A 57,671-nucleotide genomic window follows, 5' to 3' on the forward strand; every position below is an offset into this window, starting at 1 on the left:
TTTTCCGTTAGAATCAATTAGTTCAGCATTATACCAGTAATCATTAGAAGGAAGAATAGTACCATTGTATACCCCATTCCATCCAGAGTGATTTTTGTCAGTAATTTCATTAATGAGTTTTCCAAAACGATTAAAAATTTGAACTTTAACAACATCGTAATAATCATTATCAACTCCTAAGACTTTCCATGTATCAAAATGTCCGTCTCCGTTTGGTGTAAAATGGCGTTGAAAATAAACGGTTGAAATTTTATTAGATGTTACAATACCGCAACCATTTCGATCTCTAATAGAAATAGCGTTTAACCCAGGAGGAATATCAGTAAAGGTATATGAAAGGTTTTCCTCATCTTTTACAAAATCACTAAGGTTAGTACTGTTTAAGGCATATTCATAATCACCTATTCCTTCTATTAGGATTTGAATTTTATTACCATCTGGATTATCTTGATCATCTACAGATTGCACATTGATAATTAATGCTTGATTTGATTCTTTTACAAAAAATGTGTTATATCCCATACAATCTTCAGAAATATTAGGGTATTTTCTATAGGCTTCAACTTTATATTCTCCTCCAGTATTGGCAGTATGAATTGCTGCTGTTTCTCCGGAGAGTAAACTACCGTTTAAATACCATTTGTAAGTGTCGTTTGGGTTTCCTGTATCAGCATTTAAAGGAACTGTATGAGGTTGGGGGCTAAGTCTTGGATTATCAATACATAAAACAATATTACCCAAATCTCCTTGAGGTACAGGAAGGTTTTCAACATGTAGGTTAAACCTACCCACACTTTCACAAGCATTGTTATTTTTTGACATAATTCTTACAAATACCTCTGCGTTATTAGTAAATAAATCGTCTTCATAAGGAGGTAGAATTTTGTTTGTTTCTAAGGAAGCATCACTAGATGTTCTGTAAAATTCAATAGAATGTGTAGAGGTTGTTAAAGCTCCATTAGATTTAGTAATAATATCATTTCTTTTTATGTCGAAATCAAAAAAAGTATTACCAGTACCAATACTAAATTTGGCATTTGGGTTTGAAGCATTCATGTCTAATTCACACGAGTACATATCATCAAATGTACTGAGGCCTGAAGAGTTAACAGTTAAATCTAAGCTTCCTGAATTAAAACATTGCGTTGTGTTATCTATAATTTTTACAAGTAAGTTTTGACTGAATGGGGTTATGTTAGTGTAATTATTTGGTAATGTTATAGGAGAGTTGTTGTCAAAGTCAGTTTGATTTTCAAAAAAAAGAACAGAAACATTAGTGTTGTTGTTTGATATTTCAGCTTCTTTACTTTGTAGGTTAAATATAGTAATCCCGTCGGTAGGGTTAGCGTCAAAATCACATTGTTGGTATGGTTGTAATGTAACAAAATCAGGAACAGGCGTTACTATTAAATCAAAGCTAGTAGCAGTATTTAAACATCCAAAGTCGTTTTCAGCCCTGATAAAAATAGTTTGGGTATCTTTTTTAGTGTTTGTAAAAAAAGTGTTTTTATTTATGGGGTTTAAAGCGTTTTGTGCATCCGAAAGATTTTGGTGATAACTTACTTTATGTGTATTTGGATCTAGTGTTCCCAAAATTTCACTGTCTTTTGAAGATAGTAAAAATGAAGCATATAAACCATCGGTATTATTTCCACTATTAATGTCATCGCACACAACGTAGTTAGTTGGAGAGGTAATATTTACGGTGTTATTTACAGTAATATTATAATCGGTTACAGAAAAGCATTCGGAATTTATGTTTGTTAATCTTACAAATATTTTTTGAGGATTACTTGTATTTTTAAAGGTACTTGGATTTGTTATAGGGTTTGTATTAGTTTGAGCATCATTATTGCTTAAATGATAACTGATTTTAACATCTGTTTGACCATTTAATATTGAATTGTCATTGACAGTCAGGTCAAAATTTGTACTGTTATCAAAGATACCATCGCTATCACATTTTTCTAAGTCGTATGATTGACCAACTGTTGGAGTATTAATTGTTGGAGGTTTATTAAAAGTAGCACTACCGGTCCAATCAATTTTAAAGCTACTATTACCTATAGGTCTATCAATAACTAGAAAATAAGAATCATTATCGTTAACATTTAAAGAACTTACAAAACTATTACCTAGCGCACCTGGGCCTTCAGAGACATCCGTTTCAGAGCTTTTAATACCTGTTAGGTTGTTTCCTTGGTTACTTGCTGCAGGGTTTGTAGTAGAACAACGTATGGCTTGACCGATGTTTCCACAGTTTACGTTTGGACCAAATATAAAAAAATCAAAATCGATATTAATATCAGTATTATGACTGCCATCGGGATTAGTTGGAGTTAAGGTGAAACCCAATGTTCCTCCTTGATCAATTTTAATTTTAATCCATAAGCTATTATTTTCTTGACTAGAACAAGTATTAGAATCAAAAAGTTCTTGAACACCTACTCCTGTGGCATTTAGGTTTTGAAAACCACTATTACCACAAACAACAATAGCATCAGAGCAATCATTTTGAGCAAATAGAGGTATGTAAGTAAACAATAAACTTAAAACAATTAACTTTTTCATAGCGTGTAATCTATTTTCTAAGTAGTGAAAAATGCCCAGTTTTTTTTCTTATTTTTCCGTTAGAATCAATTAGTTCAGCATTATACCAGTAATCATTAGAAGGAAGAATAGTACCATTGTATACCCCATTCCATCCAGAGTGATTTTTGTCAGTAATTTCATTAATGAGTTTTCCAAAACGATTAAAAATTTGAACTTTAACAACATCGTAATAATCGTTATCAACTCCTAAGACTTTCCATGTATCAAAATGTCCGTCTCCGTTTGGTGTAAAATGGCGTTGAAAATAAACGGTTGAAATTTTATTAGATGTTACAATACCGCAACCATTTCGATCTCTAATAGAAATAGCGTTTAACCCAGGAGGAATATCAGTAAAGGTATATGAAAGGTTTTCCTCATCTTTTACAAAATCACTAAGGTTAGTACTGTTTAAGGCATATTCATAATCACCTATTCCTTCTATTAGGATTTGAATTTTATTACCATCTGGATTATCTTGATCATCTACAGATTGCACATTGATAATTAATGCCTGATTTGATTCTTTTACAAAAAATGTGTTATATCCCATACAATCTTCAGAAATATTAGGGTATTTTCTATAAGCTTCAACTTTATATTCTCCTCCAGTATTGGCAGTATGAATTGCTGCTGTTTCTCCGGAGAGTAAATTACCGTTTAAATACCATTTGTAAGTGTCGTTTGGGTTTCCTGTATCAGCATTTAAAGGAACTGTATGAGGTTGAGGATTAAGTCTTGGGTTATCAACACATAAAATAATATCATTTAAGTTACCTTGAGGTACAGGAATTTCTTCTACAAAAATTTTAAAATTGCCTACAGCTTCACAAGATGTGACTCCTTTATTCGAAATTCTAACATAAACATCAGAATTATTAGTAAATAAATCGTCTTCGTATGGAGGTAGAATTTGATTTATTTGCAAAGAAGCATCATTAGCAGTTCGATAATATTCAAAATCATGAGTAGCTTCTGATAGGACTCCTCCAGAATTAGAGATGATTTGTTGCGTTTTTAAAGAAAAATCAAAAAAACTATCACCAGTACCAATGCTAAATTTTGCATTTGGGTTTGAAGCGTTTTGGTCTAACTCACAAATATATTCATCAGTATAAGAAGTCAATCCAGTAGGATTTACTTGTAAATCAACAATCTCTGTTTTATAACATTGTGTTGTATTATTGGTAACTTTTACTGTAATAGAATGGTTTGTTGCTACTGAGTTAACATAGTTGTTTTTATTTAGGGGTGTAGAATAATTAACATCAGATATTTCAAAAAATGCTATAGAAATATCAGTAAAGTCATTTACTAATAAAGGTTCTAGTAATTCAAGGTTAAAAGAAGTAAAGCCATCAAGAGGGTTACTGTCAAAATCACATTGAATATAGGTGTCTATTTTATTAATAGTAGGTTTAGGCTCGAAATAAATTTGAACCTGACCTGTATATGTTTTTTTACATTCAGTAGCAGATTCTATTTTAATTTCATACAATCCACTACCAAAATTTGTGTTATCTATCGTTAAACTTCTTGTATTTGCTACTTTTACACCATCTTTAAGCCAAGTGTAAGTATCGCTAGGGTTATTTTTTTCTGGTTCAATAGTATAAGAATTTCCAATACAAAAAACTTGATTATTATTATTTAAAACCTCATTATTAGATAAATTAACTAATTTAACAGGCGCAAAAAATGATTGAATAAATGGAGGAAGCCCTTGAGAAGATGTAGCTCCTCCTAAGTCTACAGCGTTTGAGGTAAATATTACATTACTAGCATCTTCTTCTGGGTTTTCAATAATTCCTAAGTATGATTTGTCAGGAATTGAAGCATAAATTTTTCCGTTAGGGGCTAGTTGTAAAGCACCTCTGTATCCTGGCTCTTGATGAATTTGAGTTTTTGTTTGAAGTATATTGGCATCTAATAAGTCGTATTGAAATATTCTAAAAGAACCGCTGCTTTCGTGATATAAAGAAGTATATAATTTTCTTGACTGCTGTGAAAACTCTACACCATAGGGAGAGCCATCTACAGGGCCATTGGTAAGTACTAATCTATTAGATGCAACTTTACCTGTAGTGTTATCAAAGTCATATAAAACTAATCTACCTCTTCCATCGTTGGTAAAATCGGCTAAAGCGACTTTAGTTCCGTCAGGAGAAACTTTTAAATATCCTCTTTTATCTATTAATGAATAAGAAGAAAATGAAGTCACCGGGTTATTAGCATCTACTCCATTTTTATCTATTTTATATGCATAGAAAGTATTTTGTACTATAGATAGTATCCAAATTTCGGTACAGTTACTTCCTTGTACAGCGGTAACTTTCTCTGACCATTGAAAATCTCTACCATCAGATAGATTAACAGGACCAGCAATAATTTCACCACCATTTCCTTTAGATATATTAATTGTGTAAAAATTAAAACCAGGGTTACTAGGGTAGGTAGCATTGAAAGGTATAAAATCAGTCCCTACCGTAAATATGTAATAAATATTTTTATCCTCTGGATTCGGAACAATTAAACCAGATTGTGAACTGGAGGGATTTCCTTCTAGGTTGTTTGCCAAACTACCATCAGAATATTTCATTAACTCATGATTTTTTGTCCAAACTTTTATTCCGTCAGAATAAAATAAAAGGTTTCCATTTTCATCGGAGATACTTGAACATCCTTCATCAGTACTTAGTAAGCCATCCTGAAGAGAGATGGGAGCACCAGAGTTAAAGTCAAGGCCTGCATTTTTTCCGAAATACCAAAAATTAGCTTCTTTTTGACAGTAAAGAGAAATTGAGGATATAATAAAAAATACCAGTAATAGTTGTTTTTTCATTCAAATTAAATTTGTTATACAAATAAAACAACTAAATTACATAAAACCCTCTATAAATCACGTTTTTTTAACAAAGCATATGATGAATAAATAAAAATAGCAGTCCATATTAAAACAATTGCAATATTTAATAAACTGACTGAATAGTCTTTTGTGAAATTTTCTCCTATTTGATTGGCTACAGATTTAACTGCTCCTAATCGTGTAAAAGGTTCCTTAATTAAATTAGCCATTGATTCCAAAGGAAAAAATTGCATAATAGAGTTTACGGCTTCATCTACACCTGTTTTTACACTTCTAAACGTCCAGTATAAATATCCTTTAATTAAGCTTTCTACAATTAACCAAACAATCATGGCAGCTACAGCAAAGGCAGAGCGTTTAATTAAGATTCCTAAAAATAATCCAAAAGAGAAAAAACCTAAAAGTTTAATAAAAAAAGCAAGTAAATAATCTAAATCTGAAAAAATAATAGAAATTTCATTAAAATCAGAATACATAGCTCCAAGAATTAAAGAAACAATAAATACAAATATGGTAGAGATAAAAGCAAAAGCTATAACAGTATAAAATTTTGAAAGAACAAATTCTTTTTTACTTAAGCCGTCTATTAAATTTTGTTTTAAAGTCTTATAACTATATTCATTAGCCATCATTGATACAATAACCAATAGTAAGAAAAATTTAAAAATAGCAGCCATATAAGTATTGAAGTGCCAGATATAAGGGAAGTTAAAAATACCCTGTTCAGCCAAGTGAAATTTAATGGGGCCAATATCAAATTTAATCGCAGCAATTAAGGCTATAGATGTTAATAGTGCAAAATATATAATAGAAAGAACTTTACTAGCTCTGTTGTATTTTAGTTTATGAAACTCTATATTTAAAAGTCGTAGCATAATGTAGGTTTATAAGTTGTTGGTTAGATCTAAGAACTGTTGTTCTAAACTAGGTTTACGTTTTACTAAATGTGAAAGAGAAATACCATTCTCAAATGAAAATTTATTGATTTCTGAAGCAGATAATTCAGAAGCCAGATTGGCAATTAAAATTCCATTTTCTTCTTTAATATTTCCTATTGAAGCATGGTTTTCTAATAATTTTTTTAATTCATTTTGATTACTTGCTTGAAGTTCAAAATATCCGTTAGAAGCAGACATTTCATCAACCCTACCACTGTATAATTTTATACCATTTCTTATTACGACAACATGCGAACACACTTTCTCTACTTCATCAAGTAAGTGAGAAGCAAGTAAAATTGTTGTTCCATTTTTAGCAATATCTTTAATTATTTGACGAATTTCATGAATACCTTGTGGATCTAATCCGTTTGTAGGTTCATCTAAAATTAAAATTTCTGGGTCATTTAATAATGCTGAAGCAATTGCTAAACGTTGCTTCATACCTAAAGAGTAAGTTTTAAATTTACTATTTCTGCGTTCAAAAAGATTTACAATTTTCAGCTTTTCATCTATCATCTCATAAGAAACACCTTTTATTTTACAAATTAATTGTAGGTTTTGAACTGCACTCATGTAAGGGTAAAAATTTGGGCGTTCTATAATGGCTCCTACTTTTTTTAATGCTTCGTGTGTAGATAATTTGCCATTAAACCAGCTAAAGTTACCAGAGGTTTTGTTAACTACATTTAAAATGATTCCTAAAGTGGTAGATTTTCCACTTCCGTTAGGACCTAGTATACCATAAACATTTCCTTTTTGAATATCGAAAGAAAGATTATTTACGGCATGAACTTTTCCGTATTTTTTATCGAGGTTTTGAATTGATAAAATTGTTTCCAAGCTATTTTGGTTTTTGTTGATTATATGTATTTGACGATTGATATAAATTATTGTTACAATGTATAAAAAAGAAAAGACTTCTTGAAATCAATAAGTCTTTTGTTGTTTTATAAAAAAGTATAATAAATAGTTCTATTTATTGTCAATAAGTCTAAAACCTTCACCGTGAATGTTTAAAATTTCAACATTTTCATCACTTTTTAAATATTTACGAAGTTTAGCAATGTAAACATCCATACTACGAGATGTAAAGTAGTTATCATCTCTCCATATTTTTGTTAAGGCTAGTTCACGAGGCATTAAATCGTTTTTATGAATAGCTAACATTCGTAAAAGTTTACTTTCTTTGGGAGATAACTTTTGAGGTTCACCGCCTTTGTATATTAAATGGCGTAGTTTTGAGTTAAAATCAAATCCCCCGATTTTAAATTCAAACTCATCACTATCATTTGTTTTTTCAGTTTCTTTACGTTGTAAAATAGCTTTAATTTTATGTAATAAAACTTCAGAGTCAAACGGTTTGTTCAAGTAATCATCTGCTCCAACTTGATATCCTTTTAAAACATCTTCTTTGAGTGTTTTTGCTGTTAAGAAAATAATTGGAATTTTTTTATTTGTAGATCTAATGTCTTCAGCTAAAGAGAAACCATCTTTACGAGGCATCATAACATCTAAAATACACAAATCATATTCTGCATTTTTAAACATAATTAAACCATCTATTCCATCTTTAGCATGTGTTACATTGTAATCATTTAATGCTAAATAATCTTTTAGAACCGTTCCAAAATTAGGATCGTCTTCTACTAATAATATTTTTTTGCTCTCCATCTCTTTACTCTTTTATATTAATGGTATTTTAACTGTAAATGTACTTCCTATATCTTTTTCACTTTCAATATGTACGGTGCCTTGGTGGCTTTCTATAATTTCTTTTACATAAGCTAATCCTAGGCCATGGCCTTTTACATTATGGATGTTTCCTTTATGTTCTCTATAAAATTTATCAAATACATATTTTTGAGCATTTCTACTCATTCCTATGCCTTCGTCTTTTACTTTAAAGATAAAGTATTTATTTGTGTTTTCAGTAAAAACATCAATTTTTGGTGTGTTTTCTGAGTATTTTAATGCGTTTTCTAATATGTTTACAACGACATTTGTTAGGTGAAGTTGATTTCCTAAAACTTCTGTTGAAATAGCTTTAAAATGTGCTGTAACAGTTCCCTTTTTATCATCAGTTAATAACTGAATATGTTCAATTGCTTCTTCTATTATGTCGTGCATATCTATGGCATCCTTACTAATTTCAAGTTGGTTTTTCTCTAATCTTGAAATTCGTAATACATTTTCTACTTGTCCATGCATGCGTTTGTTTTCATCTCTAATCATTTGAACATAACGCTTCACTTTATCCTCATCAGATATGATTTTCGGGTTTTTAATAGCGTCTAAAGCTAAATTAATAGTAGCAATAGGTGTTTTAAACTCATGTGTCATATTGTTAATGAAATCTGTTTTTATTTCAGATATCTTTTTTTGACGAATAAGCTGATATAAAGATGTTGAAAAAGCAGCGATAATAATTCCTATAAAAAATAAAGAAAGTATCAATACCTTCATCATGCCAGAAAGCAGATTTTTTTTCTCATCAGGAAATTTTACATATAACTTATATTTACTATTCCCGTTTTCATCTTCAAGAAGAGGATAATTTATATCTTCTGGTTGTATGTTAAAATATCCAGACTTTAACTGTGTTGCTAATCCATCTTCATAAACTACATACTTAAAATCTTGATTAATACTCATTTTAGCAAGTTCATCTTTAAGCGTATTGTTTAATTCTTGATTGCTTATGCGTTGATTAATAGGGTATATGCGTTTGCTTTCTCTAAAAGCACGTTCCATAACCTCATTATTTAAGTTGTCGTAGCTTTTGTAAACAGAGAATCTATTTTCATTTAAAAAAGGTTTAAAGTCTCTGTTTTCTGATTTTATTACTTGAGAAAAATAAACATCTTCTTTGCCTGAATAACGCTTTATAACAATAGAATCATTGTCTACAAATTCACTTGGTATTTTTATACTTTCTTCTAAGATAGTATTTCCAAAAGTGAACTTTTTTTTACTTATAGTGTCTACTTGTTGAAAGAGAAACGTTGTTATTTCAGCATCCGTTCTTAACTTGTTGTTTTCAAAGAACTCTTGGTAATTTTGTAAAAACTCTTGGTGCTCTCTATCTTTTATACTTTCAGAGGTACGAGCCAAAGCAATTGTTACATTGTTTTTAAATTGTTGATGTTTGTTTTTTATGGCATCCTTAATCCAGTACACTTGAATAGATATAATTCCTATTAAAGAAATACTCATTAAAACAACAATAAGAATAAAGATTTTCTTACCCATTATTCAAAAATAAATTAATAAAATATAGGGGGGTAATGTTTTAACTTATATTAACAAAGTTATTGTAAAATTAAGACAATTTTAACATAAAAAATTAACAAAACGTAAATTAAGCAAATCCTTTTGTTAAATAATTGTGAATTTTTAATACTTGTTCTTTTGTTTTTGTAAGTGTAATGTTTTCAATAATATAATTAGATTGGAGTGTCTTTTTTGTTTCACTACACTGGTTTTTAATTCTGTTTAGAACTTCCTCTTTAGTAGAGTTGTCTCTTTTTACAACCCTGTTAATTCTTATTTCTAGTGGAGCAGTTACCGTAATGATTTTATCACAAAAAAAATCATTTTTATTTTCAAAAAGTATAGCATTTTCATATAATATATAATCCTTATCAGTATTTTGCTTTATGAAATTTTGAAAGTGATTGTTTACTACTGGGTGTACTATAGAATTAAGTATAGTTAGCTTTTTTTTGTCTTTAAAAACTATAGCTGCTAAGTAAGGTCTATTTAATTTATCTTCGATATAGGTTTTTTCTCCAAATTCAGAAACTAACTGCTTTTTAATTTCTACAGAAGTATTCATGAGTTTTTTAGCCTCATCATCAGCAATGTAAATAGCTATTTTTTTAAATTCCGAAAACATTTTAGCTACGGTAGATTTACCACTGCCTATGCCACCTGTTAATCCCACTATCATAATTATTCGTATATTAAAAAATCAATTTTATTAGGAACCACTCTTACTAAAGTAACTGTTTTAGGGAAATTTTTTACTTTTGGAGTAAGATAACTTGTTTCTTTATTTTCAGTTTGACTATAATCGCATTCAACTTTAAATGAATCTGGAGTAACCTCATTAAAGTTTTGTAACCCAACTTTAAAAATTACTTTTACTTTTTTGGGAAAGATATTAATTCCTTTAGGTGCATTTTTAACAAATACAGGTACTTCTATTTCTCCTTCAGTAAACTTATCAACTTCAATATTAATTTCTGCAAATGAATAATTTGATTTAAGATCTATATTTTCAGGAAAAAGGATAGGAGTAGTAACTTTTGTGTTTTTTGATAGGTTTTCTAAAGTGATATTTTTTAAGTTTAAAAACTCAGTTTTTTTAATAGAATCTTCATCACCAGAAATTAAAACACTATCAGGACTAATTGTTATTGGTTTAGAAAAGTCATAACCTAACTGAAAACTGATGTTTAAATTAGGTTTTAAAGGAACTTTTTTAGAACTTAATGTACCAATTTTTATAGGAATTGTGTCTTTTTGAATTTCAATTAGTTCAATACCAGATTTTAGTTGCTCTTTTATGTCTGAAGATATATTTTTAGATAAAAAATAGTAATTATGATCTCTTTTTTTAAAAGCTTTATTTAAATCTAATTGAATAGGAGTGTGGTTAAAACTGGCTACAAGTAAATTATATCCGCTACTTTTTAGTTTTAAAGCAAGTTTATTAATAGGTGCTTCTAGTAATATTTTTTGTTGAGGGAGTTTTTCATACTCAATATCATATTCAATAGTAGTATCGTACTCTTTAGAAAGGTTTATAAGCAGCCAAAAAAATATAGAAGCGGTTAAAAAACCAAAAAAAGTTTTAGGTATGTTAAATTTTGTTTTCAAAGAATAGTTTATTGATGCAATCTACATAAAAAACAAAAAAGAGAGCTCATGAGCTCTCTTTTTTGTTTTTTATGTACTGTTACTTTTTACTTTCGGTAGCGTACTTTTTGCTCAATTCCATTGAAATGGCAGAACGTTCAAACTTAATTTTTCCAGCTCCTGTTTCAATAGTTACAGTATTATCGGTGTCGTTTATTTCTAAAATTTTACCGTGAATACCACTAGTAGTAACTATTTTAGCCCCTTTTTTAATTTCAGTTTGAAATAGTTTTTCCTTTTTTTGACGTCTCATTTGCGGACGAATAATTAAAAAGTAAAAAACGGCTATCATTGCCACAAAAGGAAGCATGTTCATTAAATTTTCTTGTGAGCTAGCTTGTAAAAAAATGGTTATAAACATTATGCTTCTTTCTTTTTAGGGGTTACCATTCCAGAAATCTTGATAACTTCTCTACCTGTTTCAGTATTGGTAGTTAAGGTTATAGATTTGGATTGTTTGTTTGGTTTTCCACTCGTGTTAAACTTAACTTCAATGTTTCCAGTTTCACCAGGAGCAATTGCTTCTTTAGGCCAACTTGGAACAGTACAACCACAAGATGCTTTTGCATTGGTAATAATTAAATCGCTTTTACCTGTATTTGTTACTACAAAGGTAGTTTCAACAACATCTCCTTCGCTAACAGTGCCAAAGTCAAATTCTTCCTTATCAAAAGAAATAACAGGAGCACCTAAGTTAATAGAGTTGTCTCTTTTTTCAGCGTTTTCAATATTTTCTTTTTTAACCTTTGATGAAGCATTTCCTTGTCCGCAAGAAACTAACATTCCTGAAGAAACAATAAAAACTACTATAACTGCTATTTTTTTCATTGTAAAAAATTTTTAATTCGTTGTAAAAATAATAATTTATTATAATAAACCTCTACCAATTTTAACCATCTTGTTAGAGCTTAGGTAATCTTTTGATAATTTATCTAAAACACCATTAATAAAGTAGCCACTTTTGCTTGTTGAATAGTCTTTTGCTAATTCAATATATTCGTTTATGGTAACTCTACTAGGAATAGAAGAAAAGTGTAAAAACTCAGAGATAGCCATTTTAATAATAATCATATCAATATCAGCAATTCTGTCAGCTTCCCAGTTAGGTGTTTTTTCTTTTATATCTTCTTCATATTTGTGTTGATGTAATACCGTTTTAGTGAATAAGTCAGAAACAAATATTTTATCTTCGTTGTCTTTATACAAGCTTCCTAAAATAAAAGGTTTGTTAGCTTTTTGTTTATTTAAAGATTTAAGAATCCATGTGTTAACAAAAGGAATGTCATCTACCCAAGAAATCATTTTATCTTCAAAATAGTCAGCTAATTTTTCATTAGGAGCTACTATTTCTCTAAAAAAATCAATCACAAAAGCTTTATCTACATTAAAAGAGTCTTCAATAGTGTCCATGTATTTTTTATAAAGATCACTTTTTTGCAACTCATCTAATAGAATTTTCACATATTCATCGTCAAGATCCCAGTAATTAAGCTTGTTAAGCTCAACGTAGCCTTCTAAACTTACACTTTCGTTAAGTAAGTTTATTAGCTTATTATCTATAAATTTTGTGTTAGGGTTTAGTTCTTCTTTGGTAGCAAGTATCTTTTTCTTAGAAAGCTCTATTCTTTTATGAGCTAATTTTTGCATCTCAACTAATAATTGAAGATTTAAAACGTACAAGTCGTACATTTTTTGAATGCTATGCTTTAAGAATTTTTCTTCTTTAACTAAATCATCACTATGTGATTGTTGCATTGCATAAACTGATTGCATTACTTTAACTCGAATATGTCTTCTATTAATCATTTTAAAGAACTTTAAAAAAAAGAGCGATAGAAACTATTTCTAACGCTCTGCAAAAGTAAAACTTTTTTGTTTTTTATCTAGCTATTTTGCTCTTTTTTACGAGCATTAATTCTTACTTGTGCAATATTAAAAGCAGCTTGATGTGTAGTAATATTTTCTTTGTCTGATAAATTAAAAATTTCTAATGTAGTGTTATAGATGTTTTCAGTTCTCTTTAAACTTTCTGCTTTGTCATAACCTTCAACTTCTGCATACACATTAATAATACCACCAGCGTTGATTAAGAAGTCGGGTGCATATGCAATTCCTTTTTCTTTTAACATCATACCGTGCTTCAATTCGTTTGCTAATTGGTTGTTAGCAGCACCCGCAATTACTTTAGCTTTAAGTTGTGCAATACTTTCATCATTAATAGTAGCACCTAAAGCACAAGGAGCATAAATATCAAGGTCTAATCCGTAAATATCATTTCCTAATACTACATTAGCACCATATTTTTTGCTTAACTCTTCTAAACGAGCTTCATTAATATCGTTTAAGATAACCTGAGCACCTTCGTCGGTAATATACTTCACTAAAGTTTCTCCAACATGACCTACACCCTGTACTAAAACTTTTTTTCCATCTAAGTTTTCAGTTCCAAACTTATATTTAGCAGCAGCTTTCATTCCTATATAAACACCATAAGCAGTTACAGGAGAAGGGTTTCCAGATCCGCCTATACTTTCAGAAATACCTGTTACATGGGGAGTAACTTCTCTAATAATATCCATATCACGAGTTTCCATACCAACATCTTCAGCAGTAATGTATTTTCCACTTAAAGAATTAACAAACTCACCAAATTTACGCATTAAAGCGTCATTTTTTTGAGTTTTAGCATCACCAATAATAACTGCTTTACCACCACCAAGGTTTAAACCAGTAATGGCAGACTTATAGGTCATACCACGAGACAAACGTAATACATCGTTTAAAGCTTCCCATTCACTTTTATATTGCCACATTCTTGTACCTCCTAAAGCAGGTCCTAAAGTTGTGTTATGAATACCAATAATTGCTTTTAAACCTGTATCTTCGTCGTTGCAAAAAACAATTTGCTCGTGATTATCAAAAGATAATTGACCAAACACTGGGTCATTCTTAAGGTCTTTAGTATCAATGATTTCTGATGTCATTTGTTTAGTTTTTAATTTGAGATGAATTGAGTAATCTCAAAAATTCGAGCGCAAAAATAAGAAATCGTTAAAACATAAGCAAAAAAAGAGGTCTGAATTAGGGTATCTTTAACAAGAACCTTTATAAAGTTTAATTTCTATAATAAGATAAAATTGAAAGCATTACAATACTTAAATAAGTACTTTGTTAAATACAAGTGGAGATTGTTGTTAGGGGTTTTAATTACAATATTATCAAAAATATTGACACTTAAAATTCCAGACTTTGTTGGTGATTCTTTGAACGTGGTAGAAGATTATCAGTTGGGTAAAATAACAGAAATGTCTGAGGTAAAGAATATACTCTTTAATAATATTCTACTTATTGTTGGGGTAACTTTACTAGGTGGTTTTTTTACTTTTTTAATGCGTCAAACTATTATTGTAATGTCTCGATTAATAGAGTTTGACCTGAAAAATGAAATTTACCAACAATACCAACGATTATCTCTTAATTTTTATAAGCAAAATAGAACTGGAGATTTAATGAATCGTATTAGTGAAGATGTGTCCAAAGTTCGTATGTATTTTGGACCAGCCATTATGTATTCATTAAATATGTTAGTATCGTTTATTATTGGTTTTACTCAAATGTATGCAATTTCACCAAAACTTACTTTGTATACGATGATACCATTTCCTGTGTTATCGATATCAGTTTTTATTTTGAGTAAACAGATAAATAAAAGAAGCACGGTGGTTCAGCAATACTTATCAAAGTTAACTACTTTTAATCAAGAATTCTTTTCTGGTATTAATGTCGTAAAGTCATATGCAATAGAAAAAGCGGTTATTAAAAATTTTGATACGTTGGCAGATGCTAGTAAAGATAAAAATATAAGTCTATATAAGGTACAAGCATTATTTTTTCCATTAATGATATTTTTAATAGGAGTAAGTAATATTATAGTGTTATATGTTGGAGGCATTTTGTATATAAATGGAGAAATCCAAATAGGAGCCATTGGAGCATTTGTAATGTATGTAAACATTTTAACATGGCCAGTAGCTGTAGTTGGTTGGGTAACTTCAATGGTGCAACAAGCAGAAGCTTCTCAAGAAAGAATAAATGAATTTTTAGAACAAGTCCCTGAAATTATAAATACCAATGAAAATGAAACGGTAATAGAAGGAGAAATTGAGTTTAATCATGTTTCTTTAACTTATGAAGATACAAATATTACTGCGCTAAAAGATATTAGCTTTAAAGTAAAGAAAGGAGAAACACTGGCAATTTTAGGAAAAACAGGAAGTGGTAAATCCTCAATTATTAACCTAATTTCGCGATTATATGATACTACAGGAGGAACTGTGTTGATAGATGAAAAAGATATTAAAACATGTAATTTATACGACATAAGAAATCAAATTGGGTTTGTGCCGCAAGAACCATTTCTGTTTTCAGATACCATTGAAAACAATATAAAGTTTGGTAAAGAAGACGCCACAGAAGAAGAAATTATTGAAGCAGCTAAAAATGCGGTAATCCACGAAAATATTATCGATTTTAAAAAAGGATACAAAACTATTTTAGGAGAACGTGGTGTTACACTTTCCGGAGGTCAAAAGCAACGAACTTCTATTGCAAGAGCAATTATAAAGAACCCTAAAATTTTAATTTTTGATGATTGTTTATCGGCTGTAGATACAGAGACAGAAGAACAAATTTTAACAAACTTAGAGAGAGTATCTAGTGATAAAACAACCATTATTATAAGTCACAGAGTATCATCAGCTAAAAATGCAGATAAAGTTATTGTATTAGATAACGGTAAGATTGTTCAACAAGGTGTTCATAATCAATTGGTAAAAGAGAACGGTTATTATAAAGAATTATTTGAGCAACAACTTTTAGAAAAAGAAATATAACATTTCGTATTGCCAAGTCAAATATTTTGTTAGATTTGTTGAGAAATTTTAAGTAAACAACTATTATTTTAAGTAGCGAATTATGAGCGAGAGAGTTGAACAAGAAGAAATCTTTTCACAAGTTTTAAGAGCAGGAAGAAGAACTTATTTTTTTGATGTTAGATCTACAAAAGCAGATGACTATTATTTAACAGTAACAGAGAGTAAGAAATTTACTCATGATGATGGTTCTTTTCATTATCAAAAACACAAAATTTACTTATACAAAGAAGATTTTACTGACTTTAAAGAAATGCTAAATAAAGCAACAGACTTTATTGTTAATGAAAAGGGGTCTGAGGTAATTAGTGAACGTCATCAAAAAGATTACAAAAAAGAAGAAAATGAACCAACAGAAGCTACCTCTACTGAAAGCTTTACGGATGTTTCTTTCGACGATATTTAAGCAGAAGAAACTGTTTTGCATACCCTTTTAAATACAAGTTATATATTTGTGTTTAATAATGAATGAATTTAGGCAGAAAAAAATCAATTCAAATTCAATTTACACATTAAAACCGCCATTTGTTTTACAACAATTGGTGGTTTTATATTTTTTATTCATACTAAATGGTATAGCAAGCTTTACTAGTTAATACCAAAACTACTTATACTGTTTCATCAGTTTAAATGTCAAAGCTGCTTCTGCTGTGTCTTGATATATATAATAGAAAACTAACTTTCATTACAAGAAGTTTTTTAATAGGTGTTTATCTATAAAACTTTTTTCATGGTAGTTGTTTTAGCTACCGTTTCTTGCCATTCTTTTATAGCGTTACTATCTTGTGTAATTCCTCCACCAACATAAATGTAAACGATATGATCAACGATTTGCATGCAACGAAGATTAACAAACAAATTACTTTCATTAGTGTTAATATTTAACTCACCTAAGAAACCTGTATAAAAACCCCTATGATAATTTTCATTCTCTAAAATAAATTGTTTTGAAGCCTCTAAAGGCAATCCGCAAACAGCTGGAGTAGGGTGTAAGGTTTTAATCAAAGCAGCAGTATTAGTTTTTAATTTACCGCTAAGAATAGTTCTTAAATGAAGTAATTTACCAGCTTTAATAGTTTCAATTTCTGATGTTGTAATTTTTGAAGAGACACTTGATAATCTTTCAGAAATATAATCAGTAACAAACAGTTGTTCTTCTATTTCTTTAGTTTGCCAGGTAACATTAGTCGTTCCTTTATAAACTTGCGTCCCTGCCAATGACATTGTGGTAAATTGATTGTTTTGAATACTAACTAAAGTTTCAGGAGTAGCACCTAGCCATAAACCTACTTTTGGATGATACCATACATATACAAAAGCAGTAGGGTAGTTGCATAACAATTTTTGAAAAGTTTGAATAAGGTTAAAATCAGATACTTCAATTTTTTCTTTTCTAGAAAGTACTACCTTTTTAAATAGCTTGTTGTTGATGGCTTGAACTCCCTTTTCAACTAATTGAGTATGATTTTCTTCGGAAGAAGAATCAGCAGGGTAAGTTGTATCATCAATAAAAATGTTATTGAGAGTTATCTCCTCTTGGTAAAAGTCAGATTGCTCTTCAGAAATTATAATTGCCTTCTCACTACTGTCAAAAGGGGCAAAAATGAACCCGCTCTCGCTGTAATTTTTTAAAGTAATTAAATTATTGTTTTTTTGGAACCTTCCCTTTAGTACAGAAGTATTAGGTTTTCTATAGGCAACAAAAGGTAATTGTTTTTGTAAGGTTTCTTCTATTTTTAAAAAAATATTCAATCTAATTGATGTATTAAAAGTTGTTTAATATCGTCAAATTTACTCCAAATAAATCCATGACCAGCATCAGGAATACGAATCAATTCAAACTGATTTTTAGGAAACTGATGTTCTAAAAAAGTAGAATTCTCAAAAGGAACAATCCAATCACTGGTTCCATGAATACTTACAATTCTGTTAGGAGTAGACTTCCAACTATTTTCAAAAAGTCGTAAATCTTGTTTATGAGATAATTTTTCTCTGCTTGCTTCTTGCCAAACAGAAGGAACAAGCCATCGGGTAAGCTTCCACTTGTATAGGTTTAAAGACCAAGGCATAGGCTCTACTTTACTATACACAGCAGGTGCCAATAAAATTACTTTACGAACCTTTTGCTGTATGGCCAAAGCAATAGGGCCACCATAAGAATACCCCACTAAAATTATTTTATCAGTATTTATATCTTGTAAAATACTACTTAACATATCGCGTTCAAAAGCAATACTTTCTTGTACAGTATTTTTATCTTGATAATTATAACCAACTCTGTCGTAAGAAATCATATTAGCTTTGCTAAGCAATATACTGTCTTTCATGTATTCAATAAAATCGGTAGAAGAACCTATGGTTCCATGAACAAAAACAAGTGTAGGTAAAGTGGTGTCTTTTACAATGGAAAGTTTTCTGTATTCAAATCCTTTAAAGTTTTTATGAATAAGTATAGGCAGAACAGAACTATCAACAAACTTTTCAAGTACTTTGGAGTCAGATTTCGGAGCAGAAAAACTCCAAAACAAATAATACAAAATAAGGAAGATTACAAAGAGAGTAATTCCAATAAATTGTAAGGTTTTTTTTAGCAATTTCATGCTATTCTTTATCTAAAACAATATTGGTAATCTTACAAAGAGAAACCAAATTATCATCTTCATCAACAATTCGTACTTCCCACAAATGCGTAGTTCTACCTTTATGAATTGCTTTAGCAGTAGCAAAAACATACCCTTCTCTTTTACTTTTTATGTGGTTTATGCTTAGTTCAATTCCTTTTACAATTTTAGCTGAATCTCTTAAGAAAAAAGCGGAGGCACAACTACCAACCGATTCTGCTAAGGCAGCCGTGGCTCCGCCGTGCAATATTCCATAAGGTTGGTGTACTTTTGGAGTCACTGGCATTTTAGCAGTAATAAAATCATCACCTAAATTAACAAACTCTATTTCTAGAGTTTCCATTAAAGTGTTTGTATTGTAACTATTTAAGATTGTGAGAGATTCTTGTTTGTTCATTGTTACTAGAAAATTATCATTCAAAAATACGTATTTTTGCATTGAATAAAAATGATAGAATGTATAAAGTACGCGTAATTTTAGATACAAAAGAAGATGTAATACGAACACTCATAGTAAATGAAAAAGCTTCGTTAGAAAACCTACATTTTGATATCGCAAAAGCGTTTGGTTTTAACGGACAAGAAATGGCATCTTTTTACCGTACCGATGAAGAGTGGAACCAAGGAGAAGAAATCCCTTTGTTTAATATGTCAGAAGCAGGAGAAGGAATTTCAATGGCTACTTGTTTTTTAAATGAAACTTTACCTAGTCAACACGATAAGTTGATTTATGTGTATGATTTCTTGCAAATGTGGACATTTTATGTAGAGGTAATAGAGCAATCAAATGAAATACTTACTGAAACGAAAATGATTTTATCTGTAGGTGAGCTACCAGAAGAAGCTCCAGAAAAAGAGTTTAAAGTAGAAGATTTTTCAAAAGATATAGATGATGAAATTGATGATGAATTTAATAACTTTGAAAGTCTAGATGATTTTGACTTTGGTAATTATTAAGCTATGGCACAATTTATAAAATTGTATAACGACAATCCCAATCCAAAAGAGATTGAAAAAATTGTAAAAGTTTTACAAAATGGCGGATTGATTATTTATCCAACAGATACTGTATACGGATTAGGTTGCGACATAACCAACACTAAAGCACTAGAAAAAGTAGCAAGAATAAAAAAAGTAAAGCCAGAAAAAGCCAATTTTTCATTTGTTTGTAATGATTTGAGTCATTTGTCAGATTATGTAAAACAAATTAATACTACCACTTATAAAATTTTAAAAAGAGCACTACCAGGGCCGTATACTTTTGTATTACCAGGAAGCAATTCACTCCCTAAAGCCTATAAAAAACGTAAAACGGTAGGTATTCGTGTACCCGATAATAATATCGCAAGAGCTATTGTAGCAGCCTTAGGAAACCCTATAGTATCCACTTCTATCCATGATGAAGATGAAGTGTTAGAATACACTACAGACCCTGAATTAATTTTTGAGAAATGGCAAAATATTGTAGATGTTGTGGTTGATGGTGGGTATGGAGATAACTATGCGTCTACCGTAATAGATTTAACAACCGATGAGCCAGAAGTGCTGCGTGAAGGAAAAGGAAGTCTAGATATTTTGTAAAATGAAGAGAAAAAATTTTGTGTTAATTTTAATATTCTTCTTAGTGTCGGTCAATTGTAATTCACAAGAGTTATCAGAGGGACAAAAGCTATGGAGCAATGATAGTAAATTAACGGTTAAGGATTATAAATTAAAAAAGTCGGATGCTTACAATGAAGTGATTGTTAGTCAATTCTTGATTTCACATCAAGTTAAAGGATTCGATTTTTTTAAGAAGAATTTTAATAATAGAGTTTTAAACATTTTTGTAGGAAATGCTTCTTGGATTGATACAGACAATATTTCAAATATTGATAAACAACTACTGTTTCAACAACTTCAATTTGATTTAGCAGAAATTTGTACTAGACATTTTAGGAGAAGATTATTGTTAAATAAAAGAAAAATTGCTAAAGGCTTTACAATTGTTAATGAAATTAGCAATGAAATAATTGCTGAATTTTCATCGAGAAGATTAAAGTTTGTAAATGAAACAAAGAGAGGTCAAGATGAAAATAAAATTAAAGAATGGAAAGAAAGAATAATAAAAGAACTAGAAGAATTAAAAGAATTTAGGTTTGAAAATAAAAAGAGAATCAAGCTTAAATAATTACTTCAATTTGTTGAACTGTTTTCTGCCTTTAGCATAGTACTGCCAAACAATGGATTTATGTTGGTAGTAATTTGAGTTTTTAGTTAACCTATCCCTCTTTTTTAGAAACTTAGAGAGATACATGTAAAAACTAAAATGAGCTTTTAAAATTGCTAATAAATGTTCAGGCTTTCCTTCCATTACAAATTTAAGACCTGCCAAACCATCCAATACTAAACGAGAAAAAATGATTGGAAACAATTTTACCGATGGTAGATTTTTAACTAAGTTAAGCAAACTATTTCTAAAATTTAAAAACGTTTTTCTAGGATTCAAAGTATCCAATGTAGCACCACCAACATGATATACAGTTGAAGTTCCCACATACTTTATAGTATGTCCATTGTTTTTAGCACGCCAACACAAATCAATTTCTTCTTGATGGGCGAAAAAATCTTCATCAAAACCATTCAATTGATAAAAAACAGCTGAGCGAATAAAAAAACAAGCACCTGATGCCCAAAAAATTTCGGCAGTATCGTTAAACTGTCCATTGTCAGTTTCCAAATCATTAAACAAACGACCACGACAATACGGATATCCAAAAGCATCAATAAATCCACCAGCTGCACCAGCGTATTCAAACTTCAATTGGTCTTTAAAATCTAAAATTTTAGGTTGAATAATAGCTGTGTTAGGCTCCTTTTTAAAAGTATCAATAATAGGAGTTAACCAGTTTTTAGTGACTTCAATATCAGAATTTATTAAACAATATACATCGGCGTCAATATGCTGTAGTGCATCGTTGTAACCTTTAGCATACCCACCATTTTCGACATTCTCTACAATTTTTACAGAAGGAAAATGTTGTTTAACAAACGCAATAGAATTGTCTGTCGAAGCATTGTCAGCGACATACACTTCCGCTTCTTCAGAACTAAAATTAAAGACAGAAGGTAAAAATTGCTCAAGCAATTTTTTTCCGTTCCAGTTTAATATGACGATAGCTGTTTTCAAGACGGCAAATTTACAGTTTATAAATGAAATGCTGTTAAAAAAGTATGCGTCATTCTATATTCCGTCATTTCGAATAAATATAAGAAACCTCATTCAGGCGAGTAACTCTTATTGCTGAGTTTTCTCAGTCGTAATCTCCTATGTAATGACGGAAAAGCGTCATTTACAAGTAGTAAAGAAGTAACCTGCCTGTCGAGAGTGAGATAGCCAAGCTGTTGGCACTCCTCGCTATGACGTTCATATTACTGTCATTACGAACGAGGAACGAGGAGAAACCGTAAGGTTAAGCGAAGCTAAACCTCATTCAGTAAAATAGCTCTTATTATTAAGCCACTATCTTACATTCTCCAAACTAAACTTAAAAGGTTCAGAACCACCACCAGTCATAACAATATCAGCACTGTTAATACCCAATAGGTTAATTTCTGTGTTAATTTGTGAAATAATAGCTGAATTAAGAAATTCTCCTTCTTCAATTTCAGAAGCAGTACCAATGTAGATACTAGGGTTAAATTTAAAAACCGCTTTTTGCCCCGGTGAAACATTAATCTTGCTAGCTAATAACTTACCATTTCTGTAACAGTTCGCATTAATAGCGCCTCGTGTTAAATTGTTTCGTACTTCTATTTCTTCTAGATTCATTGCTGGAGTTGAAGAATTTTGTAAAACATCTCCAGTGGTATTTTCAACCACTTCAAAAGCACTTCCATTATGTGCTGTTAATTTAGGCGTGTTATTTCCATGAGAATCACTAGTAGCAATTTGAAAGTTAGTAGTGTAATCGATAGGGTGGTTGTCCATACTTTTTGGTTTGTGAATTACTTTCCATGCAGTAGTAGGCTTATCAAAATTGTCAGCAATATTCTTTTGAAAAATTACAACACTGCTGTTATTGACATCATTTGACTTGTTTATGAAATTTAATTTAATATTGTTACTCATAAAGTTAGTTTTTGGATGCGAATTTAATAAATATAAAACAAGAGAAATAAAGGATTACTATAAGCGCATTGTTTTACGTGTTAAAATATGTGAAGGATGTCATCAATGATATTACCTTCATTCCGAACGACGTACGAGGATAAATTGTAAGATTCAGTAAAGCTAAATTTCAATAACAGAAGTAATTCCTATGTTTAAGACTTCTCGTCGCTTATAAAATCGTTCTATCGAAATTGTAAAGGTTAACTAATTCGTTGACATTTTTGGTTAAAAATATTAAGAGTCATACTATTTAAACCTTGGTGTGGTCTTTCTTGATTATAATAATAAATATATTGTAATACTTCTTCTTTCAAAAGGATGTTTTACTTTGTTTTTTTCAAATTCAAGACCATTATCTGTTAAAACTTTCTTGAATTTAATATTATAATGACTGGCAAGAATATTAAAACCTCTAAGTCTAGAAAACATTTTTGTTAATACAGTTAAACCTTCTGTTAACTCTACCCAAGCAACACGTGTACAGGAATCTTCTTGCTTTCCATTTAAGACCTCTTTTTTGAGGTAATAAATCTTTTTGATTATCACTTTACTTAAAGCGATTGTAATACTTTAAAAAAGTACCTCTATCTGTGCTATTAGCTTCATAAAGTTCTTTTATAAAATGATAGCGAGAATGTACTTTATTTTTTACTTGTTCGTACTCACAAATCAAAAACTGATACTTCTATAAATAGCTTCTGACTAGAGTTAAATTATCTATGTTTATTCATATAGAAAAAATATAAAACTCTGTTAGCTAATTGGTTAATCTTTACAACTACGAAGGAGTGTACGACTGAAATAATCTCTCTACCAACAGACAGATTGCTTCACTAGCAGTCGTGATGACTTTTTCTACAAATCTATCTCCTTTAACGCTTTAATATTATTACGCTCTAAAAATGCATCAATCGTTTCAAAGTGTTCGATAACGCGTTGGTCTTTAAATTCAAATACTTTTTGAGATAAGCCCTGTAAGAAATCACGGTCGTGCGATACTAAAATCAACGTTCCATCGAAGTGCAATAAGGCTTCTTTAATTACCTCTTTTGATTTTAAATCTAAGTGGTTTGTAGGTTCATCTAATATCAATAGGTTTACTGGTTCTAACAAGAGTTTTACCATTGCTAAACGGGTTTTCTCTCCACCAGAAAGTACTTTTACTTTCTTTTCTAAATCATCACCCGAGAACATAAAACGACCTAATATATTTTTGATTTGCGTTCGAACATCACCTTCAGCAACCTCATCTACTGTTTGGAAAATTGTTAATTCAGGGTCTAACAACGACGCTTGATTTTGTGCAAAGTAGCCCACTTTGGCATTGTGCCCTAAACCACATTCACCTTCAAAATCTATTTCCCCCATAATTGCTTTAATCATGGTCGATTTTCCTTCTCCGTTTCTACCTACAAACGATACTTTTTCTCCACGAGCTATAGAAAAACTTGCATCTTTAAACACGGTTAAGTCTCCGTATTGTTTCGTCAATCCTTCTACTTTTACAGGATAGTCTCCCGAACGTGGTGATGGTGGAAAACGCAGTTTTAATGCTGAGGTATCTACTTCATCAATCTCTACAGGAACCAATTTTTCTAACATACGCTCACGAGAAGCTACCTGATTCGTTTTCGAATAGGTTCCTTTAAAACGCTCGATAAACGCTTTGGTATCGGCTATAAACTTTTGTTGTTCTTGGTAGGCTTTTAACTGGTGTGCACGACGTTCTTTACGCAACTCTAAATAGTGTGAGTAGTTCGCTTTGTAATCGTGAACCGTTCCCATGGTAACCTCAATGGTTCTGTTGGTAATGTTATCGATAAACGCTTTATCGTGCGAAATTACTACTACTGCCTTGGCTTTGTTCAATAAGAAGTTTTCCAACCAAATTACCGATTCGATATCTACGTGGTTGGTAGGCTCATCTAACAAAATTAAATCGGGTTTTTGCAGTAAGATTTTCGCCAACTCAATACGCATACGCCAACCACCACTAAATTCTGAGGTTGCTCTTTCAAAATCTTCTTGCTTAAAACCTAATCCTTTTAAAGCTTTCTCTACTTCTGCTTCGTAGTTTATTTCTTCTAACGCGTAGAATTTTTCTCCTAAATCTGAAACACGCTCAATGATTTTCATATAATCGTCCGATTCGTAATCGGTACGGGTTTCTAATTGTTTGTTGAGGTCATCCATTTCGGCTTTCATGGCAAAAATAGATGCAAATGCTTTGGAAGCCTCTTCTTTTACCGTGCAATTGTCTTCCATTAACAAATGCTGAGGTAAATAAGCAATTACGGTATCTTTCGGACTGCGAACACCTCCTTTAGTAGGGTTGAAAACTCCTGCTATAATTTTCATCATGGTGGATTTTCCTGCGCCATTTTTACCCATTAAGGCAATTTTATCGTTCTCGTTAATTACAAACGAAACGTCACTAAACAGGGTGTTACCACTAAACTCAACCGTTAATTGATCTACCGTAATCATACAAATAATTTTAAGCGGCGAAATTAGCAAAAATGGTGTATACCTTTCATAAAAATTTAGTGTAACCTGAGTTTTATAAATTAACTAAAAATCAATAGGGTGCCATGTCGATAGCATGAAGTATGAGTGATGAGACATCTCAACAATAGGGGGTACTCACTTTAATGAGATCCCTCTTTTTGGTCGGGATGACGCTTTCAAGCCATCTTTAAAGGTAAAAACCAATATTATATACGGCTACTAACTTATGCTACAACTAACAATGTGTATAATTAATTGCTAGTTCTAAACTACTTACGAAAGTCATCGCGGACTTTCTATCTGTGATTTATTTGCTAACTTTAGTGTTTAAAAAAACGTAACTAATTTTTACAAACACATTGGTAATAATTAAAAATAACATGATTAATGAAAAAAATCTTACTTCTACTGTTAGGAATATCAATTATTTATTCTTGTAATAAAACCGAAAAATCAAATCAAGCAACAGTCTACTACAACGGTGATATTCTTACGATGGTGGGTGAATCGCCAAATTATATTGAAGCCCTTGTTGAAAAAGAAGGTAAAATCGTTTTTACTGGTACTAGTTATGAAGCGATGCAATTTGCGGGTAAAGGTCACAATATGATTGACCTTGAAGGAAAAACATTAGTTCCAGGTTTTATAGATGGACATTGTCATTTTGCAAATTTTGGAGGACAGGCAATAGGAGCTCAATTACTTGCTTCGCCCGATGCAAATGTTGATGATATAGAGATGTTAATTTCAGTATTAAAACAATGGAATACACCAGAAAACAGGGTACTTACAGGTTGGGTATTTGGAACTGGTTTCGATGATTCGGTCTTAAAAGAAAAACGGTTTCCAACCAAACATGATTTAGATAAAGTAAGTACCGAATTTCCAATAATGATTGTCCATATATCAGGTCACTTTGCAGTTGTTAACTCTAAAGGATTAGAGCAGTTAGGTATTAATGCCAATTCTAAAGACCCGGAAGGTGGTTTAATTAGACGTGAAAAAAACTCAAATGAACCTAACGGTGTACTTGAAGAACTAGCAGCAATTCCTTTTATGCTTCAAGCGATAGCGCCTAAATCTGAAGAAGCGTTAATTAAGTTTTTTGAAGCAGGACAGGATATGGCTCTTTCTTACGGCTATACTACTGCACAAGAAGGAAGAGCAATGCAAAATCAAGAAATGCTTGTAGCAATGGCTGAAATGGATAAATATAAAATTGATGTTATAAGCTATATCGATTACATGTTTGTAGATAAATACATGACTAGTAAATGGAATAGTAAAAGTTACAATAATAAATTTAGAATTGGTGGAATGAAAGTGACACTAGACGGTTCACCACAAGGAAGAACTGCTTGGAGAACAGAACCTTATTTAATTACACCTGACGGAATGCCACATGATTATAGTGGCTATCCAGCAATACCTAATGATAGTGTTCTATCTTCTATATTTGAAAAAGGTTTTAAAAATAATTGGCAAATTCTTACACATACTAATGGAGATGCAGCAGTGGACCAGCTTATAAGAACAATGAAGCCACTAAAAGATAAATACGGAAATGAAGGTAGACGAGATGTGATTATTCATGGACAGTACATAAGAGACGATCAATTAAACCAGGCAAAGGATATGAATATGATTGCATCTTTATTTCCTTTACACACATTTTATTGGGGAGATTGGCATAAAGAATTAATAGGCGATTCTTTAGTTCAAAAAATTAGTCCAGTAAAAACAGCATTAAACAAAGGTATAGATATAACCATTCATACAGATGCACCAGTTGCATTACCTAATTTAATGCGTGTAGTGTGGACAGCAGTAGCGAGAACTTCTCGGTCTGGTAAAATCATTGGGCCAGATGAAAGATTAACACCATACCAAGCGTTAAAAGCTATAACCATATGGTCGGCTTATCAACATTATGAAGAAGACAAAAAAGGAAGTCTTGAAAATGGAAAATTAGCTGATTTAGTAGTTTTGGATAAAAACCCTTTAAAAGTAAATGTTGAAGACATAAAAGATATACAAGTCTTAAAAACAATTAAGGAAGGGAAAATTGTATTTGAAAAATAACTATTGCCAACAATGAACTAAGCTAAAATCCAAAAATGAAATTTTTCTAAACGACGGAAAAGGCAACTTTGAAAAGATGATTACTTATGGCAACCAATCTGACCAAACACGTTCTGTCGATATTGGAGATTTTGACCAAGATGGATTTCCAGACATTGTCGAATCGAATTCTGGAACTTGAAATTTATTCTATATAACACGAAAAAATTAACTGAGGCAACAAAGAACTGAGTTAAAAAACGAAATATAATTAATAAGATAAAGGTCATTTGCAAACCGAAAAAGAAGTGTTTAAAATTCGCTACTTTTCACCTACAAGACTGTTGTGGTTAATTTTCAAAAACCGATAAAGTGAATGAATAAAACAATATTTGAGATTACTAAAATGGATTGTCCATCGGAAGAAAACCTAATTCGAATGAAATTGGACGGAATATCAAGTATTGCGAATTTGGACTTTGATATTCCGAACCGAAAACTAACCGTTTTTCACAGCGGAGAAATTGACCAAATCGAAAAGTCCGTTATCGAACTGAATTTGGGAGGAAAGAAAATCTCGACTGAACAAACTAACAAAACGGAATTTAATGAAAACTCAAACCAGAAAAAACTGCTTTGGACTGTTCTCGGAATAAATTTCACCTTTTTCCTAATCGAAATAACGACTGGAATCATTTCAAAATCTATGGGATTGGTTGCCGACAGTTTAGATATGCTTGCCGACTCATTTGTTTATGGGATTAGCTTGTTTGCTGTTGGCGGAACGATAAAGAAGAAAAAGCGAATTGCAAAACTTGCTGGATATTTTCAAATAACACTTGCAGTTATTGGGTTTGTAGAAGTATTAAGGAGATTTTTTGGAGACGAGACACTTCCCGATTTTTCAACAATGATAGTTGTATCGCTTTTAGCACTTATTGCAAATGGAATTTGTCTTTATATTTTACAAAAATCAAAAAGTAAAGAAGAAGCTCATATGAAAGCGAGTATGATTTTTACTTCAAATGACGTGATTATCAATTTGGGAGTTATAGTCGCTGGACTTTTGGTAAATTGGTTGAGTTCAAGCAAACCTGATTTGATTATCGGAACAGTTGTTTTTGCTCTGGTAATTCAAGGAGCATTTAGAATATTGAAATTAAGTAAATAAAGCACTAACCACAACACGGTGTATAATTAATTGCGGCTGAATTTCCTCATCGGAAATTCAATCTTATTAATTATCTTTCCGCAACAACGGAAAATGACTCGCGTCCTTTTCCCGCAAAAAATCATACACAAATACGTTAATGCAAAATCTTAAACAGTAATTCTTTTAAAATATCGGCATGGGTTTGGTTAGCACCAACCCCTTTGCTTTTTACATCGGCATCGCGTAATAGGGCTATAATTTGAGATATTTTTCGCATCGGGTAATTACGTGCTGCGTTTACATAATCGTCCACAAAATATGGATTTATACCTAAGTTTTTAGCTACCGAAGCTTTCGATTTATCTTTTAATCCGTGATATATCAATAACTGTGTAAAAAAGCTATTTAGTAAGGAAATGGTCATTACCAACGGATTGTTCTTTGGGTTTTGCGCAAAATAATTGATAATTCTATTCGCTTTTACCACCTCACGCTGTCCTACCGCTTTGCGCAACTCAAAATTGTTAAAGTCCTTAGAAATCCCAATGTTTTCTTCAATATGCTTATCGGTAATAATGGTTTCCGTAGGCAATACTGAGATTAGTTTATCTAATTCGTTGCTAATCTTGCTCAGATCGGTTCCTAAGAACTCTACCAACATTTGCGAAGCTTTGGGTTCGATATTAAACTTTTTTCCGCCTAGCATCTGGCGAATCCAATCAGCTACTTGGTTATCATACAGTTTTTTACTCTCGTAAATGAGTCCGATTTTGGCAATCGCTTTGTACGCCTTTTTACGTTTATCGAGCTTTTTGTATTTGTAGTTAAACACCAATACGGTACTTGGCTGTGGATTGGCAGCATACGACTCTATTTTATCAATCGTACGACTTAAATCTTGCGCTTCTTTAACAATAATTACCTGTTTTTCTGCCATCATCGGAAAACGTTTTGCCGACGACACAATTTCCTCTATCGACACATCACGACCGTACATAACTACTTGATTAAATCCTTTTTCAGACTCATCGAGCACATTGTCTTCAATATAATCTGAAATTTTATCTATGTAATAGGGTTCTTCCCCCATTAAAAAATAAATAGGTTTGATATTGCCTCCTTTTATATCGGATATAATCGTTTTAATTTCGTTCATGAGTCTTTCTTCTGCCTTCTTTTTGGTGTTATTATTTAAAATGTTGTAGCTAAGTATTTATTCCTTAGTAACACTCTTGGTCATTTCGACGGAGCGATTTTATGAGCGACGAGAAATCTTAACAATAAGAGTAACACACCTCTTGAGATTTAACTTCGCTGAACCTTACGGTTTCTCCTCCTACGTCGTTCGGAATGACAATTACTATAATGTCATTTAGAAGGAGGTTACGACTGAAAAATCTCATTCAACAAAGGAACTCTCATGTTTAAGATTTCTCACATTCCGCGTTGCTTCAGTTTAAGATGACAATAATGTTTCGTTATAGTGAACAACGAAGAAATAACTTATAATTTTCTTACTTTTGGTTTATGCAAAAGCTCAACCTTCCTAGCTATACATTCAAGCTCAAAAGTAACGAAAATAAGACGCTTATTTTTGATAATTTAAGAAAAAAATACATGGTCTTAACTCCCGAGGAATGGGTGCGTCAACATTTTGTTCAGTGGTTGATTCAAGAAAAAAACTATCCAGTATCACTCATCTCTATTGAAAAACAATTGGTTATCAATAACCTAAAAAAGCGTACTGATATTGTAGTGTTTGCTTCCAATGGACATCCGAATATTATTGTGGAATGTAAAGCTCCACATATAAAAATTACCCAAGATACGTTTGATCAGATTGCTCGTTATAATCTGAGACTTGATGCTGATTACCTCATCGTTACCAACGGACTCCAACACTTTTTTTGCATGCTCGATAAAGAGAAGGAAACCTATGTGTTTTTAAGAGATATTCCCGAGTATCGATAAACATCATTATTCCTAACTGAAAGATTGCTTCATTTTTCACTTCGACTTTAGTTTATCTTGAACGAAGCCGAAAGGCTCTGTATTTATTTGCAATGACGAAGCACTATTGTCATTTCGAGCGATAATGAGAAATCTATTTCTCGGTGACCGTCATTTCGAAGGAGTATGCGACTGAGAAATCTTAACGTTATGAGCAACTCCAAACCATGAGGTTTAGTTTTGCCGAACCTTACGGTTTCTAACACTTCGCTACCGTTTGGTTCAAATGACCGTTGTGTTTAATAAAAAAGTGTTGGACGAGTACAAAAAAAGCACCATTTAAAAATGATGCTTTTGAATATTTTTTATATTTAGTTTTTTCGGTGCCAGTAAGCGGTTCTTCCAAAGGCAGCAAAACCTATATAACCTCTAATTTTTAACTTGTTGTCGTTTTCAAGTTTGATATAGCACTTGTACTCTTTTCCGTTTTTAGGATCTAAAATTTTTCCACCACTCCATTCGTCACCATCTTTTTTTAGTCCTGTTAAAATATTCATTCCTAAAATAGGATTGTTTTTACGTTTTCCACTACATTTATCACAAACAGCTTCTTGGCGTTTTTTGTCGGTAATCTCAACAATTTTAGCGTATGCTTTTCCGTCTTTTTTATATACTTCAATTACAGAATCAACTTTGTTTGTTTCTTCATCGCGGTTTTCCCATTTACCAAAAATGGTTTGAGCACTCATTGAAAAGCTAGTGGTAATGAGTATTAAAGTAAAAAGTATTTTTTTCATTATATATAAGTTTTAATAGTATATCGTTTTCAAAAAGTATTCCAATTAATCGTATTGTGCATCAAAGTTGCTATCCCATTTTCCTTGTACACGCAATACTTGTTCAATAATATCACGAGCACAACCGTTACCGCCAGTTTTATCAGATATGTATTTTGAAACTTGTTGTATTTCACGAGCAGCATCGTTAGGGCAAGAAGGCATTCCAACAAGCTTCATTACAGGATAATCAGGAATATCATCTCCCATGTAGACTACATTTTCAGGGTTTAATTTATATTTTTCAACCAATTCATTAAACTGTTTAATTTTGTTGTGGGCCCCTAAATAAATATCGGTAATACCTAAGCCTTCTAAACGTGTGCGTACACCTTCGTTTTTTCCACCAGAGATAATACAAACTCTATAACCGGCTTTTACAGCAGCTTTTAAGGCATACCCGTCTTTAATATTCATTTGACGTACTAATTGACCGTCAGGAAAAACAGTTACAATTCCGTTAGTTAATACTCCGTCTACATCAAAAATAAAAGTATCTATTTGAGGTAAGTATTCTTTATAACTCTTTTCCATTTTGTTGGATTGATTTTGTAATAAGTTTATAAATTTCTTGTTGTTCAGCATTTAACAAAGCCAAATGATTTTGAATAGTTTTTTGATCGTTTCTTTTTGCAGGACCTGTTTGTGCTGCATCTGGACTTAGTTCGGTTATTTTTTGAGCTGTTTCTTTAATCAACGGTTGTAGTACTTCAAAAGGAACTTGATATTCATTACAAATATCAGCACCAATTTTATACATGTGGTTGGTAAAGTTATTTACAAAAACGGCAGCAACGTGTAATCGTTTACGTTGCTCTGAGTTGATACGATATATCTTTTTTCCAATAGATTTAGCAAGTGTTTCCAACAGCTGTAAATCCTCTTCATTTTCGGCTTCTAGACAAAATGGAATTTCATCAAAATTTACTTCTTTATCTTTTGAAAAACTTTGCAATAAGTAAAATATACCTTTACGTCCAGTGTTTTGTAACGACTGCATAGCTACACTACCAGAAGTGTGAACCACCAAACCATTTTTTTGTTCAATTTTACGAGAAACATCGCCAATAGCGTCATCTGAAACAGCAATGATATATACATCAGCTTTTGTTAAAAGCTCTATACTATTTGTAATAGGAGTAACTTCTTTTAAATGTTGAATTTGCTCAATATTTCGAGCATACATTTGTACTAACGATACTTCGTTTGTTTTACTAAAAGCATTGGCTAAATGTGTAGCTACATTTCCGCCTCCTATAATGACAACCTTAATCATAGCACGAAGATATTGAAATTAATTAAAATTAATTTTGCATATTTGTGCCATTATGATTGTATAAGTCACCTCAAATAGTAGTGTTGCCTGAGCAACACATAGTTATGTCTTATTCTTTTTAAGACAATTTTGTGTATCTATAAAACTTTATAATGACTGATAGCAATCAAACATCAAAACAAACCATATTCTCACTTTTTAAAGATGCTGTTTTAGGCAGACAACAAGATTTTACAACAGGAAGTATTCGTAAAGCTATTTTCTTATTAGCAATTCCGATGATTTTAGAAATGCTAATGGAATCTATTTTTGCTCTGGTAGATATTATTTATGTATCGAGAGTAAGTGTAAACGCAGTTGCTACTGTAGGGTTAACAGAATCTGTACTAACTTTAGTATATGCAGTAGCTATAGGGTTGAGTATGGCGGCAACTGCTTTAGTAGCGCGAAGAACAGGGGAAAAAGATTCAGAAGGAGCAAACCAAACAGCAGTACAAGTTATTTTTTTAGGAGTATTTATTTCAATTCTTATTAGTGTTGTTGGAACTGTATATCCGAAAGAAATACTAGCACTCATGGGGGGCGAACCTAATTTAATTGCAGAAGGTTTTGGGTATACACAAGTATTATTAGGGGGTAATATCACGGTAATGTTACTTTTTTTAATCAATGCTATTTTTAGAGGAGCAGGAAATGCATCGATAGCAATGTGGACGTTGATTTTATCGAATGGATTAAATATTATACTCGACCCCATTTTTATTTTCGGATTAGGACCTATACCTGCACACGGAGTAGAAGGAGCAGCTATAGCAACAACCATAGGTAGAGGAACAGCAGTGGTTGCACAGTTGTTAGTGTTGTTCTTTGGAGCAGGTAAAGTAAAACTAGCAGTTAAAGATTTAGCAATAAGAATTTCAGTAATGATCAACCTAATTAAAGTATCCTTAGGTGGTATAGGACAGTTTATTATTGGTACTTCTAGCTGGGTGGTTTTAATGAGAATTATGTCTGAATTTGGAAGCGAGGTACTTGCTGGATACACAATTGCTATTCGAATAATGATGTTTACTTTAATGCCTGCTTGGGGAATGAGTAATGCCGCAGCAACTTTGGTAGGTCAAAACTTAGGAGCACAACAACCTGAAAGAGCAGAGAAATCTGTTTGGATTACCAGTAAATATTGTGCTTTTTTTATGGGAGTAGTTTCATTGATTTATATAGTTTTTGCTCCAACTTTTTTAGGATGGTTTTCTGAAAACACTAAAGTTATTGAAAATGGAGCATTGTGTTTGCAAATTATGGCAGCAGGTTATATAGCTTATGCATACGGAATGGTTGTAATTCAATCATTCAATGGTTCAGGAGATACTAAAACACCCACCTACATAAATTTTTTGTGTTTTTGGTTATTCCAATTACCGTTTGCATACATAATGGCAATTACCCTTGAATTTGGTCCTGTTGGTGTCTTTTTAGCAATAACCTTAGCAGAAACTTTAATAGCTGTAATAGGTATTTGGTTGTTTAAAAAAGGAAAATGGAAATCAGTTAAGGTGTAAGCTAGTTTTTGTAACTTAGCTACTAAAGTTATGTAAAAAAAATCTCAAGTCTAAGATTTTAAAACCTCTTATAGCCATGAATATTAAACAAAAATTAGGCGTTAATACTATTTGTACACATGTTGGCGAAATAAAAGATGAACAGTTTAAAGGAGCTATTTCACCTATATATATGTCAACATCTTATCAGTTTGATAATGTTGATGTAAAAAGGTATCCACGTTATTTCAATACGCCTAATCAAGAAGCTTTGTGTAAAAAAATAGCAGCTTTAGAGAAAACGGAATCAGGTTTATTATTTGGTTCGGGTATGGCGGCTATTAGTACTTCGTTATTAGCATTTTTACAAAAAGGAGATCACGTAGTATTGCAAGAAACGTTGTATGGAGGAACCTATAATTTTGTGGTAGAAGAGTTTGATAAATTTGGAATAGAATATTCGTTTACCAATAGTTTAGCTATTGAAGATTTTGAAAAAGAAATTCAGAAAAATACACGTGTAATTTTTATTGAAACACCATCCAATCCTTTATTAAAGGTAGTAGATATGCAAGCTGTTGCTAATTTGGCAAAACAACATGGTATTATAACAATGATTGATAATACTTTTGCCACTCCAATTAACCAAACACCCGTTGATTATGGAATTGACATTATCATACACTCTGCAACTAAATATATGGGAGGTCATTCAGACATTTTAGCAGGAGCTGTTGCTACTTCAGAAGAACATATACAACGAATATGGAATTTAGCTAAGAACCTGGGAGGAAGTTTAAGTGATTTTACGGTATGGATGTTAGAACGTAGTTTAAAAACAATGAATTTACGTGTAAAACGCCAGAGTAAAAATGCTTTAAAAATGGCAAAATACTTAGAGAAAAGTGAATATATAGCTAAGGTGTATTACCCAGGGTTAAAATCGCATTCAGATTATAAGTTGGCCAAATCTCAAATGAAGTATTTTGGAGGTATGTTATCTTTTGAATTACAAGAAGAAATTGATGTGATGGATTTTCAACATAATTTAGCACTAATAAAACCATCTATGAGCTTAGCCGGAGTAGAAAGCACAGTATTAAGTCCTACACAAACCTCGCATGCATTACTATCACTAGAAGAAAGAGCTAAACAAGGAATAAAAGACGGACTTATTCGTTTTTCGGTAGGAATAGAAGAAACAAAAGATTTAATAAAAGATATAGAACAAGCATTACAAAAAACGATACAATAAATGAAACTAGATATATTAGCTTTTGGAGCGCATCCGGATGATGTTGAATTAGGATGTGCAGCCACGATAGCAAAAGAGATTTCGTTAGGAAAAAAAGTAGGTATAGTCGATTTAACTCGAGGAGAATTAGGCACTCGAGGTTCGGCAGAGTTAAGAGATAGTGAGGCAAGAGTAGCTGCTGAAATTTTAGGCGTATCAGTACGTGAGAATTTAGGGTTTGCTGATGGCTTTTTTAAGAATGATAAAGAGCATCAATTAGAAGTTATTAAAATGATACGTAAGTATCAGCCAGAAATAGTATTGTGTAATGCTGTTGACGATCGGCATATCGATCATCCAAAAGGAAGTCAGTTAGTGTCTGATGCATGTTTTTTAGGTGGGTTACTTAAAATAGCAACAGCATTAGATGGAGTTGAACAAGAAAAATGGCGGCCAAAACAAGTATATCATTATGTACAATGGAAGCATATTGAGCCTGATTTTGTAGTAGATGTTACTGGTTTTATGGATAAAAAGGTAGCATCGGTTATGGCATACTCTTCACAGTTTTTTGACCCTAAGAGTAATGAGCCAGAAACACCGATAACCAGTAAAAACTTTACCGATAGTATCGAGTATAGGGCAAGAGATTTAGGAAGGTTAATAGGGGTAGATTTTGCAGAAGGCTTTACCTCAGAACGTTATGTGGCAGTAGAAAACTTAAGTAAATTAATTTAAAAAAAAGTTTTGCCAAAATGTGAAAAGCTCGTATATTTGCACCCGCAAGTTACATGGTGATTGTAGCTCAGTTGGTTAGAGCGCCGGATTGTGGTTCCGGAGGTCGCCGGTTCGAACCCGGTCTTTCACCCAAAAAGCTAAAGCCTTTCTATATAGAAAGGCTTTTTTTGTGAAGTAAACTTATGGTAAAAATCAGCAAAAAAAAGCTTCTCAATTATTTTGGAGAAGCTTTTCTGTTTTCTAGCCATTGTTCGTATTTATCTTTATGTTTAAAACGTTTATGTGTCCATAAATAAAACTCTGGCTGTGTTTTAATATGAGCTTCTGTAATTTTTAAGTACTTATCGGTAATTTCAAAATTTTCAAACTCTTTTGGAGTTTCAGTTATAAGTTCAAAACTGGCTTCATAATACCCTCTTTTTACTTTGGTAACATTCATGTTTATGATGGCGAAATTATATTTTTTAGATAAAATTTCCATTCCAGTATGTACAGGAACCCAGTTGTTTAAAAAAGTAGCCCAGTACCTTGTTTTGTGAAGTTGAGGAGATTGGTCACTTAATAAAACATATAAACTTTGAATATTGTTTTTTATGCGTTCTTCTAGTTTTTTATTAAAAAGCCCTGTAGGAATACCATCATAACCAAACTTCGTTCTTGACGATTTGATTACTTTTTCAAAATAAGGGTTTTGTATTTTAGTATAAGTACCATAACAACTAATATCAGTTTTTAAAGGAAGCCCAAAAGACAACTCCCAATTACCTTGATGAGATCCTGTTAAGATGATACTTCTACCTTGCGCTGCTAGTTTGTTTATAATTTCAATATTTTTAAAAATGTATCTTTTTTCAATTTGCTTTTTTGATATAGTAAAAGATTTAATGCTTTCAAAAATTAAATCGACAAAATGTTTGTAAAATTTTTTTGCAATGTTTTTTATTTCCTTATCATTTTTATCGGGAAAAGCCATTTTAAGGTTTTCAATAACCACTTTTTTACGGTAGCCTACAAGACCGAAAATAATAAAGCGAAAAAAATCAGAAATTATATATAGTAATCTCATTGGTAAAATTGATAGTATCCATATAAGTGGATATACAATAATAAATATGAGTAGTTTCATAAAGTTTTAATTTTGGGCAAATATCGTAATTAACTTTTGTTTATGTTTGCGAGTATATATAAAATTATGAGTCAAATTATTATCATACTAATTGTCGCTAATGTATTAGTGTCTATCAAAGGATTTAACGATGCTGTTTTTTTTGATCGTTATAAATTTCAGATTCAAAAGATTTTAGGAGGAGAGAAAACACGAATGCTAAGCTCTGGTTTTTTGCATGTAGATTGGTTGCATTTGGGGTTTAATATGTATGCGCTATACTTGTTTGGAAAGGTGGTAAACTCTAATCTTGGTACGGTTAATTTCTTATTAATTTATTTTGCAAGTTTGTTGTCAGGTAGTATGTATTCGTTGTATCAACATAAACAAACACTTTACTATAGTGCTGTTGGTGCTTCTGGTGCAGTGTCTGGAATAATTTTTTCTTCTATAATGTTGTACCCAGATATGGAGCTGATAATGTTGCCAATACCAGTTCCAATTCCTGGCTATATTTTTGGTGTGGGGTATTTGTTATATTCTATTTACGGAATGAAAAATCAGGTGGGAAATATCGGTCATTCGGCTCATTTAGGAGGTGCTATTGGTGGATATTTGATAACATTAGTGTTACGACCAAGTGTAATAACAAATCATACAATAATGGTTGGTATTATGGCGCTAATTATTCTAGGGTTATTTTTCTTTGGAGATAAATTAAAACTAAATAAATAAAAAAACCGAAACAAGTGTTTCGGTTTTTTGAGCGAGAGACCAGGTTCGAACTGGCGACATTCAGCTTGGAAGGCTGACGCTCTACCAACTGAGCTACTCTCGCATTGGTAAAGTTGTTGCAATTACTTGCTATGTTTTAATTAGAGCGGGAGACCAGGTTCGAACTGGCGACATTCAGCTTGGAAGGCTGACGCTCTACCAACTGAGCTACTCCCGCAGTAAAGCGGTTGCAAATATAAGATTGTTTCTAATATCTGCAAAGACTTTTTTAAAAAAAAATAATGATAAACGTGCCTTTTATACATAACTTTCAGAAAGTGAATGCTATAAGTTTTAAAAGAGTTTGTATGTTGCGAGGGTATTTATATAGATATAAAATCTAGACTTTTACGGTACAAAAGTATCATGAATTACGATTCTTTACATGGTTTTAAAAATAAAAAGAAGTTAATTTCTAAATAATCAATTAAAAAAGACTATCTTTGCCTTGTTCAAGTAGAACACCTTAATAATTTCAAGGTAGTATATAGTAATTAGTTTTTTGAGTTTATTCTCTTCTTATCTTTTTTTTATTTCATTATTCCTTCATTTTTTAAGTGTTTATAAGCATAATAGCTTTTTATAATTGTGTAATAACATTATAAAGGTCATATGAAGGTTCTTCTTTTACACAACATTAATATAATAATTTAAAATTTAAGTAAGATGCAAGAAGGCACAGTAAAATTTTTTAACAACTCAAAAGGATTTGGGTTCATTACATCATCAGAATCAGGAGAAGATATTTTTGTACACAATTCAGGATTGATTGACGATGTTAGAGAGAATGACAAAGTACGTTATGATACCGAACAAGGTAGAAAAGGCTTAAACGCTTTTAATGTAGAAATTGTAGATTAAAGTTGTGGTTATTTTATAACCTAAACCTAACTATACAAAAAGGCTATCTGAAAAGATAGTCTTTTTTTGTGCTCAATGTCCCGCTCTGAAATAAGTTGACGCAAAATCGACTTATTTCAGAGCGGGACAGATTTATTAAAAAGGATACCAACCAAAGATTGGTTTAGCAAAGACAACGATTTTGTGCACTCATTAAGTCTTTTAAAATAATAATCATAAAAAACAACTATATGAAAACTACTTATACGTTACTGATAATGCTACTAACAACCCATGCGGCATCAGCGCAGGAATTAAATACAAATTGGAAAAATGATTTTACATAAATTTTTACAATTCAAAGATTCTATAGATGATATATCACCGTGTAATAAATTTGTTTTTGAAGCTTTAAAGTCAGTATAGGGGTTAGTGACTTTTATAGTGCAGAAAAGAATAGGTATATGGTAGCGAATGAAATTTACGATTACTTATAAACAAGTTCTAAATGGACCTTATTAGGAAAATCAAGCAATCAAAATAAACTAAATAATGAAGGATATACTAATTTTAAAAAAGGCAGTCGTAGCTATTTATAGAGGCAATGTATGGGGATAATGCATTAATACTTCCTAGAACCTTATCACAATTATCTATCTGGAATTTAAAAAGTACCTAATTCGGCCTCGTTTCTAAATACTAACTCAATAAGTGATATATCTGTAAAAAAAAATGTTCTTTGATTTTTCATCTAATAATAAAGGTAAAGTATTATTATATGGAAGAAATTACTAAGACCCTAATAAAAAGGATAGGGTAGAAGGTAGAACGAAGCAATCAGTCTTTTGATAGTAGTCATAGCAAATGAATTTATAATTGAAGTAATCTTTTATTGACTATCATCATTTCGAAGGAATATGTGATTAAGAAATTGTAAGGTTTAGTGGAGCTAAATCTTAGTGCGGTGAGTAACTCATGATCTTAAGATTTCTCCTTTTAGCTGAAATGAACATTTTTGATTCATAAAATTACGTCATTTTACTATGTAATTTGTCATTATAACAAATAAAGTCAAACAACCTACCCTATAAATAAAAGTGCTTTAGGCACGTTGTTTTTCTAACCAAGAACTTACACTTCCTAACTCACGAGCTTGGTAAAAATTATCTTCTCGTAAAATACAATCCTTAGTTGAGGTAGGATCTATTTTTATAAAGCGGTATAACACTAGTTTTATTAAAGACTCTCTTACATCCTCATAGGTTGCACCATTTTTTTTATTGGTGTCAATGATCTCTTGAATAAAATTATCTATTCTATTAAACTTAGTATCTGTTAATAAGGCTTTAAAAACGACTTCTTCCATAATTCATGTTTTATGCCTACAAAACTACTTATTAATATAGTGATTCAAAAGGTGATATATGCAAAAAAAAATGTGGATTTCCGTGGTGTCCTTATTGTCATTTCTTGTAAAGGTTAACTAATTCGTTGACAAATTTTATATTTTGTTATACGAATGAATACAAATGATTTAACCCTAATTCTAAGTTATTTATAGAAGTGCCAATTTTTGATTAGTGAGTATGAACAAGTAAAAAATAAAGTACCCTCTCGTTATCGTCATTGTGAGTGATAGCGAAGCAATCTCTCTATCGAAAAAAGATAGCTACGTCGTTATAGCTCCTTGCTATGATGTTTTGTTATCGCTATTCCTATATTAAACCCTCAAAAATAAAAGATAAGTTTTTTTATAATATGATATTTTAACATGTTTATTATTGTTTATGTGTTGTTTTTAAGTTTATTTTTATATTGAAAAGTTAAAGTTTGTATCATTTAGTTGAAATATTTGTAATTGGTTTTTTAAATAGATACATTGGTAACAAGATTAGTGTGTCATAGCGCGCGTCTTAATTAATAACCCTAAACCCCCAAGTAAAAATGACTACAAAATTAAATTTTCAGACTATTGCAAAAGAACAAATAAAGTTCTTGAAATTCCCCAAAGAAGAGGTATTACAAAAAAAGAAGGCTGTGTTAAATCGTTTTTTAGATTTACAACGAGCATTATCTTTAGGAAACTTAGAAAGAGAAAAAGTAAAAATATTTTTTAAGGACATGGATGGCTTAAAGAAAGTAGAAACGACTGTTTGGGGAATAACTGACAAATCAGTAATCTTAAAAGAAGCAACTATAATTCCGTTAGAAAGAATTGTAAGCGTAGCATAAAAAAAAAGCTTCGACATTGTCGAGGCTTTTTTTTTATTTTTTGTCCCGTCCTAAAATAAGTTGACACAAAATCAACTTATTTATGAATGACTCAGAAAATCAAACAAAAAAAATGAACCCAACGAGATTACAATTTGGGTTTTAAATTAGCTGTGGTATCACAGGTAGAAAAAAGAGGGGCTAAGCTATAAACAAGCACAAAAGTTTTACGGTACCCAAGGAAGAAGTACCATTTTGGTTTGGTTACGAAAACATGGTAACTTAACTAGAATAACCTCTCAATCCATTTTATGCAAAACCCAAAGAAAACCCAGCTCAAAAAATTAAACGATTAGAACGAGAACTTAAGGATGAGATTTTCAATACGATAATCGATATCTCAGACAAGCTATATGTTAGCCTAAACATAGATTATTACCTAAGAGAGAAGACTCAAGAAGAATTACATTTAAATAACACATTCTACACATCATTGGCTAAGGAAACATCCTAATTTATTAAAAGAGTTGAAACCAACAAGGTCTGAACAATACTTAGTAAGTGATATTACTTATGTGAATAGATATTAAAAGACACATTATCTATCGCTAGTTACCGATGCTTATAGTAGAAAAATACTAGGATGTCACCTTAGTAATGATATGAGTGCTGAAAAATGTATTAAAAATAGCAGTTAAAAATAGGATAATTAAAGCAAAAGTAATTTATCATTCAGGTATGAGATGACCACATTTAAATCTTAATTATAAAGCGTCTAATTTTGTACATAACAAAAAAACCTTTGAAGCTAGCTTCAAAGGTTTTAATATTTTTTATAAAACTGTCAACCCATTTTAGGATGATTTATTATATATCTATTAGGCTTCCGTTTCCATATAATCTTCAATAGGATTACAAGAGCAAATTAAATTACGGTCACCAAAAGCATCGTCAACACGACGTACTGATGGCCAAAACTTATTGTCTGCAATATACTCTAAAGGAAATGCTGCTTGCTTACGTGAATATGGTAAATCCCATTCATCAGCAGTTAACATTTCTTGCGTATGTGGTGCATTTTTAAGCGGATTGTTAGGAGTTTCTTTGCTTACTTCAGCAATTTCTTTTCTAATAGAAATTAAGGCATCACAAAAACGATCTAACTCAGCTATACCTTCAGACTCTGTTGGTTCAATCATTATCGTTCCAGCTACTGGGAATGATACAGTAGGTGCATGGAATCCATAATCCATTAAGCGTTTTGCAATATCGGTGACTTCAATTCCGTTTTGTTTAAACTCGCGACAGTCTATAATCATTTCATGAGCTGCACGGTTCATTTCACCAGTATATAAAGTACTATAATGCCCATTTAAACGCTCTTTAATGTAGTTTGCGTTTAAAATAGCATTCTTAGTAGAGTTTGTTAATCCGTCAGCACCTAACATGGTGATATATCCATAAGAAATTAAACATACTAAGGCAGAACCCCAAGGAGCTGCTGAAATAGCAGTAATGGCATTATCGCCACCAGTAGCTATTACTGGGTTACTAGGTAAAAATGGAACTAATTGTGGTGCTACACAAATTGGTCCAACACCCGGCCCGCCACCACCGTGAGGAATTGCAAATGTTTTGTGTAAGTTTAAGTGACAAACGTCAGCACCAATTGTTGCAGGGTTGGTTAATCCTACTTGTGCATTCATGTTTGCACCGTCCATATATACTTGTCCACCATTATTGTGGATAATTTGCGTAATCTCTTTAATAGCTTTTTCAAATACTCCATGCGTAGATGGGTAGGTTACCATTAAAGCAGCTAAATTATCAGCATGTTTTTCAGCTTTAGCACGTAAATCTTCTACATCGATGTTTCCTCTTTCATCAGTTTTGGTAACTACTACCTTCATCCCAGCCATAACAGCTGATGCTGGATTAGTTCCATGAGCAGACGCAGGAATTAAACAGATGTTTCTGTTAGTATCACCATTTGCCTCATGATAAGCTCTAATAGTCATTAAACCAGCAAATTCTCCTTGCGCACCAGAGTTAGGCTGTAAAGAAGTGCCTGCAAAGCCAGTAATTACGTTTAATTGCTTTTCAAGGTTATCTAACATAATTTGATACCCTTCTGCTTGGTTTAATGGCGCAAATGGGTGAATATTACCCCATTGAGGATTACTTAACGGTAACATTTCAGAAGCAGCATTTAACTTCATGGTACAAGATCCTAAAGAAATCATTGAGTGATTTAATGCTAAATCTTTACGTTCTAATTTTTTGATATAACGCATCATTTCAGTTTCTGATTGATACGTGTTAAATATTTCGTTATCTAAAAAAGTAGTTGCTCTTTTTACGTCTGCCGGAATTACGTCTGTTGAAGTAAACTCAGTAACTAAAATATCTTTAATATTGAATGCTTGTTCGAAACAATCAACAATTTCATTGATTTCTTTTAAGCCTACTGTTTCGTTTACAGAAATTGAAATATGTTCTGTATCGATATAGTTAAAGTTGATTCCGTTTGCTTCTGCTACTGGACGTAACTTGTCTGCTTCAACTTCAACTAAGATAGTATCGAAATAAGCACTATTTTTTTGTTTGAAACCTAAATCGTTTAAAGCTTTAGCTAAGGTTGCAGTGCTTGTGTGTACACGATCTGCAATGTATTGTAACCCATCTTTTCCGTGGTATACAGCATACATACCTGCCATAACAGCTAATAATACTTGTGCAGTACAAATGTTTGAAGTTGCTTTTTCACGTTTAATGTGTTGCTCACGTGTTTGTAATGCCATACGTAAAGCACGACCACCGTCAACATCTTTTGTAACTCCAATAATACGACCAGGAATACTACGCTTGTAAGCTTCTTTAGTAGCAAAATATCCAGCGTGAGGGCCTCCGTATCCTAAAGGAATACCAAAACGTTGTGTAGTACCTACCACAACATCAGCACCAAATTCAGCAGGAGCTTTTAACTTTACTAATGATAAAATATCAGCAGCAACAGCTACTTTAATGTTATTTGCGTTACAATTAGCAACGAAATTGGTATAATCATATACTTGTCCGTGTTTTCCAGGATATTGTACGATAGCACCAAAGAATTCTTCTGAGAAATTAAATTCTTCGTGGTTACCAACAACTAATTCAATTCCAATAGGAATGGCACGTGTTTGTAAAACCGATAGGGTTTGTGGTAAAACTTCTTCTGAAACAAAAAACTTGTTTACGTTTTCTTTCTTTTGTGCTCGTTCACGGACGTCAAATAATAACGCCATGGCTTCGGCAGCTGCAGTACTTTCGTCTAATAATGAAGCATTGGCTAATTCCATTCCTGTTAAATCACAAATCATAGTTTGATAGTTTAACAAGGCTTCTAAACGCCCTTGTGCTATTTCAGCTTGATAAGGGGTGTACGCAGTATACCATCCCGGGTTTTCTAAAATATTACGTTGAATTACACTAGGTATAATAGCTTCGTGATACCCTAAACCAATATAACTTTTAAAAACTTTGTTTTTTGCACCTAATTCATTAATGTGATTTAGGTATTCATATTCGCTCATGGCAGGAGCTAAATCTAATTCCTTTTGTAAGCGAATATCATCAGGAATAGTTTCGTAAATCAATTGGTCTAAATTCTCAATGCCAATTGTTTGAAGCATTTGATCCTGGTCTTTAACGCGAGGACCTATATGCCTAAGTTGAAATGAATTTGTGTTCATTATTGTGTTGTTGTTTTTCGTGCCTCAAAAATAGTGAAATTGGTTGATTTGATACTACATGTTTTTTTGTTAAAAACAATATTTTATTAACCAAAAGAGCTATTTATAAACATAAAAGTTATTTTTGTTAAATGAACTTTTTTAAAAAAGCACTTGATTTTTATATAAATTCTAGTATTCATGTAGCCTTATCGGTGTTTTCATTGTTTAGAATTACGGAATTATATTTTAACTTTTCGTATGATAAATCACTTGGTTTTTTTGTTTTTTTTGCCACAATTACTGGGTATAATTTTGTTAAGTATGCAGGAGTGGCAAAACTCCATCACCGAAGTTTGACTAAAAATTTGCAAATCATTCAAATATTTTCGCTGATGTGTTTCTTATTGATGTGTTATTTTGCTTTGTTGCTACCGTTAAAAACATTATTGTTTTTTGTGCCTTTAGGAGTATTAACTTTTTTATATGCCGTACCTTTTTTAAGTGGATTTCAAAAAAACTTACGAAGTATTGGTTATATGAAAATAATAGTAGTGGCTTTGGTATGGGCAGCAACTACGGTGCTGTTACCAATATATGCTGGTGAAATTCCTTTTACAATTGAAGTATATTTGTCTGCAATACAACGTTTTTTAATAGTAATAATATTACTATTACCTTTTGATATCCGTGATGTACAGTATGATACAATTTCTTTGCAAACAATTCCTAAAAAAATAGGTATTGAAAACACAAAAAAAATTGGAGTTGTTTTGTTGGGGGTGAGTTTAGTGTTGGAGTTTATTATTAGCCCCAATACTCACTTTCGAACTGTATTTTTAGTATTTTTTTCTGTACTTTTATTTCTATTGATGAGAGCAAAAGTAAACCAACCTAAATACTACAGTTCTTTTTGGGTAGAAGTTATACCTGTTTTTTGGTGGCTGTTCTTATTGATTTAAAATTGAAGTTTTTTAGAAGTATTAAAACCCAAAAAGTAATAGCTTGTAAGTTGTGTGTTTTATATAGTTAAAAACTGAAACTTAAGAGATTTGTAATACATGTTTTTAAGAAAAACCTTTGTACATTCGTTGGCTCAACAACACAAAAACAAAAACAAAAAAGTAACATGAATTTAGTAAAACGAAATTTCGTTTTCGATTTCGATAGCACACTAACAAGTGTAGAAGCATTAGATGTTTTAGCTGAAATCACTTTAAAAGGAAACTCAAAAAAGGAAGAGATTATTCAAGAAGTAATCCGTATTACAAATCAAGGAATTGATGGAGAAATGTCCTTTACTGAATCCTTAGAGAAACGTATTCAGTTATTAAGTGCTAAAAAGTCAGATTTACCCATCTTAATAGAAGAGTTAAGACAAAAAGTGTCTCCTTCTATAGAGAGAAACAAAGACTTTTTTGAAAGTTTTTCTGATGATATTTATGTGATTTCAGCAGGGTTTAAAGAGTTTATTGATCCAATAGTTGCAGAATACAACATTCCGTCAGAAAGAGTATATGCGAATACTTTTGAGTTTGATAAAGAAGGAGTTATTGTTGGGTTTGATACTCAAAATCCATTATCTAAACATAATGGAAAGATAGATTGTTTAAAGTTGTTAAATTTAGAAGGTGAAGTACAAGTAATTGGAGATGGTTATAGTGATGCTGTGACTAAAGAAGCAGGTGTTGCAGACACCTTTTTTGCTTATACAGAGAATGTGTCAAGAGACAAAACAATTGCAAATGCCGATCATATTACACCAAACTTAGATGAATTTTTATACGTTAACAAATTGCCTAGAAACTTATCATACCCAAAGAACAGAATTAAGATATTATTGTTAGAAAATGTGCACTCTGATGCTTTTACTAAACTATCAGGTGATGGGTTTTCAGTAGAAACTGTATCTAGAAGTTTATCAGAAGATGAATTGATTGAAAAGTTAAAAGACATACATGTATTAGGAATCCGTTCTAAAACACAAGTAACACGTAAAGTTATTGAAGCTGCTGAAAAATTAATGGTAGTTTCGGCTTTTTGTATTGGTACGAAGCAGATTGATTTGGAAGCTTGTAAAGAAAACGGAGTGGTAGTTTTTAATGCTCCATATAGTAACACACGTTCGGTGGTTGAACTAGCTATTGGAGAGATTATTATGTTAATGCGTAGCGTGTTTCAAAGGAGTACAGAAATTCATAATGGTCAGTGGAATAAAACTGCACAAGGATCAAGAGAGGTTCGTGGTAAAAAGCTAGGAATTGTTGGATATGGAAACATAGGTAAGCAATTATCTGTATTGGCTGAAGCTTTAGGGATGGATGTCTATTATTACGATGTAGAAGATAAATTAGCTTTAGGAAATGCTACCAGAATGAACACCTTAGAAGAGTTGTTGAATATTTCAGACGTAGTTACGTTACATGTTGATGATAATGCAGCGAATAAAAACTACATAGGAAAAGAAGAAATAGCTCAAATGAAAGATGGTGCGCACTTGGTAAATTTATCTCGTGGATTTGTAGTAGATATTGAAGCATTAGTGGAAGGTTTAAAATCTGGTAAAATTGCTGGAGCTGCTGTAGATGTGTATCCAGAAGAGCCAAGAAAAAATGGTGATTTTTATACAGAGTTAAAAGGATTAGATAACGTGATTTTGACGCCACACGTAGGAGGTAGTACAGAAGAAGCTCAAAAAGATATTGCTGATTTTGTTCCAAACAAAATTATGGCATATATCAACTCTGGAAATACGGTAGATGCGGTTAATTTCCCAAATATTCGTTTACCTAAGCATAAAAATGCACATCGTTTTTTACATATTCATAAGAACGTACCTGGGGTAATGGCGAAGATCAATAAAGTATTGGCGAAATATGAATTGAACATTACAGGACAATACTTGTCTACAGATGAAAAAGTAGGGTATGTGATTACAGATGTAGATAAAGAATACAACCAAGAAGTAATCTCAAAACTTAAAAAGGTTGAAGGTACAATCAAATTTAGAGTGTTGTACTAAAATGGTATTCTAAAATAACAATACTATAATTTATGATTCATGGTCTGCATTTTAATGCAGACCATGTTTTTGTTTATAGCTATTTTCTTAAAATAGAAAAGTAGCTTTAGTCTTCATCTGAAATATTAATAGCGGGCTTTAACTTTCCCATGATTCAAGTTTATAAACTATTAAAATCACCTAACCTATTTTCAATTTCAATAACACCTTTCTGTAAAGTTTTTATATAACTAGTAACATTTTCCATTTTAAATCTACTAGAAGGTCCTGATGCGCTAATGCCAGCAATAACTTTTCCCTTTTTATTATAAATAGGTATGGCAATACAAACTAAACCCAATTCTGATTCTTCAATATCTAATGCAAACTTTTGCTGTTGAATTTGTAATAATTCTTTTTTGAGTTTTGAAGTTGAAGTGATAGTGTTTTTGGTAAACGATTCTAAAGAAATCGAGTTGAAAAAAGTTTCTTGAGTTTCTATCGAAGAAAATGCCAAGAGCAATTTTCCAATGGCGCTTCCGTTAACAGGTGCGTATGAACCAATAGAGGTGCTTATTTTAAGTCCTTGTAAACTATCAGCTTTATTAATATGAAATGCTTGCTGCTCTTTTAAAATACCTAATAAAACAGTCTCTTGAATTTCTAAGGCTACCTTTTGTATTGGTTCGTTGGTTAAATCTCTTAGTGATTTATATATAGAAACACGATTGCCTAATTCAAACAACTTACTTCCTAATTGATATTTTTCGTTGTCGTTTTGTTGCACAGCATTTAATGAAACTAAAGTGCTTAGTAATCGATATACGGTACTCTTGTTGTAGCCAGTTTTAGTAGCTAACTCTCTAACGCCCCATTCTTTTTTATCATTTGTAAAAGCATCTAAAACAGCAAACGCCTTGATGATGGATTGGTTTAAGTTTTTAGAATCTGTATTCATTTTCTCAAAAAATTATTGACTAATATAATAAAAATATGTAGATTTATAAAACACCGTTTTATTATGTGAAACACTTTGGTTTTATTTTGAGGTAAAAATGAAGTATCTTTAGTGTTTTAGAAATGGTTTTTAGAAATATAATAAGTATGCATAAACCAACACTCGATTACGCACAACAACTAGATAAAGAAGATAATTTATCGCATTTAAGAGCGCAGTTTCATATTCCAAAAGACACAAAAGGGAATGACTGGTTGTATTTTACTGGAAACTCTCTTGGATTACAACCTAAACAAACGCAACAATATATTCAACAAGAATTAGACGATTGGGCAAAATATGGAGTAGAAGGGCATTTTGAAGCTCGAAACCCATGGATGCCATATCACGAATTTTTAACAAATTCGATGGCGAATATAGTAGGAGCAAAACCACTAGAAGTTGTGGTGATGAATACCTTAACAACCAACTTGCATTTGTTAATGGTGTCGTTTTATCAACCGACTAAAACAAAGTATAAAATTGTTATAGAAAGCGATGCTTTTCCTTCGGATAGATACGCGGTACAATCGCAATTAAAATTTCATGGGTTTGATTTTGAAGAAGGATTGATAGAATGGAAACCTCGTGAAGGAGAAGAACTATTACGTATTGAAGATCTTGAGGAAATAGTAGATGAGCAAGGTGATGAAATAGCTTTGTTGTTGATTGGTGGTGTGAATTATTATACAGGACAGTATTTAGATATCAAACGTATTGCAGAAATAGGACACGCAAAAAACTGTATGGTAGGTATTGATTTGGCACACGGTGCAGGAAATATTTCTCCAGAATTGCATGAGAGTGGAGTAGATTTTGCAGCTTGGTGTACCTATAAATATTTAAATTCTGGTCCTGGAAGCTTAGGAGGTTTGTTTGTACATGAAAAGCATGCACATAATAAAGAGCTACCGCGTTTTGCTGGTTGGTGGAATCATAATAAAGAAACTCGTTTCAACATGCGTCAACCATTTGATGTGATGCCAGGAGCAGAAGGTTGGCAGTTATCAAATCCGCCAATTTTATCGATGGCAGCAATTAGAGCTTCGTTAGATATGTTTGAAGAAGTAGGAATGGAAGCGTTAAGAGCCAAATCGGAAAAATTAACGGGTTATTTTGAATATTTAATCAATCAGATTGATACGGCCAGCATTAAAATAATTACGCCGTCGAATCCGAAAGAAAGAGGATGCCAATTATCTATTCAAGTGAAGAATGCAGATAAAAGTTTACATAAAAAACTAACCGAAAATAATATTATAACCGATTGGAGAGAACCTGATGTAATTCGTTGCGCACCAGTGCCAATGTATAACAGTTTTGAAGATGTATATAGAATGGTTGAAGTTTTAAAAATATTGTTATAAAACAAATGAGCAAACAAGAAAAGATAGTAATTATAGGTGCTGGTTTATGCGGAAGTTTATTAGCACTTCGTTTAGCACAAAGAGGATATAAGGTGGCGATGTATGAAAGTCGTCCAGATTTACGAGTTACCGATATTTCAGCAGGGCGCTCTATCAATTTAGCATTATCTGATCGTGGATTTAAAGCTTTGCGTTTATGTGGCGTGGAAGAAAAAGCACGTGAAATTTGTATTCCGATGTATGGACGTTTAATGCACGATAGAGAAGGGAATACGTTCGCATCAAACTATTCGGGTAGAGAAGGAGAGTATATCAATTCTATTTCAAGAGGAGATTTAAATGGAATTTTACTAACTGAAGCAGAGAAACACGAAAATGTAACCATACATTTTAATACTGAATGTACCTCGGTAGATATTGAAAATACGGTAGCATATTTTAAGAATTACAATACCAAGGAAGAGTTTTCTGTAGATGGAGATATTATTTTTGGAACCGATGGCGCTGGATCTTCATTGAGAAAGAGTTACTATTTAGAAAGAAAATTCTTGTTTAGTTATTCACAGAATTTCTTAACGCACGGATATAAAGAATTAGAAATTCCTGCAGACAAGTTAGGAAACCATCAAATAAGTAAAGACCATTTACATATTTGGCCTCGTGGGGAGTATATGTTAATTGCATTGCCAAACTTAGATGGAAGTTTTACAGTAACCTTGTTTTTAAGTTTTGATGAAGGAGAATACAATTTCAATAACTTAACTTCCGAAGAAAAGATAACCGAGTTTTTTGAAAAAGAATTTTCAGATGCATTGGCTTTAATACCAAGTATAAAAGACGAATTCTTAAACAACCCAACAGGGGCTTTAGGAACGGTAAAGTGTTCACCTTGGCACTATCAAAACAAAACCTTGTTAATGGGAGATGCAGCACACGCGATTGTTCCTTTTTATGGACAAGGAATGAATGCGTCGTTTGAAGATGTTACTGTATTTGATACAATTTTAGATGCGCACGAAGGAGATTGGCAAGCTACTTTTAAAGCCTATGAAAAAGCGCGTAAAGAAGATACCGATGCAATTGCTGATTTAGCCATTGACAACTTTTATGAAATGCGTGATCATGTAGCGAATCCATTATTTAAACAAAAAAGAAAGTTAGAAATGGATTTAGAAAAAACATTCCCAACAGAATATTTCTCGAAATACTCAATGGTAACCTTTAATGAAGAGATTCCGTATGCAGAAGCGATGAAAAAAGGACGTGCGCAAGATAAAGCCTTATTAAATATGGTGGCACATCACGATTTAGATACAGTCACTGATTTAAGTGAGGTATTAAAAAAGGTGCAAGAAGAAACTAATGAGATTTTAGAAGAAGATAAAATAGCAGGACTGTAAATGAATAGATATATAATATTACTAAGAGGAATCAATGTCTCAGGAAAAAATAAACTTCCGATGACAGATTTACGAGATATCTTAAATGAATTAGGGTTTCAAAATGTACAAACCTATATTCAAAGTGGTAATATTATTTTAGATTCAGAAGAAAGAAAAGAGATTGTTTGTCAGAAAATTAAAGAAGCGATTGCGACTAAATTTGGATATGATGTGCCTGTGCTAGCCAGAACACCAGAGGAATGGAAAAGTACATTAGATAGTTATCCTTTTTCACAAGAAAATGAAAAAATAGTAGCTTTTACTTTTTTAGATAAAGTAACTAAAGAATCAGTTATCGAAGTTAATGGAATTAACGAAGACAAATATAAAATAGTTGATGATGTGGTGTATTTGTATTGTCCGTCAGGTTTTGGAAAAACTAAACTGACAAACAGTGTAATCGAAAAGAAGTTAAAAGTAACAGCAACCACACGCAATTTAAAAACAACGATTAAACTATTAGAGTTAGCCAGTTCGTAAATGTCATTTCGACCAAAGGGAGAAATCTCATGTAAAATGCGTTTGGAAGCATAAATTATAAAACATGGATAGTAAAGTAATCAAAGGAAAAGCGATACCAAGAGGAAAATTTCCGCATGTAAAGCAAGTAGGAGATTTTATTTATGTATCAGGAACCAGTTCACGAAGACCAGATAATTCTTTTGAAGGAGTTGAGGTAGATGAATTCGGAACTACCAATTTAGATATTAAAAAACAAACACGAGCGGTAATAGAAAACATTCGAGATATCTTACAAGAAGCAGGTGCTGATTTATCTGATATTGTAGATGTAACTTCATTCTTGGTAAATATGAATGATTTTGGAGGCTATAATGAAGTATACGCTGAGTACTTTGACTATAACGGACCAACGAGAACAACAGTTGCTGTACATCAATTACCACACCCACATTTATTGATTGAGATTAAAGTGGTGGCATATAAGAAACAGGAATAAAGAACCAAGACGAAAGAGGCCTTTTCTCTTTTTTCTTTTATCTGTGAATAAAATGAACATAAAAAACTACATAAACGGAGAATTTATAGGACCAGTAGCTAATAATTATATTGATAATTATAATCCTTCTATTGGAGAGGTGTACGGTCAAATTCCAAATTCTACTACAGAAGATGTAGCATTAGCATATAAAGCAGCTAAGGAAGCTTTCCCATCTTGGTCAAACACCACCTTGAATGACCGTAGAACTATATTGTCTAAAATAGCGAGTTTGATTCAAGAAAAACTTCCTGAATTAGCAAAAGCAGAGGCTAAGGATAATGGAAAACCATTAAGTTTAGCGACGTCGATTGATATTCCGAGAGCTTCATCTAATTTTCAATATTTTGCAGATGCAATTACACAATTTTCATCCGAAGCCCATGAAAGTGTTGGCTTAGGAGCGATGAATTTTACTTTGCGACAGCCTATAGGTGTAGTTGGGTGTATTTCTCCGTGGAATTTACCACTCTATTTATTTACATGGAAGATTGCTCCGGCAATAGCCGCAGGAAACTGTGTGGTAGCTAAGCCTAGTGAAGTTACACCAATGACAGCCTATTTATTAGGGGAAATTTGTAACGAAGCAGGTTTACCAAAAGGGGTGTTAAACATAGTTCACGGATTAGGAACTACCACAGGACAAGCTATTATAGAACATCCAGATATTAAAGCGATTTCATTTACAGGAGGAACTGCTACAGGAGCACATATAGCTCGTACAGCAGCACCTATGTTTAAGAAGTTATCGTTGGAGTTAGGAGGTAAAAATCCAAACATCATTTTCGCGGATTGTGATTATGAAAACATGTTGGAAACTACAGTTCGTTCTTCATTTGCAAATCAAGGTCAGATATGCTTATGTGGAAGTAGAATTTTTGTAGAAGAAAGCATCTATGAGCAATTCAAAAAAGATTTTGTTCAGAAAGTATCAGAACTAAAAATAGGAAATCCTTTTGATGAAGATACAAATATTGGAGCCTTGGTGTCAAAACCACATTTAGAAAAGGTAAAATCATATATAGATATTGCAGAACAAGAAGGAGGAAAAATTCTCTATGGAGGGAATAAAGTACAGGTGAAGGGAAGTGAGAATGGATATTATTTAGAACCTACCATTATAGAGGTTTCTAGCAATCAATGTAGATTAAATCAAGAAGAAATTTTTGGACCAGTAGTAACCTTAATGTCTTTTAAAACAGAAGAAGAGGCTTTACAATTAGCTAATGATGTGATATATGGATTATCATCAACATTATGGACAAACAATTTGACGAGAACCATGCGATTGTCTAAAGAATTGCATACAGGAATTGTTTGGGTAAATACTTGGTTGTTGCGTGATTTGAGAACTCCTTTTGGAGGTCAAAAAGCGAGTGGAGTAGGACGTGAAGGTGGTTTTGAAGCGTTACGTTTTTTTACAGAACCCAAAAATGTATGTATAAAATATGAATAAGGAAATAAAGGAAAAAATAATTGCTGTTTGTGAAGAAAAAATTGCTAAAAAAGGAGAAAACGTAGGGCTTTCGTTTTATGCATTTTTCAAAAATAAAAATGACAATCCGAAAGTACTGATGGAAGTGGCTACTTGGTGGATTCAAACACATCAATTAGATCATTTTGAGAAAGCGGTTAAGATTAAACAAATGATTCAGAATAACGAATAAAATGAATTTAGATATACAACATAAAAATGCCTTGGTATGTGGTAGTACACAGGGAATAGGAAAAGCAGCAGCAATACAATTAGCTCAAGAAGGAGTAAATGTAACCCTAGTTGCTCGTAGCGAGGATAAATTAAAAGGGGTGTTAGCTGAGTTACCAAATGACAATCAAAATCACGGTTATTTAGTTGCTGATTTTACCAATCCTGCAGATTTAAAAGAGAAGTTAGAGGCGACCAATTTACAGTTTCATATTTTGGTAAATAATACAGGAGGTCCAGCAGGAGGTCCTGTGTTTAATGCAAAATTAGAAGAGTTTGAACGTGCTTTTACGATGCATTTAAAATGTAACCATGTGTTGGTACAAGCAGTGGTACCGTTTATGAAAGAAGAAAATTATGGTAGAATTATAAATGTAATTTCTACTTCTGTAAAACAACCTTTAGATGGTTTAGGTGTTTCGAACACGATTCGTGGTGCAGTTGCTAACTGGAGTAAAACCTTAGCGAATGAATTAGGTCAATTCGGAATCACGGTAAATAACGTATTACCAGGAGCTACAGCTACAGAACGTTTGACAGAAATCATCAATAATAAAGCAGCAAAAACAGGTAAAACTGTTGAAGAAGTTGCCGAAATGATGAAAAATGCATCGCCTGCAAAACGTTTTGCTAAACCTGAAGAGGTAGCCAATGCGATTGTGTTTTTAGCAAGTGAAAAAGCAAGTTTTATCAACGGAATTAACGTTCCTGTAGACGGAGGAAGAACAAAAAGTTTGTAAGCGTATAGAATCAATACAAATTTAAGTAACTTTATAAAGTTTCTGTCATTATCAGGAAGTATGACGAAATAATCTCAAGAATAAAATAACGGATTGCCACAGCAAATTGAAATTTGTTTCGCAATGACAAAATCTAATTAAAATGAGCAAGTTAGTACAACCTTTAAATTTCAAAAAGTGGATTGATGAAAACCGTCATCTACTAAAACCACCTGTAGGAAATAAACAAGTATGGGATAATGGTGAGTATATTGTGATGGTTGTGGGGGGACCTAACAATCGTAAAGATTATCACTATAATGAAACACCAGAATTCTTCTATCAATTAGAAGGAGATATGGTATTAAAGATTATAGATGACAACGGAAAGATGATCGATGTTGAAATTAATGAAGGAGATATTTATTTGTTACCAGGAAAAATACCACATTCACCACAACGAAAAACTAATACCGTTGGTTTGGTTATTGAATACCCAAGAGACAAAGGAATGATGGATGCTTTAGAGTGGTACTGTGAAAATTGCGGGCATCAGTTGTATAGAGAAGAGTTTGCTTTAGATAATATTGAAACGGATATGCCTATAATTTTTGACAAATATTATTCAGATACAAAAAAATGTACTTGTAATAAATGTGGTACCGTAATGGAAGCACCAAACAAAGCATAAACTTTGTAATAGAAAAAACAAAATGGAAAAACGCAAACTAAGAATAAACGGACATTCACACTTATTACCTTATCCCGAACAGATTCCCCAGTTTATGAAAGACAAAGGGATTTTTTGGGTAGATAAGGATAGAAAATTCATGTTGCAAAAAGATTGGAGTCGACCCGTAACAGACTCTAGTTTCTTTTTGGATGAAAAGCTTGAATGGATGGAACATTTTAAAATTGACCATGCAGTTGTTTTGAATTTGTCACAATTATATGGAAATGGTTTACGTTTAGAAGAAATGAAGCAAGCGTTACGTTTTCAAAATGATTTTAATGCTCGTGTGCAACACGATAATCCAGGTAAATTTACTTGCGGTTTTGTAGTGCATCCAGGTTTTGTTCGTGGAGCTTTATGGGAAATTGAGCGTTGTGTTGAGGTATTAGGCATGCGTTTGTTGTGTTTGCCAACTCACTATATGGATACCATAGGAACATGGCGTTGTATTTTTGATGAAGAAAATGAGCCTATTTTTGAATTAGCAGATAAATATAATTTAGCGGTTGAAATTCATCCATATGATGGAGAGAAGTTTATAAAGTTACAAAATACCAGTTGGCGTTTTCATTTGATATGGATGCTTGCTCAATGTGCAGATGCATATCATTTTTTAACTTTGAATGGTTATTATGATAAATATCCAAATATGCGCGTATGTTTTGCACACGGAGGGCAATTAGCTCAAATGAATTTAGGACGTCGCATTCAAGGCTTTGATGGAAGGCCAGATTTATTTGAAGGAAAAAGTCATCCTAGAAAGGCAGTAGGTCATAAAAACATTTTCTTCGATACATTAGTACACGATACAGGTTCTTTAGACTTGTTAATAAAAAATCAAGGTTCAAAACAAGTGTTAATAGGGTTAGATGATCCTTATCCGTTAGGAGAAATGGAAAGTGAAATTCAATCATCATACCCAGGAAAAATTCTAGACTTGGCTATTGAAAGAAATATTATAAATGAGCAAGAGAAGGATGAAATTTGGGAAAATAATGTATTACAGTGGCTGTTTGGTGATGATAAAAAAGGAAAAAAAGATTTAGTATCTAAAATTTTGCAATAAATAACTAAAGTAACACAGTTTCATAATTTACTGCATACTTGTATTTCTTTTATTGGTGCTATTATTCTACTCGCAATTATCAGACGTGTCTATTGGTTTCAATAATGAGTTTACAGGTCAGTTAATCAGAGTTATAGCAAAAACATTATTAATTTCTTTTTTTTAGTACTGGCTACAAGTTGGGTACTTCAACTAGCACTTACACCAAAACCAAATGAAATTAACAACTCCTTTCTAAAGGAATAATAAATACTAAGATAGATTTTGGTTCAAAAGCAACACTATATAAAACCTATTAACATTTGCTTACAGAATAAAATTTTTAGAAACTGATAAACAGTCGCTTATTGTAAATTTAGGAGGTTATATTAAAAGTCAAACATATGTAACTAGAATTATAGATAATATAAACTCAAATTTAAATTAAGAAGAAGAAAAACTAGAGCGAAAAGACTTAATTACATTTATAGGAGAGAGCAAGTGCCGTTTGCTAATTCTTCCAAAACACATAACCATAGATCAGCGATTTTAGAAGAATTTAAGCAACAGTTATAAGCTATTTAACCTTCCCAATAATTTTATTAGTTTTCCTTTAGTTTTGGCATATTCGTATTGGTTTTTTATTTCCTTTAACTTACTTTCTATTAACTTTACTTCCCTATAATTGATTAAAAATATTG

General features: G+C 31.9%; 54 protein-coding genes, 3 tRNA genes and 1 pseudogene (1 of these 58 running past the window's edge). 28 read left to right on the plus strand and 30 right to left on the minus strand.

From position 1 onward, the window contains the following. The 12 genes from ACKTSW_RS02515 to ACKTSW_RS02570 all read right to left on the minus strand — a co-directional run. On the minus strand, window positions 1–2,571 hold a 2,571-nt coding region (locus ACKTSW_RS02515; protein ID WP_408023699.1), incomplete at its 3' end, for a T9SS type B sorting domain-containing protein. Between the two features lie 10 nt (window positions 2,572–2,581). Next, on the minus strand, window positions 2,582–5,434 hold the full coding sequence (locus ACKTSW_RS02520) for a T9SS type B sorting domain-containing protein (protein ID WP_408023700.1): 2,853 nt from the start codon (window positions 5,432–5,434) through the stop codon (window positions 2,582–2,584). Window positions 5,435–5,484: 50 nt separating this feature from the next. Then, window positions 5,485–6,333: an ABC transporter permease gene (locus tag ACKTSW_RS02525; RefSeq protein ID WP_408023701.1), complete on the minus strand. Its 849-nt coding sequence runs from the start codon at window positions 6,331–6,333 to the stop codon at window positions 5,485–5,487. A 9-nt stretch (window positions 6,334–6,342) separates the two neighbouring features. Further along, complete coding sequence (locus ACKTSW_RS02530; RefSeq protein WP_408023702.1) at window positions 6,343–7,239, minus strand: ABC transporter ATP-binding protein; 897 nt, start codon at window positions 7,237–7,239, stop codon at window positions 6,343–6,345. 132 nt (window positions 7,240–7,371) lie between these two features. After that, on the minus strand, window positions 7,372–8,070 hold the full coding sequence (locus tag ACKTSW_RS02535; RefSeq protein ID WP_408023703.1) for a response regulator transcription factor: 699 nt from the start codon (window positions 8,068–8,070) through the stop codon (window positions 7,372–7,374). A 12-nt stretch (window positions 8,071–8,082) separates the two neighbouring features. Continuing rightward, window positions 8,083–9,648, minus strand: coding sequence for a sensor histidine kinase (locus ACKTSW_RS02540; protein ID WP_408023704.1), 1,566 nt, complete (start codon window positions 9,646–9,648; stop codon window positions 8,083–8,085). 109 nt (window positions 9,649–9,757) lie between these two features. Further along, the gene (gene coaE / locus ACKTSW_RS02545) at window positions 9,758–10,348 is read right to left on the minus strand and encodes a dephospho-CoA kinase (RefSeq protein WP_408023705.1); all 591 of its coding nucleotides are present in this window, start codon (window positions 10,346–10,348) and stop codon (window positions 9,758–9,760) included. A 2-nt stretch (window positions 10,349–10,350) separates the two neighbouring features. Further along, window positions 10,351–11,280, minus strand: a complete 930-nt coding sequence (locus ACKTSW_RS02550) for a CdaR family protein (RefSeq protein ID WP_408023706.1) — start codon at window positions 11,278–11,280, stop codon at window positions 10,351–10,353. A gap of 79 nt (window positions 11,281–11,359) precedes the next feature. Further along, window positions 11,360–11,680, minus strand: a complete 321-nt coding sequence (gene yajC, locus ACKTSW_RS02555) for a preprotein translocase subunit YajC (protein ID WP_408023707.1) — start codon at window positions 11,678–11,680, stop codon at window positions 11,360–11,362. Further along, window positions 11,680–12,147 (minus strand): DUF1573 domain-containing protein, encoded by a 468-nt coding sequence (locus ACKTSW_RS02560; protein WP_408023708.1) that lies wholly within the window; start codon window positions 12,145–12,147, stop codon window positions 11,680–11,682. Before ACKTSW_RS02560 ends, yajC begins: the two co-directional genes overlap by 1 nt. A gap of 39 nt (window positions 12,148–12,186) precedes the next feature. Further along, a complete protein-coding gene (gene nusB, locus ACKTSW_RS02565; protein ID WP_408023709.1) occupies window positions 12,187–13,125 on the minus strand; it encodes a transcription antitermination factor NusB in 939 nt (312 codons plus the stop codon). Window positions 13,126–13,202: 77 nt separating this feature from the next. Continuing rightward, window positions 13,203–14,303, minus strand: a complete 1,101-nt coding sequence (locus tag ACKTSW_RS02570; protein ID WP_408023710.1) for a Glu/Leu/Phe/Val family dehydrogenase — start codon at window positions 14,301–14,303, stop codon at window positions 13,203–13,205. A 153-nt stretch (window positions 14,304–14,456) separates the two neighbouring features. Between ACKTSW_RS02570 and ACKTSW_RS02575 the strand changes: the two genes are divergently transcribed. Together ACKTSW_RS02575 and ACKTSW_RS02580 are read left to right on the plus strand one after the other, a co-directional pair. Then, window positions 14,457–16,211 carry an ABC transporter ATP-binding protein gene (locus tag ACKTSW_RS02575; RefSeq protein ID WP_408023711.1) on the plus strand — a complete coding sequence of 585 codons (1,755 nt, stop codon included), beginning with the start codon at window positions 14,457–14,459 and terminating at the stop codon, window positions 16,209–16,211. Window positions 16,212–16,293: 82 nt separating this feature from the next. Continuing rightward, window positions 16,294–16,656: a PUR family DNA/RNA-binding protein gene (locus tag ACKTSW_RS02580; protein WP_408023712.1), complete on the plus strand. Its 363-nt coding sequence runs from the start codon at window positions 16,294–16,296 to the stop codon at window positions 16,654–16,656. Window positions 16,657–16,964: 308 nt separating this feature from the next. Here ACKTSW_RS02580 and ACKTSW_RS02585 read toward each other — a convergent pair whose 3' ends face one another. From ACKTSW_RS02585 to ACKTSW_RS02595, 3 genes are read right to left on the minus strand one after another with little or no spacing between them, the layout of a single operon-like run. Continuing rightward, window positions 16,965–18,002 carry a chorismate-binding protein gene (locus ACKTSW_RS02585; protein ID WP_408023713.1) on the minus strand — a complete coding sequence of 346 codons (1,038 nt, stop codon included), beginning with the start codon at window positions 18,000–18,002 and terminating at the stop codon, window positions 16,965–16,967. Beyond that, entirely contained in the window at window positions 17,999–18,850 is an 852-nt protein-coding gene (locus tag ACKTSW_RS02590; RefSeq protein WP_408023714.1) for an alpha/beta fold hydrolase, read from the minus strand. Before ACKTSW_RS02590 ends, ACKTSW_RS02585 begins: the two co-directional genes overlap by 4 nt. Before the next feature lies 1 nt (window position 18,851). Next, complete coding sequence (locus ACKTSW_RS02595; RefSeq protein ID WP_408023715.1) at window positions 18,852–19,268, minus strand: PaaI family thioesterase; 417 nt, start codon at window positions 19,266–19,268, stop codon at window positions 18,852–18,854. 59 nt (window positions 19,269–19,327) lie between these two features. Between ACKTSW_RS02595 and ACKTSW_RS02600 the strand changes: the two genes are divergently transcribed. From ACKTSW_RS02600 to ACKTSW_RS02610, 3 genes are read left to right on the plus strand one after another with little or no spacing between them, the layout of a single operon-like run. Beyond that, window positions 19,328–19,828, plus strand: a complete 501-nt coding sequence (locus ACKTSW_RS02600) for an IS1096 element passenger TnpR family protein (protein ID WP_408023716.1) — start codon at window positions 19,328–19,330, stop codon at window positions 19,826–19,828. 3 nt (window positions 19,829–19,831) lie between these two features. Continuing rightward, window positions 19,832–20,452 (plus strand): L-threonylcarbamoyladenylate synthase, encoded by a 621-nt coding sequence (locus ACKTSW_RS02605; protein ID WP_408023717.1) that lies wholly within the window; start codon window positions 19,832–19,834, stop codon window positions 20,450–20,452. Between the two features lies 1 nt (window position 20,453). Continuing rightward, on the plus strand, window positions 20,454–21,041 hold the full coding sequence (locus ACKTSW_RS02610) for a hypothetical protein (RefSeq protein ID WP_408023718.1): 588 nt from the start codon (window positions 20,454–20,456) through the stop codon (window positions 21,039–21,041). Here the strand turns inward: ACKTSW_RS02610 and ACKTSW_RS02615 are convergent, their stop codons facing one another. The 4 genes from ACKTSW_RS02615 to ACKTSW_RS02630 all read right to left on the minus strand — a co-directional run bounded on the left by ACKTSW_RS02615 (window position 21,042) and on the right by ACKTSW_RS02630 (window position 25,511). After that, the gene (locus ACKTSW_RS02615; protein WP_408023719.1) at window positions 21,042–22,040 is read right to left on the minus strand and encodes a glycosyltransferase family 2 protein; all 999 of its coding nucleotides are present in this window, start codon (window positions 22,038–22,040) and stop codon (window positions 21,042–21,044) included. 333 nt (window positions 22,041–22,373) lie between these two features. After that, on the minus strand, window positions 22,374–22,982 hold the full coding sequence (locus ACKTSW_RS02620; protein ID WP_408023720.1) for a hypothetical protein: 609 nt from the start codon (window positions 22,980–22,982) through the stop codon (window positions 22,374–22,376). Window positions 22,983–23,300: 318 nt separating this feature from the next. Then, a complete protein-coding gene (locus tag ACKTSW_RS02625; protein ID WP_408023721.1) occupies window positions 23,301–23,570 on the minus strand; it encodes a hypothetical protein in 270 nt (89 codons plus the stop codon). Window positions 23,571–23,879: 309 nt separating this feature from the next. Then, entirely contained in the window at window positions 23,880–25,511 is a 1,632-nt protein-coding gene (locus tag ACKTSW_RS02630; protein ID WP_408023722.1) for an ABC-F family ATP-binding cassette domain-containing protein, read from the minus strand. A gap of 408 nt (window positions 25,512–25,919) precedes the next feature. Here ACKTSW_RS02630 and ACKTSW_RS02635 point away from each other — a divergent pair, with 408 nt between their 5' ends. The 3 genes from ACKTSW_RS02635 to ACKTSW_RS02645 all read left to right on the plus strand — a co-directional run bounded on the left by ACKTSW_RS02635 (window position 25,920) and on the right by ACKTSW_RS02645 (window position 28,764). Continuing rightward, window positions 25,920–27,614 carry an amidohydrolase gene (locus ACKTSW_RS02635; protein ID WP_408023723.1) on the plus strand — a complete coding sequence of 565 codons (1,695 nt, stop codon included), beginning with the start codon at window positions 25,920–25,922 and terminating at the stop codon, window positions 27,612–27,614. A gap of 40 nt (window positions 27,615–27,654) precedes the next feature. Beyond that, window positions 27,655–27,795: an FG-GAP repeat domain-containing protein gene (locus ACKTSW_RS02640; protein WP_408023765.1), complete on the plus strand. Its 141-nt coding sequence runs from the start codon at window positions 27,655–27,657 to the stop codon at window positions 27,793–27,795. Window positions 27,796–27,969: 174 nt separating this feature from the next. Beyond that, window positions 27,970–28,764 (plus strand): cation transporter, encoded by a 795-nt coding sequence (locus ACKTSW_RS02645; RefSeq protein WP_408023724.1) that lies wholly within the window; start codon window positions 27,970–27,972, stop codon window positions 28,762–28,764. Window positions 28,765–28,900: 136 nt separating this feature from the next. Here the strand turns inward: ACKTSW_RS02645 and holA are convergent, their stop codons facing one another. Further along, entirely contained in the window at window positions 28,901–29,902 is a 1,002-nt protein-coding gene (gene holA / locus ACKTSW_RS02650) for a DNA polymerase III subunit delta (protein ID WP_408023725.1), read from the minus strand. A 371-nt stretch (window positions 29,903–30,273) separates the two neighbouring features. Between holA and ACKTSW_RS02655 the strand changes: the two genes are divergently transcribed. Then, the gene (locus tag ACKTSW_RS02655; protein WP_408023726.1) at window positions 30,274–30,717 is read left to right on the plus strand and encodes a type I restriction enzyme HsdR N-terminal domain-containing protein; all 444 of its coding nucleotides are present in this window, start codon (window positions 30,274–30,276) and stop codon (window positions 30,715–30,717) included. A gap of 350 nt (window positions 30,718–31,067) precedes the next feature. On the opposite strand, the gene ACKTSW_RS02660 is transcribed toward ACKTSW_RS02655, so the two are convergent. From ACKTSW_RS02660 to ACKTSW_RS02670, 3 genes are read right to left on the minus strand one after another with little or no spacing between them, the layout of a single operon-like run. Then, window positions 31,068–31,493 (minus strand): DUF2147 domain-containing protein, encoded by a 426-nt coding sequence (locus ACKTSW_RS02660; protein ID WP_408023727.1) that lies wholly within the window; start codon window positions 31,491–31,493, stop codon window positions 31,068–31,070. A 45-nt stretch (window positions 31,494–31,538) separates the two neighbouring features. Next, a complete protein-coding gene (locus ACKTSW_RS02665) occupies window positions 31,539–32,066 on the minus strand; it encodes a KdsC family phosphatase (RefSeq protein WP_408023728.1) in 528 nt (175 codons plus the stop codon). Then, the gene (locus ACKTSW_RS02670; RefSeq protein WP_408023729.1) at window positions 32,050–32,808 is read right to left on the minus strand and encodes a Rossmann-like and DUF2520 domain-containing protein; all 759 of its coding nucleotides are present in this window, start codon (window positions 32,806–32,808) and stop codon (window positions 32,050–32,052) included. The genes ACKTSW_RS02665 and ACKTSW_RS02670 overlap by 17 nt, the downstream gene beginning before the upstream one ends. A gap of 152 nt (window positions 32,809–32,960) precedes the next feature. Between ACKTSW_RS02670 and ACKTSW_RS02675 the strand changes: the two genes are divergently transcribed. The 4 genes from ACKTSW_RS02675 to ACKTSW_RS02690 all read left to right on the plus strand — a co-directional run bounded on the left by ACKTSW_RS02675 (window position 32,961) and on the right by ACKTSW_RS02690 (window position 36,452). After that, a complete protein-coding gene (locus ACKTSW_RS02675; RefSeq protein WP_408023730.1) occupies window positions 32,961–34,370 on the plus strand; it encodes an MATE family efflux transporter in 1,410 nt (469 codons plus the stop codon). Between the two features lie 76 nt (window positions 34,371–34,446). Further along, window positions 34,447–35,604, plus strand: a complete 1,158-nt coding sequence (locus ACKTSW_RS02680) for a trans-sulfuration enzyme family protein (protein WP_408023731.1) — start codon at window positions 34,447–34,449, stop codon at window positions 35,602–35,604. Beyond that, window positions 35,605–36,321, plus strand: coding sequence for a bacillithiol biosynthesis deacetylase BshB1 (bshB1, locus tag ACKTSW_RS02685; protein WP_408023732.1), 717 nt, complete (start codon window positions 35,605–35,607; stop codon window positions 36,319–36,321). 55 nt (window positions 36,322–36,376) lie between these two features. Continuing rightward, window positions 36,377–36,452 (plus strand) — tRNA-His (locus ACKTSW_RS02690). 83 nt (window positions 36,453–36,535) lie between these two features. Here ACKTSW_RS02690 and ACKTSW_RS02695 read toward each other — a convergent pair. After that, on the minus strand, window positions 36,536–37,447 hold the full coding sequence (locus tag ACKTSW_RS02695) for a lysophospholipid acyltransferase family protein (RefSeq protein ID WP_408023733.1): 912 nt from the start codon (window positions 37,445–37,447) through the stop codon (window positions 36,536–36,538). Between the two features lie 66 nt (window positions 37,448–37,513). Between ACKTSW_RS02695 and ACKTSW_RS02700 the strand changes: the two genes are divergently transcribed. Further along, on the plus strand, window positions 37,514–38,161 hold the full coding sequence (locus ACKTSW_RS02700) for a rhomboid family intramembrane serine protease (protein WP_408023734.1): 648 nt from the start codon (window positions 37,514–37,516) through the stop codon (window positions 38,159–38,161). Between the two features lie 30 nt (window positions 38,162–38,191). On the opposite strand, the gene ACKTSW_RS02705 is transcribed toward ACKTSW_RS02700, so the two are convergent. Together ACKTSW_RS02705 and ACKTSW_RS02710 are read right to left on the minus strand one after the other, a co-directional pair. Further along, a tRNA-Gly gene (locus ACKTSW_RS02705) sits at window positions 38,192–38,264 on the minus strand. Between the two features lie 41 nt (window positions 38,265–38,305). Next, window positions 38,306–38,378 (minus strand) — tRNA-Gly (locus ACKTSW_RS02710). A gap of 488 nt (window positions 38,379–38,866) precedes the next feature. Between ACKTSW_RS02710 and ACKTSW_RS02715 the strand changes: the two genes are divergently transcribed. Further along, on the plus strand, window positions 38,867–39,061 hold the full coding sequence (locus tag ACKTSW_RS02715) for a cold-shock protein (protein ID WP_099213861.1): 195 nt from the start codon (window positions 38,867–38,869) through the stop codon (window positions 39,059–39,061). Between the two features lie 1,081 nt (window positions 39,062–40,142). Here ACKTSW_RS02715 and ACKTSW_RS02720 read toward each other — a convergent pair. After that, window positions 40,143–40,406 (minus strand): hypothetical protein, encoded by a 264-nt coding sequence (locus ACKTSW_RS02720; RefSeq protein WP_408023735.1) that lies wholly within the window; start codon window positions 40,404–40,406, stop codon window positions 40,143–40,145. Between the two features lie 578 nt (window positions 40,407–40,984). On the opposite strand from ACKTSW_RS02720, the gene ACKTSW_RS02725 reads away from it, so the two are divergent. Together ACKTSW_RS02725 and ACKTSW_RS02730 are read left to right on the plus strand one after the other, a co-directional pair. Beyond that, entirely contained in the window at window positions 40,985–41,272 is a 288-nt protein-coding gene (locus ACKTSW_RS02725) for a hypothetical protein (RefSeq protein ID WP_408023736.1), read from the plus strand. A 134-nt stretch (window positions 41,273–41,406) separates the two neighbouring features. Continuing rightward, a pseudogene (locus ACKTSW_RS02730) lies at window positions 41,407–41,536 on the plus strand (IS3 family transposase); the annotation flags it as partial. 593 nt (window positions 41,537–42,129) lie between these two features. Here the strand turns inward: ACKTSW_RS02730 and gcvP are convergent. Next, a complete protein-coding gene (gcvP, locus tag ACKTSW_RS02735) occupies window positions 42,130–44,985 on the minus strand; it encodes an aminomethyl-transferring glycine dehydrogenase (RefSeq protein ID WP_408023737.1) in 2,856 nt (951 codons plus the stop codon). A gap of 131 nt (window positions 44,986–45,116) precedes the next feature. Between gcvP and ACKTSW_RS02740 the strand changes: the two genes are divergently transcribed. Continuing rightward, window positions 45,117–45,926, plus strand: coding sequence for a UbiA prenyltransferase family protein (locus ACKTSW_RS02740; RefSeq protein ID WP_408023738.1), 810 nt, complete (start codon window positions 45,117–45,119; stop codon window positions 45,924–45,926). 167 nt (window positions 45,927–46,093) lie between these two features. Beyond that, window positions 46,094–47,986, plus strand: coding sequence for a phosphoglycerate dehydrogenase (gene serA, locus ACKTSW_RS02745; protein ID WP_408023739.1), 1,893 nt, complete (start codon window positions 46,094–46,096; stop codon window positions 47,984–47,986). Between the two features lie 160 nt (window positions 47,987–48,146). Here serA and ACKTSW_RS02750 read toward each other — a convergent pair whose 3' ends face one another. After that, the gene (locus ACKTSW_RS02750; protein WP_408023740.1) at window positions 48,147–48,923 is read right to left on the minus strand and encodes an IclR family transcriptional regulator; all 777 of its coding nucleotides are present in this window, start codon (window positions 48,921–48,923) and stop codon (window positions 48,147–48,149) included. Between the two features lie 146 nt (window positions 48,924–49,069). On the opposite strand from ACKTSW_RS02750, the gene kynU reads away from it, so the two are divergent. The 9 genes from kynU to ACKTSW_RS02795 all read left to right on the plus strand — a co-directional run bounded on the left by kynU (window position 49,070) and on the right by ACKTSW_RS02795 (window position 56,991). After that, a complete protein-coding gene (gene kynU, locus ACKTSW_RS02755; protein ID WP_408023741.1) occupies window positions 49,070–50,329 on the plus strand; it encodes a kynureninase in 1,260 nt (419 codons plus the stop codon). A 5-nt stretch (window positions 50,330–50,334) separates the two neighbouring features. Continuing rightward, the gene (locus ACKTSW_RS02760; RefSeq protein ID WP_408023742.1) at window positions 50,335–51,729 is read left to right on the plus strand and encodes an FAD-dependent oxidoreductase; all 1,395 of its coding nucleotides are present in this window, start codon (window positions 50,335–50,337) and stop codon (window positions 51,727–51,729) included. After that, window positions 51,730–52,251 carry a DUF1697 domain-containing protein gene (locus tag ACKTSW_RS02765; RefSeq protein ID WP_408023743.1) on the plus strand — a complete coding sequence of 174 codons (522 nt, stop codon included), beginning with the start codon at window positions 51,730–51,732 and terminating at the stop codon, window positions 52,249–52,251. It abuts the gene before it with no gap. Between the two features lie 64 nt (window positions 52,252–52,315). Further along, window positions 52,316–52,729, plus strand: a complete 414-nt coding sequence (locus tag ACKTSW_RS02770) for a RidA family protein (RefSeq protein WP_408023744.1) — start codon at window positions 52,316–52,318, stop codon at window positions 52,727–52,729. A gap of 52 nt (window positions 52,730–52,781) precedes the next feature. Then, a complete protein-coding gene (locus ACKTSW_RS02775; protein WP_408023745.1) occupies window positions 52,782–54,224 on the plus strand; it encodes an aldehyde dehydrogenase in 1,443 nt (480 codons plus the stop codon). After that, window positions 54,217–54,435, plus strand: coding sequence for a DUF6500 family protein (locus ACKTSW_RS02780; RefSeq protein WP_120187375.1), 219 nt, complete (start codon window positions 54,217–54,219; stop codon window positions 54,433–54,435). Before ACKTSW_RS02775 ends, ACKTSW_RS02780 begins: the two co-directional genes overlap by 8 nt. A gap of 1 nt (window position 54,436) precedes the next feature. Continuing rightward, window positions 54,437–55,213: an SDR family oxidoreductase gene (locus ACKTSW_RS02785; RefSeq protein WP_408023747.1), complete on the plus strand. Its 777-nt coding sequence runs from the start codon at window positions 54,437–54,439 to the stop codon at window positions 55,211–55,213. A gap of 142 nt (window positions 55,214–55,355) precedes the next feature. Next, window positions 55,356–55,883: a 3-hydroxyanthranilate 3,4-dioxygenase gene (locus ACKTSW_RS02790; protein ID WP_408023748.1), complete on the plus strand. Its 528-nt coding sequence runs from the start codon at window positions 55,356–55,358 to the stop codon at window positions 55,881–55,883. 22 nt (window positions 55,884–55,905) lie between these two features. Continuing rightward, window positions 55,906–56,991: an amidohydrolase family protein gene (locus tag ACKTSW_RS02795; protein ID WP_408023749.1), complete on the plus strand. Its 1,086-nt coding sequence runs from the start codon at window positions 55,906–55,908 to the stop codon at window positions 56,989–56,991. Window positions 56,992–57,540: 549 nt separating this feature from the next. On the opposite strand, the gene ACKTSW_RS02800 is transcribed toward ACKTSW_RS02795, so the two are convergent. Further along, window positions 57,541–57,671: the end of a TolC family protein gene (locus ACKTSW_RS02800; protein ID WP_408023750.1), read on the minus strand. Its footprint extends 1,267 nt past the window's final position; only the last 131 of its 1,398 coding nucleotides appear in the window; the start codon falls outside the window, past its right edge; its stop codon occupies window positions 57,541–57,543.

Source organism: Tenacibaculum sediminilitoris, assembly GCF_964513795.1.
GTDB lineage: Bacteria > Bacteroidota > Bacteroidia > Flavobacteriales > Flavobacteriaceae > Polaribacter > Polaribacter sediminilitoris.

Bases quoted from the DNA above. Each gene is read 5' to 3' on its own strand.
- ACKTSW_RS02520 (WP_408023700.1), bottom strand. From the start codon at position 5,434: ATGAAAAAACAACTATTACTGGTATTTTTTATTATATCCTCAATTTCT.
- ACKTSW_RS02525 (WP_408023701.1), bottom strand. From the start codon at position 6,333: ATGCTACGACTTTTAAATATAGAGTTTCATAAACTAAAATACAACAGA.
- ACKTSW_RS02535 (WP_408023703.1), bottom strand. From the start codon at position 8,070: ATGGAGAGCAAAAAAATATTATTAGTAGAAGACGATCCTAATTTTGGA.
- ACKTSW_RS02540 (WP_408023704.1), bottom strand. From the start codon at position 9,648: ATGGGTAAGAAAATCTTTATTCTTATTGTTGTTTTAATGAGTATTTCT.
- coaE (WP_408023705.1), bottom strand. From the start codon at position 10,348: ATGATAGTGGGATTAACAGGTGGCATAGGCAGTGGTAAATCTACCGTA.
- yajC (WP_408023707.1), bottom strand. From the start codon at position 11,680: ATGTTTATAACCATTTTTTTACAAGCTAGCTCACAAGAAAATTTAATG.
- ACKTSW_RS02560 (WP_408023708.1), bottom strand. From the start codon at position 12,147: ATGAAAAAAATAGCAGTTATAGTAGTTTTTATTGTTTCTTCAGGAATG.
- nusB (WP_408023709.1), bottom strand. From the start codon at position 13,125: ATGATTAATAGAAGACATATTCGAGTTAAAGTAATGCAATCAGTTTAT.
- ACKTSW_RS02570 (WP_408023710.1), bottom strand. From the start codon at position 14,303: ATGACATCAGAAATCATTGATACTAAAGACCTTAAGAATGACCCAGTG.
- ACKTSW_RS02580 (WP_408023712.1), top strand. From the start codon at position 16,294: ATGAGCGAGAGAGTTGAACAAGAAGAAATCTTTTCACAAGTTTTAAGA.
- ACKTSW_RS02590 (WP_408023714.1), bottom strand. From the start codon at position 18,850: ATGAAATTGCTAAAAAAAACCTTACAATTTATTGGAATTACTCTCTTT.
- ACKTSW_RS02595 (WP_408023715.1), bottom strand. From the start codon at position 19,268: ATGAACAAACAAGAATCTCTCACAATCTTAAATAGTTACAATACAAAC.
- ACKTSW_RS02600 (WP_408023716.1), top strand. From the start codon at position 19,328: ATGTATAAAGTACGCGTAATTTTAGATACAAAAGAAGATGTAATACGA.
- ACKTSW_RS02605 (WP_408023717.1), top strand. From the start codon at position 19,832: ATGGCACAATTTATAAAATTGTATAACGACAATCCCAATCCAAAAGAG.
- ACKTSW_RS02610 (WP_408023718.1), top strand. From the start codon at position 20,454: ATGAAGAGAAAAAATTTTGTGTTAATTTTAATATTCTTCTTAGTGTCG.
- ACKTSW_RS02620 (WP_408023720.1), bottom strand. From the start codon at position 22,982: ATGAGTAACAATATTAAATTAAATTTCATAAACAAGTCAAATGATGTC.
- ACKTSW_RS02630 (WP_408023722.1), bottom strand. From the start codon at position 25,511: ATGATTACGGTAGATCAATTAACGGTTGAGTTTAGTGGTAACACCCTG.
- ACKTSW_RS02635 (WP_408023723.1), top strand. From the start codon at position 25,920: ATGAAAAAAATCTTACTTCTACTGTTAGGAATATCAATTATTTATTCT.
- ACKTSW_RS02645 (WP_408023724.1), top strand. From the start codon at position 27,970: ATGAATAAAACAATATTTGAGATTACTAAAATGGATTGTCCATCGGAA.
- holA (WP_408023725.1), bottom strand. From the start codon at position 29,902: ATGAACGAAATTAAAACGATTATATCCGATATAAAAGGAGGCAATATC.
- ACKTSW_RS02655 (WP_408023726.1), top strand. From the start codon at position 30,274: ATGCAAAAGCTCAACCTTCCTAGCTATACATTCAAGCTCAAAAGTAAC.
- ACKTSW_RS02660 (WP_408023727.1), bottom strand. From the start codon at position 31,493: ATGAAAAAAATACTTTTTACTTTAATACTCATTACCACTAGCTTTTCA.
- ACKTSW_RS02665 (WP_408023728.1), bottom strand. From the start codon at position 32,066: ATGGAAAAGAGTTATAAAGAATACTTACCTCAAATAGATACTTTTATT.
- ACKTSW_RS02670 (WP_408023729.1), bottom strand. From the start codon at position 32,808: ATGATTAAGGTTGTCATTATAGGAGGCGGAAATGTAGCTACACATTTA.
- ACKTSW_RS02675 (WP_408023730.1), top strand. From the start codon at position 32,961: ATGACTGATAGCAATCAAACATCAAAACAAACCATATTCTCACTTTTT.
- ACKTSW_RS02680 (WP_408023731.1), top strand. From the start codon at position 34,447: ATGAATATTAAACAAAAATTAGGCGTTAATACTATTTGTACACATGTT.
- bshB1 (WP_408023732.1), top strand. From the start codon at position 35,605: ATGAAACTAGATATATTAGCTTTTGGAGCGCATCCGGATGATGTTGAA.
- ACKTSW_RS02695 (WP_408023733.1), bottom strand. From the start codon at position 37,447: ATGAAACTACTCATATTTATTATTGTATATCCACTTATATGGATACTA.
- ACKTSW_RS02700 (WP_408023734.1), top strand. From the start codon at position 37,514: ATGAGTCAAATTATTATCATACTAATTGTCGCTAATGTATTAGTGTCT.
- ACKTSW_RS02715 (WP_099213861.1), top strand. From the start codon at position 38,867: ATGCAAGAAGGCACAGTAAAATTTTTTAACAACTCAAAAGGATTTGGG.
- ACKTSW_RS02720 (WP_408023735.1), bottom strand. From the start codon at position 40,406: ATGGAAGAAGTCGTTTTTAAAGCCTTATTAACAGATACTAAGTTTAAT.
- ACKTSW_RS02725 (WP_408023736.1), top strand. From the start codon at position 40,985: ATGACTACAAAATTAAATTTTCAGACTATTGCAAAAGAACAAATAAAG.
- gcvP (WP_408023737.1), bottom strand. From the start codon at position 44,985: ATGAACACAAATTCATTTCAACTTAGGCATATAGGTCCTCGCGTTAAA.
- ACKTSW_RS02740 (WP_408023738.1), top strand. From the start codon at position 45,117: ATGAACTTTTTTAAAAAAGCACTTGATTTTTATATAAATTCTAGTATT.
- serA (WP_408023739.1), top strand. From the start codon at position 46,094: ATGAATTTAGTAAAACGAAATTTCGTTTTCGATTTCGATAGCACACTA.
- ACKTSW_RS02750 (WP_408023740.1), bottom strand. From the start codon at position 48,923: ATGAATACAGATTCTAAAAACTTAAACCAATCCATCATCAAGGCGTTT.
- kynU (WP_408023741.1), top strand. From the start codon at position 49,070: ATGCATAAACCAACACTCGATTACGCACAACAACTAGATAAAGAAGAT.
- ACKTSW_RS02760 (WP_408023742.1), top strand. From the start codon at position 50,335: ATGAGCAAACAAGAAAAGATAGTAATTATAGGTGCTGGTTTATGCGGA.
- ACKTSW_RS02765 (WP_408023743.1), top strand. From the start codon at position 51,730: ATGAATAGATATATAATATTACTAAGAGGAATCAATGTCTCAGGAAAA.
- ACKTSW_RS02770 (WP_408023744.1), top strand. From the start codon at position 52,316: ATGGATAGTAAAGTAATCAAAGGAAAAGCGATACCAAGAGGAAAATTT.
- ACKTSW_RS02775 (WP_408023745.1), top strand. From the start codon at position 52,782: ATGAACATAAAAAACTACATAAACGGAGAATTTATAGGACCAGTAGCT.
- ACKTSW_RS02780 (WP_120187375.1), top strand. From the start codon at position 54,217: ATGAATAAGGAAATAAAGGAAAAAATAATTGCTGTTTGTGAAGAAAAA.
- ACKTSW_RS02785 (WP_408023747.1), top strand. From the start codon at position 54,437: ATGAATTTAGATATACAACATAAAAATGCCTTGGTATGTGGTAGTACA.
- ACKTSW_RS02790 (WP_408023748.1), top strand. From the start codon at position 55,356: ATGAGCAAGTTAGTACAACCTTTAAATTTCAAAAAGTGGATTGATGAA.
- ACKTSW_RS02795 (WP_408023749.1), top strand. From the start codon at position 55,906: ATGGAAAAACGCAAACTAAGAATAAACGGACATTCACACTTATTACCT.